Source organism: Sphingobium vermicomposti (genome assembly GCF_011762025.1).
GTDB lineage: Bacteria > Pseudomonadota > Alphaproteobacteria > Sphingomonadales > Sphingomonadaceae > Sphingobium > Sphingobium vermicomposti.
The window spans coordinates 284,776-340,806 of the sequence record NZ_JAASQR010000002.1 but is presented as its reverse complement, the minus strand read 5'-3'; the positions used below and the strand labels follow the sequence as shown (position 1 = coordinate 340,806).

58 protein-coding genes (2 of these 58 cut by a window edge) are annotated in these 56,031 nt (G+C 57.5%); 33 read left to right on the top strand and 25 right to left on the bottom strand.

Translation table 11 applies throughout. The annotated features are described in order from the left end of the window. Positions 1 to 1,059 carry the 3' end of an NACHT domain-containing protein gene (locus tag FHS54_RS06495; RefSeq protein ID WP_167302995.1) on the top strand. 2,739 nt of this gene lie to the left of the window's left edge, so 1,059 of the gene's 3,798 nt are visible here — the last part of the coding sequence; its start codon lies off the left edge, out of view; it ends in the stop codon at positions 1,057 to 1,059. Positions 1,060 to 1,300: 241 nt separating this feature from the next. Here the strand turns inward: FHS54_RS06495 and FHS54_RS16355 are convergent, their stop codons facing one another. After that, on the bottom strand, positions 1,301 to 1,735 hold the full coding sequence (locus tag FHS54_RS16355; protein ID WP_208404810.1) for a hypothetical protein: 435 nt from the start codon (positions 1,733 to 1,735) through the stop codon (positions 1,301 to 1,303). A gap of 225 nt (positions 1,736 to 1,960) precedes the next feature. On the opposite strand from FHS54_RS16355, the gene FHS54_RS16350 reads away from it, so the two are divergent. The 6 genes from FHS54_RS16350 to FHS54_RS06465 all read left to right on the top strand — a co-directional run bounded on the left by FHS54_RS16350 (position 1,961) and on the right by FHS54_RS06465 (position 9,082). Continuing rightward, entirely contained in the window at positions 1,961 to 3,385 is a 1,425-nt protein-coding gene (locus FHS54_RS16350; RefSeq protein WP_208404809.1) for an AAA family ATPase, read from the top strand. Positions 3,386 to 3,388: 3 nt separating this feature from the next. Then, positions 3,389 to 4,339: an HNH endonuclease family protein gene (locus FHS54_RS06485; RefSeq protein ID WP_167302993.1), complete on the top strand. Its 951-nt coding sequence runs from the start codon at positions 3,389 to 3,391 to the stop codon at positions 4,337 to 4,339. Between the two features lie 37 nt (positions 4,340 to 4,376). Next, on the top strand, positions 4,377 to 6,587 hold the full coding sequence (locus tag FHS54_RS16345) for a hypothetical protein (RefSeq protein ID WP_208404808.1): 2,211 nt from the start codon (positions 4,377 to 4,379) through the stop codon (positions 6,585 to 6,587). Positions 6,588 to 7,074: 487 nt separating this feature from the next. Continuing rightward, the gene (locus FHS54_RS06475) at positions 7,075 to 7,773 is read left to right on the top strand and encodes a MerR family transcriptional regulator (RefSeq protein WP_167302992.1); all 699 of its coding nucleotides are present in this window, start codon (positions 7,075 to 7,077) and stop codon (positions 7,771 to 7,773) included. After that, entirely contained in the window at positions 7,763 to 8,023 is a 261-nt protein-coding gene (locus FHS54_RS06470) for a hypothetical protein (RefSeq protein ID WP_167302991.1), read from the top strand. Before FHS54_RS06475 ends, FHS54_RS06470 begins: the two co-directional genes overlap by 11 nt. 123 nt (positions 8,024 to 8,146) lie before the next feature. Then, positions 8,147 to 9,082 carry a hypothetical protein gene (locus FHS54_RS06465; protein ID WP_167302990.1) on the top strand — a complete coding sequence of 312 codons (936 nt, stop codon included), beginning with the start codon at positions 8,147 to 8,149 and terminating at the stop codon, positions 9,080 to 9,082. 575 nt (positions 9,083 to 9,657) lie between these two features. Here FHS54_RS06465 and fixJ read toward each other — a convergent pair. Both fixJ and FHS54_RS06455 read right to left on the bottom strand, forming a co-directional pair. Then, entirely contained in the window at positions 9,658 to 10,272 is a 615-nt protein-coding gene (gene fixJ / locus FHS54_RS06460) for a response regulator FixJ (RefSeq protein WP_167302989.1), read from the bottom strand. Further along, entirely contained in the window at positions 10,259 to 11,767 is a 1,509-nt protein-coding gene (locus FHS54_RS06455; RefSeq protein WP_341785949.1) for a PAS domain S-box protein, read from the bottom strand. The genes fixJ and FHS54_RS06455 overlap by 14 nt, the downstream gene beginning before the upstream one ends. Positions 11,768 to 11,915: 148 nt before the next feature. Between FHS54_RS06455 and FHS54_RS06450 the strand changes: the two genes are divergently transcribed. Genes FHS54_RS06450 through FHS54_RS06435 form a run of 4 tightly spaced genes read left to right on the top strand, consistent with a single transcriptional unit; the run spans position 11,916 to position 13,658 of the window. Continuing rightward, entirely contained in the window at positions 11,916 to 12,605 is a 690-nt protein-coding gene (locus tag FHS54_RS06450) for an alternative oxidase (RefSeq protein WP_167302988.1), read from the top strand. Positions 12,606 to 12,634: 29 nt separating this feature from the next. After that, on the top strand, positions 12,635 to 12,988 hold the full coding sequence (locus tag FHS54_RS06445; protein WP_167302987.1) for a histidine kinase: 354 nt from the start codon (positions 12,635 to 12,637) through the stop codon (positions 12,986 to 12,988). Further along, a complete protein-coding gene (locus FHS54_RS06440) occupies positions 12,985 to 13,365 on the top strand; it encodes a group III truncated hemoglobin (RefSeq protein WP_167302986.1) in 381 nt (126 codons plus the stop codon). The genes FHS54_RS06445 and FHS54_RS06440 overlap by 4 nt, the downstream gene beginning before the upstream one ends. Further along, positions 13,362 to 13,658, top strand: a complete 297-nt coding sequence (locus FHS54_RS06435; protein WP_167302985.1) for a TehB family protein — start codon at positions 13,362 to 13,364, stop codon at positions 13,656 to 13,658. The genes FHS54_RS06440 and FHS54_RS06435 overlap by 4 nt, the downstream gene beginning before the upstream one ends. 63 nt (positions 13,659 to 13,721) lie before the next feature. Here FHS54_RS06435 and FHS54_RS06430 read toward each other — a convergent pair whose 3' ends face one another. The 4 genes from FHS54_RS06430 to rnk form a co-directional block, all read right to left on the bottom strand. Then, the gene (locus FHS54_RS06430) at positions 13,722 to 14,087 is read right to left on the bottom strand and encodes an STAS/SEC14 domain-containing protein (protein ID WP_167302984.1); all 366 of its coding nucleotides are present in this window, start codon (positions 14,085 to 14,087) and stop codon (positions 13,722 to 13,724) included. 247 nt (positions 14,088 to 14,334) lie between these two features. After that, on the bottom strand, positions 14,335 to 14,928 hold the full coding sequence (locus FHS54_RS06425) for a hypothetical protein (RefSeq protein ID WP_167302983.1): 594 nt from the start codon (positions 14,926 to 14,928) through the stop codon (positions 14,335 to 14,337). 1,232 nt (positions 14,929 to 16,160) lie between these two features. Next, positions 16,161 to 16,832: a uroporphyrinogen-III synthase gene (locus FHS54_RS06420; protein ID WP_167302982.1), complete on the bottom strand. Its 672-nt coding sequence runs from the start codon at positions 16,830 to 16,832 to the stop codon at positions 16,161 to 16,163. Positions 16,833 to 17,324: 492 nt separating this feature from the next. Further along, on the bottom strand, positions 17,325 to 17,729 hold the full coding sequence (rnk, locus tag FHS54_RS06415; protein ID WP_167302981.1) for a nucleoside diphosphate kinase regulator: 405 nt from the start codon (positions 17,727 to 17,729) through the stop codon (positions 17,325 to 17,327). A gap of 238 nt (positions 17,730 to 17,967) precedes the next feature. On the opposite strand from rnk, the gene mreB reads away from it, so the two are divergent. The 3 genes from mreB (at position 17,968) to FHS54_RS06400 (ending at position 21,303) form a co-directional block, all read left to right on the top strand. Further along, positions 17,968 to 19,071, top strand: coding sequence for a rod shape-determining protein (gene mreB, locus FHS54_RS06410; RefSeq protein WP_341785948.1), 1,104 nt, complete (start codon positions 17,968 to 17,970; stop codon positions 19,069 to 19,071). 590 nt (positions 19,072 to 19,661) lie between these two features. Continuing rightward, positions 19,662 to 20,528: a CoA transferase subunit A gene (locus FHS54_RS06405; RefSeq protein ID WP_243855679.1), complete on the top strand. Its 867-nt coding sequence runs from the start codon at positions 19,662 to 19,664 to the stop codon at positions 20,526 to 20,528. 13 nt (positions 20,529 to 20,541) lie between these two features. Beyond that, on the top strand, positions 20,542 to 21,303 hold the full coding sequence (locus tag FHS54_RS06400; RefSeq protein WP_167303585.1) for a CoA-transferase subunit beta: 762 nt from the start codon (positions 20,542 to 20,544) through the stop codon (positions 21,301 to 21,303). A gap of 419 nt (positions 21,304 to 21,722) precedes the next feature. Here FHS54_RS06400 and FHS54_RS06395 read toward each other — a convergent pair whose 3' ends face one another. Further along, positions 21,723 to 21,995, bottom strand: coding sequence for a hypothetical protein (locus tag FHS54_RS06395; protein WP_167302979.1), 273 nt, complete (start codon positions 21,993 to 21,995; stop codon positions 21,723 to 21,725). Between the two features lie 123 nt (positions 21,996 to 22,118). Then, entirely contained in the window at positions 22,119 to 22,559 is a 441-nt protein-coding gene (locus tag FHS54_RS06390; RefSeq protein ID WP_167302978.1) for a MarR family transcriptional regulator, read from the bottom strand. A gap of 75 nt (positions 22,560 to 22,634) precedes the next feature. Here FHS54_RS06390 and FHS54_RS06385 point away from each other — a divergent pair, with 75 nt between their 5' ends. Then, positions 22,635 to 24,434, top strand: a complete 1,800-nt coding sequence (locus FHS54_RS06385) for a chloride channel protein (RefSeq protein WP_167302977.1) — start codon at positions 22,635 to 22,637, stop codon at positions 24,432 to 24,434. 387 nt (positions 24,435 to 24,821) lie between these two features. Here the strand turns inward: FHS54_RS06385 and FHS54_RS06380 are convergent, their stop codons facing one another. Beyond that, positions 24,822 to 25,637 carry a universal stress protein gene (locus FHS54_RS06380; RefSeq protein ID WP_243855678.1) on the bottom strand — a complete coding sequence of 272 codons (816 nt, stop codon included), beginning with the start codon at positions 25,635 to 25,637 and terminating at the stop codon, positions 24,822 to 24,824. Between the two features lie 365 nt (positions 25,638 to 26,002). On the opposite strand from FHS54_RS06380, the gene FHS54_RS06375 reads away from it, so the two are divergent. From FHS54_RS06375 to FHS54_RS06345, 7 genes are read left to right on the top strand one after another with little or no spacing between them, the layout of a single operon-like run. Further along, positions 26,003 to 27,799 carry an assimilatory sulfite reductase (NADPH) flavoprotein subunit gene (locus FHS54_RS06375; protein WP_167302976.1) on the top strand — a complete coding sequence of 599 codons (1,797 nt, stop codon included), beginning with the start codon at positions 26,003 to 26,005 and terminating at the stop codon, positions 27,797 to 27,799. An 11-nt stretch (positions 27,800 to 27,810) separates the two neighbouring features. Then, a complete protein-coding gene (locus FHS54_RS06370) occupies positions 27,811 to 29,529 on the top strand; it encodes an NADPH-dependent assimilatory sulfite reductase hemoprotein subunit (protein WP_167302975.1) in 1,719 nt (572 codons plus the stop codon). Next, complete coding sequence (gene metB / locus FHS54_RS06365) at positions 29,522 to 30,694, top strand: cystathionine gamma-synthase (protein WP_167302974.1); 1,173 nt, start codon at positions 29,522 to 29,524, stop codon at positions 30,692 to 30,694. Before FHS54_RS06370 ends, metB begins: the two co-directional genes overlap by 8 nt. Positions 30,695 to 30,730: 36 nt before the next feature. Continuing rightward, complete coding sequence (locus FHS54_RS06360) at positions 30,731 to 30,982, top strand: hypothetical protein (protein ID WP_167302973.1); 252 nt, start codon at positions 30,731 to 30,733, stop codon at positions 30,980 to 30,982. Positions 30,983 to 31,004: 22 nt separating this feature from the next. After that, a complete protein-coding gene (locus FHS54_RS06355) occupies positions 31,005 to 31,499 on the top strand; it encodes a redoxin domain-containing protein (RefSeq protein ID WP_243855707.1) in 495 nt (164 codons plus the stop codon). Continuing rightward, positions 31,489 to 31,806 carry a hypothetical protein gene (locus tag FHS54_RS06350; RefSeq protein WP_167302972.1) on the top strand — a complete coding sequence of 106 codons (318 nt, stop codon included), beginning with the start codon at positions 31,489 to 31,491 and terminating at the stop codon, positions 31,804 to 31,806. Before FHS54_RS06355 ends, FHS54_RS06350 begins: the two co-directional genes overlap by 11 nt. After that, positions 31,803 to 32,177, top strand: coding sequence for a DUF488 domain-containing protein (locus FHS54_RS06345; RefSeq protein ID WP_167302971.1), 375 nt, complete (start codon positions 31,803 to 31,805; stop codon positions 32,175 to 32,177). The genes FHS54_RS06350 and FHS54_RS06345 overlap by 4 nt, the downstream gene beginning before the upstream one ends. 219 nt (positions 32,178 to 32,396) lie before the next feature. Here the strand turns inward: FHS54_RS06345 and FHS54_RS06340 are convergent, their stop codons facing one another. The 3 genes from FHS54_RS06340 to FHS54_RS06330 all read right to left on the bottom strand — a co-directional run bounded on the left by FHS54_RS06340 (position 32,397) and on the right by FHS54_RS06330 (position 34,849). Next, on the bottom strand, positions 32,397 to 33,245 hold the full coding sequence (locus FHS54_RS06340; RefSeq protein ID WP_167302970.1) for a LysR family transcriptional regulator: 849 nt from the start codon (positions 33,243 to 33,245) through the stop codon (positions 32,397 to 32,399). Positions 33,246 to 33,495: 250 nt separating this feature from the next. After that, a complete protein-coding gene (locus FHS54_RS06335) occupies positions 33,496 to 33,930 on the bottom strand; it encodes a DUF6306 domain-containing protein (protein ID WP_243855677.1) in 435 nt (144 codons plus the stop codon). 70 nt (positions 33,931 to 34,000) lie between these two features. Next, a complete protein-coding gene (locus FHS54_RS06330) occupies positions 34,001 to 34,849 on the bottom strand; it encodes a LysR family transcriptional regulator (protein WP_167302968.1) in 849 nt (282 codons plus the stop codon). Positions 34,850 to 35,646: 797 nt separating this feature from the next. Here FHS54_RS06330 and FHS54_RS06325 point away from each other — a divergent pair. The 4 genes from FHS54_RS06325 (at position 35,647) to FHS54_RS06310 (ending at position 39,452) form a co-directional block, all read left to right on the top strand. Then, positions 35,647 to 36,288 (top strand): peroxiredoxin, encoded by a 642-nt coding sequence (locus FHS54_RS06325; protein WP_167302967.1) that lies wholly within the window; start codon positions 35,647 to 35,649, stop codon positions 36,286 to 36,288. After that, entirely contained in the window at positions 36,285 to 36,977 is a 693-nt protein-coding gene (locus FHS54_RS06320; RefSeq protein ID WP_243855676.1) for a carbonic anhydrase, read from the top strand. Before FHS54_RS06325 ends, FHS54_RS06320 begins: the two co-directional genes overlap by 4 nt. A 523-nt stretch (positions 36,978 to 37,500) precedes the next feature. Next, a complete protein-coding gene (locus tag FHS54_RS06315) occupies positions 37,501 to 37,764 on the top strand; it encodes a hypothetical protein (protein WP_243855675.1) in 264 nt (87 codons plus the stop codon). A gap of 626 nt (positions 37,765 to 38,390) precedes the next feature. Next, positions 38,391 to 39,452, top strand: coding sequence for an aspartyl protease family protein (locus tag FHS54_RS06310; protein WP_243855674.1), 1,062 nt, complete (start codon positions 38,391 to 38,393; stop codon positions 39,450 to 39,452). Positions 39,453 to 39,904: 452 nt separating this feature from the next. Here FHS54_RS06310 and FHS54_RS06305 read toward each other — a convergent pair whose 3' ends face one another. Together FHS54_RS06305 and FHS54_RS06300 are read right to left on the bottom strand one after the other, a co-directional pair. Next, the gene (locus FHS54_RS06305; protein ID WP_243855673.1) at positions 39,905 to 40,744 is read right to left on the bottom strand and encodes a two-component system sensor histidine kinase NtrB; all 840 of its coding nucleotides are present in this window, start codon (positions 40,742 to 40,744) and stop codon (positions 39,905 to 39,907) included. Between the two features lie 250 nt (positions 40,745 to 40,994). Then, entirely contained in the window at positions 40,995 to 41,468 is a 474-nt protein-coding gene (locus FHS54_RS06300; RefSeq protein ID WP_167302966.1) for a DUF2231 domain-containing protein, read from the bottom strand. 155 nt (positions 41,469 to 41,623) lie between these two features. Between FHS54_RS06300 and FHS54_RS06295 the strand changes: the two genes are divergently transcribed. The 5 genes from FHS54_RS06295 to FHS54_RS06275 all read left to right on the top strand — a co-directional run bounded on the left by FHS54_RS06295 (position 41,624) and on the right by FHS54_RS06275 (position 44,466). Next, positions 41,624 to 42,244, top strand: a complete 621-nt coding sequence (locus FHS54_RS06295; protein ID WP_341785947.1) for a uracil-DNA glycosylase family protein — start codon at positions 41,624 to 41,626, stop codon at positions 42,242 to 42,244. A 2-nt stretch (positions 42,245 to 42,246) separates the two neighbouring features. After that, positions 42,247 to 42,792, top strand: coding sequence for a DUF488 domain-containing protein (locus FHS54_RS06290; protein ID WP_167302965.1), 546 nt, complete (start codon positions 42,247 to 42,249; stop codon positions 42,790 to 42,792). Between the two features lie 84 nt (positions 42,793 to 42,876). After that, on the top strand, positions 42,877 to 43,401 hold the full coding sequence (locus FHS54_RS06285; protein WP_167302964.1) for a DUF4142 domain-containing protein: 525 nt from the start codon (positions 42,877 to 42,879) through the stop codon (positions 43,399 to 43,401). Positions 43,402 to 43,411: 10 nt separating this feature from the next. Further along, positions 43,412 to 43,738, top strand: a complete 327-nt coding sequence (locus tag FHS54_RS06280) for a cupredoxin domain-containing protein (RefSeq protein WP_167302963.1) — start codon at positions 43,412 to 43,414, stop codon at positions 43,736 to 43,738. 26 nt (positions 43,739 to 43,764) lie between these two features. After that, a complete protein-coding gene (locus FHS54_RS06275; RefSeq protein WP_167302962.1) occupies positions 43,765 to 44,466 on the top strand; it encodes an RNA polymerase sigma factor in 702 nt (233 codons plus the stop codon). Between the two features lie 1,417 nt (positions 44,467 to 45,883). On the opposite strand, the gene FHS54_RS06270 is transcribed toward FHS54_RS06275, so the two are convergent. The 8 genes from FHS54_RS06270 to FHS54_RS16650 all read right to left on the bottom strand — a co-directional run bounded on the left by FHS54_RS06270 (position 45,884) and on the right by FHS54_RS16650 (position 53,352). Then, on the bottom strand, positions 45,884 to 47,305 hold the full coding sequence (locus FHS54_RS06270) for an efflux transporter outer membrane subunit (protein WP_167302961.1): 1,422 nt from the start codon (positions 47,303 to 47,305) through the stop codon (positions 45,884 to 45,886). 8 nt (positions 47,306 to 47,313) lie between these two features. Further along, positions 47,314 to 48,213 (bottom strand): HlyD family secretion protein, encoded by a 900-nt coding sequence (locus tag FHS54_RS06265; RefSeq protein WP_167303579.1) that lies wholly within the window; start codon positions 48,211 to 48,213, stop codon positions 47,314 to 47,316. A gap of 2 nt (positions 48,214 to 48,215) precedes the next feature. Next, positions 48,216 to 48,440 (bottom strand): DUF1656 domain-containing protein, encoded by a 225-nt coding sequence (locus FHS54_RS06260; RefSeq protein WP_167302960.1) that lies wholly within the window; start codon positions 48,438 to 48,440, stop codon positions 48,216 to 48,218. Then, positions 48,437 to 50,527, bottom strand: a complete 2,091-nt coding sequence (locus tag FHS54_RS06255; protein ID WP_167302959.1) for an FUSC family protein — start codon at positions 50,525 to 50,527, stop codon at positions 48,437 to 48,439. The genes FHS54_RS06260 and FHS54_RS06255 overlap by 4 nt, the downstream gene beginning before the upstream one ends. A 149-nt stretch (positions 50,528 to 50,676) precedes the next feature. After that, a complete protein-coding gene (locus tag FHS54_RS06250) occupies positions 50,677 to 50,880 on the bottom strand; it encodes a hypothetical protein (protein ID WP_167302958.1) in 204 nt (67 codons plus the stop codon). Positions 50,881 to 51,114: 234 nt separating this feature from the next. Next, a complete protein-coding gene (locus FHS54_RS06245) occupies positions 51,115 to 51,579 on the bottom strand; it encodes a hypothetical protein (protein WP_167303578.1) in 465 nt (154 codons plus the stop codon). 11 nt (positions 51,580 to 51,590) lie between these two features. Next, complete coding sequence (hmpA, locus tag FHS54_RS06240; RefSeq protein ID WP_167302957.1) at positions 51,591 to 52,802, bottom strand: NO-inducible flavohemoprotein; 1,212 nt, start codon at positions 52,800 to 52,802, stop codon at positions 51,591 to 51,593. Beyond that, the gene (locus FHS54_RS16650) at positions 52,783 to 53,352 is read right to left on the bottom strand and encodes a TehB-like domain-containing protein (protein WP_425057300.1); all 570 of its coding nucleotides are present in this window, start codon (positions 53,350 to 53,352) and stop codon (positions 52,783 to 52,785) included. The genes hmpA and FHS54_RS16650 overlap by 20 nt, the downstream gene beginning before the upstream one ends. Positions 53,353 to 53,433: 81 nt before the next feature. Here FHS54_RS16650 and FHS54_RS06230 point away from each other — a divergent pair, with 81 nt between their 5' ends. Then, positions 53,434 to 53,892, top strand: a complete 459-nt coding sequence (locus FHS54_RS06230) for an Rrf2 family transcriptional regulator (RefSeq protein ID WP_167302956.1) — start codon at positions 53,434 to 53,436, stop codon at positions 53,890 to 53,892. A gap of 66 nt (positions 53,893 to 53,958) precedes the next feature. On the opposite strand, the gene FHS54_RS06225 is transcribed toward FHS54_RS06230, so the two are convergent. Beyond that, the gene (locus FHS54_RS06225) at positions 53,959 to 54,390 is read right to left on the bottom strand and encodes a cupredoxin domain-containing protein (protein WP_167302955.1); all 432 of its coding nucleotides are present in this window, start codon (positions 54,388 to 54,390) and stop codon (positions 53,959 to 53,961) included. A gap of 897 nt (positions 54,391 to 55,287) precedes the next feature. Between FHS54_RS06225 and FHS54_RS06220 the strand changes: the two genes are divergently transcribed. Next, on the top strand, positions 55,288 to 55,611 hold the full coding sequence (locus FHS54_RS06220; RefSeq protein WP_167302954.1) for a helix-turn-helix domain-containing protein: 324 nt from the start codon (positions 55,288 to 55,290) through the stop codon (positions 55,609 to 55,611). Positions 55,612 to 55,766: 155 nt separating this feature from the next. On the opposite strand, the gene FHS54_RS16585 is transcribed toward FHS54_RS06220, so the two are convergent. Beyond that, positions 55,767 to 56,031, bottom strand: the 3' portion of a protein-coding gene (locus tag FHS54_RS16585) for an HP1242/YdcH family protein (protein ID WP_341785946.1). Its footprint extends 92 nt past the window's final position; the window shows 265 of its 357 coding nt (coding positions 93-357); its start codon lies off the right edge, out of view; it ends in the stop codon at positions 55,767 to 55,769.

Here is a 56,031-nt window from a genome sequence, read left to right as displayed (position 1 = left end):
ACCGCCTACAGGGATGCCGCCGTAGCCTTCTGGCGCACCTTCAAGCCGGCTTTGCGATCCGAGGGCGCTGACACAAGCGGTATTCCCTATGCCCTCATCTTCGCCATGGCCGGCCTCGACATCGAATTCGCCGGTGACGGCGCGATCGCGGCTCTCACCAAGGCGCAGGTCCGTCGTGCCCTGCGCTATGTGCCCTGGGAACTGAACGGTTTCCCCCGCTGGTTCGAGGCCTTCTACCGTCAGTGGCCTACCGAGAGCCTTGACTTCCTCTGGTCCGAAATTCTCTGGGAGCTTGCGCACACGCCCGCAGAGGGATCCTTCAGCCACATCCTGAGCGACATCATCTATCATGGGCCCTGGCTGCAGGAGGAGGTCGCGACGAAGCTGTTCGCCTGGCTCTCGGTTCAACATGCACCAAGCGTCGGCGCGCTCAGCTACATGCGTACCATCATCCTGAAGGGACAAGGCGCGACTGCGGCTCAGATCGCCGCTTTGGCGCGTAGCAAAATCAACGATGCCACGACGCCTGCGGATCAACGGCCCATCTGGTATGCGCTCTGGGTTGATAGCGAGCCGGCTCCGGCCATTCGGGCACTCGACGCGCTCTTTGCCTCAGGCACGCTGGACGATCGCCGACGCTTCGCGATGACCTTCGTTGTCGCCCTGCTGGGCGGCCGGAGTGATCATAGCCCCACTCATATGCTGGGGCTATTCAGAAAGCCGTCGCATCTCAAGGATCTCTATCTGATGATGCACCGCGAAATACCGGCCGGGGACGATATCGAGCGAGCTGGCAAGGGGGTCTACTCCCCCACGATGCAGGATGACGCCCAGAATGCGCGGGAACGTCTGTTCGCCCTGCTCGACCGGATTCCGGGCGCGCTATCCTATCATGCGATCCGCGACCTTGCGGCAACCCACCCCGTTCCGCGCTACCGCGAATATATGCATGTGGCAGCGCATCGCCATGCCGTGAATGATGGCGATCTTGCCGCCTGGGAAGCGTCTGCGGCTGCGGCCTTCACGAGAAAGCTTGAAGCGCTTCCCGGCGCGGACTGATCGGACGGAGGCAGGACCGATGCAACATATCGAGCGGCCTAGCAGCGTGCCCTCCGTGCTTGTCAGCCCCAGAGTGCGGCAGGCAAGGCAAATTATGCGGGAGTTCTGGCAGCTGGAGCCGCACAGACGCGCTCAGACAGGCGTCCCTCCGCCGGGGCTGGGACCGGATGACAGTGAGGCCGCAGACGCCCTCGCTGCGATGACGGGCGGTCGCTGCGCCTATTGCGAGGCGGAAGACAGGCTATTTGTTCACCGCTTTCGTCCCAGCGGCAATGCGCTGCCGCTTACCGATGTCGGCAACGGCCATCTCTATTATCTCTGGCTGGCCGACGCGTGGCAGAATCTTTTGCCGGTATGCGAGACATGTATTCCGCAAGAGCCGCAATTTCCCGTTCGGGGCGTGCGCGCTGCCTTGCCGCCGCAGGACCAGGTCGACCTCTATATCCGAAACGGCGACGGGCGCTGGCCAGCCTTCCCGCCACGCGAGTCTCCCATTCTCCTCGACCCCACAACCGAGACAGCTTTCGAGCGGCATCTTCTGCCCAAGCTTGATGGCGAACTCATCGGCGAGTCGCAGGCCGGCGAGACCACGATCATCGTGCATGACCTGAACAGAAGCGATCGGCTCCATCAACGCTACCAGGCGTATCAGGCGCGCACCGGACATCTCGCCCATTTGCTGCAATATTGTTCGGCGCTGCCTCGCGACGATGACTGGACCGCATTGTTCGATTTCGGAGCCATGCCCTTTGGCGGGACATGGTATCTGCTTCTGCGCCGTCTCGCACGGTGGCTTAACGGCGCCACCGGGCGGCGGTGGCGCACGACCCGGCCATATATTCAAGCCTACTTCGCAAGGCTTGCCAATCAGCCGGATGCGAAGGCCGAATTCCAGGATGCAATGTCCGCCCTCGCGATGGAGGACGACGGGCTACGGGGCGGCCGCTGGGGGCTGGGCCGGATTTTCTCCCTGCGGACACCGCTTGCCTCTGTCGAGATCAGCAACTTCAAATCCATCGAGCATCTAAACCTTGCTTTCCAGTCGCCACAGCGTTCGCTGGATGATCCCTCCCTGCCCTCCGCGCCCTCGCTCGTGATCCTGGGCGAGAATGCGACGGGCAAAAGTTCAATCTTGGAGGCGATCGCGCTTGCGCTCGCACCGCCACAGGCTCGAAGTCGGCTTGGCCTGCGCTGGTCGGGGCTGGTTCTCGACCCCACGCAGCTGGGCGTGGAGAGAGCCGGTCCGCTTCGCCGCGCGAGCATCGATATCTCGCTCGCGAATGGCCAGCATGTCAGCCTGACAATCGAGAGGGGATCCCCCCAGGTTCAAGGCGATTTCGGCAATGGCCAAGTTCCCGTTTTTGCCTATGGCGCCTTTCGCCGCTATCTGTCGGGCACGCGGAAATCCGCAGCCCATGAGCATATCCGTAACCTGTTCGATGGCAGCACCCTGCCCAATCCCGAGCCATGGCTGAAGCGTCTTCCCGAGGACGCGTTCAATCTAGTCATCCGAACATTGCGAGACCTGTTGTCCATCGAAGGCGAGTTCGATGTCATCCAGCGTGAGCGGGGACGGCTGCGGATGGTGACCTCGCTCACCGAACCCGGCGGAACCGTACGCTACAGCCGCACGCCTCTGCAGGCTGTCTCATCGGGCTTCCGCTCCATGCTCGCCATGGTGTGCGACATCATGAAAGGGCTGCTTGACCCTTCCGTTTATGAGAGCTTCGACAGCTTCCAGACAGCCCAGGGCGTGGTGCTGATCGACGAGATTGAAGCTCATCTCCATCCGCGCTGGAAGGTGCAGGTCATGACCAGCCTGCGAAGAGCCTTGCCCGGCATGACCTTCATCGTGACCACCCATGATCCGCTCTGTCTGCGCGGCATGAGCGACGGTGAGGTCGCTGTCCTGCAGCGCATCGCGGCAAGCGATACGACACAACCCAGCCAGCTGCCCATCCTGGTCGAGCGCATGAAGGACCTGCCGCCCGTCAGCGCCCTGCGGGTGGAGCAATTGCTGACCTCGGATTTCTTTCAGATGCTGTCGAGCGACGACGCCGCCTCGGACCGCAGGCTGGCTCGGATCGGCGACCTCATCGCCGCACAGGCGCGCGGCACGCTCTTGGCAGAGGATGAGCCCGTGCTGCGGGCATTCGAGGCGGATATTGCTGCGGCACTGCCTGTTGGTTCAAGCGAGGTGCATCGGCTCGTGCAGGAGGCCGTGGCGCAGTATCTGGCAAAGCGGCGAGCCGCAAGCAGTGCGGCCCTTCAGGCCATGCGGCAGGAGGCCAAGGATGAAATCCTGCGGGCTCTGGAGCTTCTCTGAGCCATGCGCCGTGTCGATCGCACCAGCATCGCTGCCCCCCAGTCGCTGGAACCCGGCGGTGCTGGGCCGGATGAGCGCAAGAAGGCCGCAGACCACCGCACAGACCCCGATCCGAAAAAGAAGGCTTTCAAATATAAAGCCTATAAGGGCGCCGACGTGCGGCTGGCGCTCGAGACCCTATTCCATGGGAAATGTGCCTATTGCGAGGCGCCCTACGCCGCGATGATGCCGGTCGATATCGAGCATTATCGGCCCAAGGGTGCGGTCGCCGAAGACGACACCCATGAGGGCTATTGGTGGCTCGCCATGGCGTGGGATAATTTGCTGCCCAGCTGCATCGACTGTAACCGCAAGCGCGAACAACGCCTGTTCAGGGTATCGGCCAATCTTGCCGACCTTGCCGCGGCAACAAAGCCCGTCCGGCTGCAAGCGGGCAAGAAGGACAGCTTCCCCCTGGCTGCTACGGGGACTAGAGCAAGGGACGAAACCGGCGATGTCACGGCCGAGCACGCCCTTCTCCTCGATCCTTGCCGGGACGATCCGGCCCGCTTCCTTTGCTATAGCTTCGACCCGGCGCATCCCGCGGGCCTGATCGTCCCGACCGGAGCTCCTGGCGATGCGGAGCGGGGCGCTGTGTCTATCCAGATATTCGGACTGAACCGTCAGCGGTTGGTCGAGGATCGCACACGGCTCCTGCGCCGTTTGGAGTTTCTGGGTGACATGGCGATTGATCTTGCCGCTTCGATAGCTCGCCTTGAAGAGCCTGCCGCCAAGGACGCTATCGCCGGCACGCCCGCGGAGGGCGTGTCCACGCGTCTGCGTCTTCTGCGGGATCGCACGCTGCAAGAGCTCAAGGCAGCCACCGACGAGAGATCGCCCTATGCGTCAATGGCATCGGCATGGCTCGATGCGTTCAAGGCGCGCCTAGCGCCCCCCCCAACAGCAGCCCCGTGACAGGGCGTTGATGGGATCGAAGGGAAGCATGGAGCCTATGACGGGTCAGCCGGTCTCAGATAGCACAGCGATAGACACCATCGCGGCGGCCCTTCTACATGCCAGAAGCTGGGACAGGATGGCAGCGGTGCTCGGCGGTCTGACACGCCCTGCCCCGTCAAAGGTTCTGAACGAGGCGCTTGAGGCATACATCCCGATCCTGCAGCGGCACCTCGAGCGTGGCAGGCCTCATGAGGCCATGTCTTCAGCACTTGCCATGATGTTTGTCGATTCGGATCAGGCAATCGGGCTACTTCGGCGGCACGGCAGATTGCGGGCATCGAAATATGGCTTCAACGCCACGCTGATCGCGAACATCGCGAGGGCAGCTATCAAGCTGCAACCAATCTTCCGCGCCCGCCCGGACAGGCTGGCCTATCTGAATTCCCTGATCGCGATGAGCAAGCTCGCGCCTAATGTGCGCAGCCTTCATCACGAGATGGTCCAGATTCTGCGGACCAGGAAGGATGTGGTGATCAAGACGATTCTTGTGGTGATTAACAGCCGCTATTACCATCGCTGGCTGAACGATCCGACGAAGGGCTCGCTCGACACCGATCACTACTCCTCAGAGGATTTGTCGGATGCGGTGTCGCTGATCATAGCCACCTATAATGGTCTGTTCACGCTCACCGACAACTGCTGCAACCACGTCGATCAGAAGGCCATCGCAGCAGACATGGCCGTCTATGAGCGATTATTTCTTGCCGCCGTGCGGATCGTGAAATTCAAGGAGGCCGAGACGCTGATCGACGGCCTTCCTTATGAGGCCCGCCTGGACGGCGAGACAGTGCGTATCTTTTCCTCAGATCCCGATATCGAGAAATCGATTCGGCTCGGCTATATTCAGAGCATTAACCAGACGATGATGCGAGCCAGACGGCTCGATGATCAAAAGGCGCCTCCCCGCCTGAGCGAGTTGATCGAGGAAGGATTTGCCCAGGACCTGTTCTCGCCGTTCATCGAGAGCGTCGAGACGCCTGTCAGACGGATAAGGCTGAGATTCCCGGAGATGCCCCAACTCTTCGGTCTTTTCGAGCCGGAGACTGTTTACCGCGAGGAGATGGAGAGCCTTCTCATCCTCGATGTCGACCATTTCGCGGAACCGGCCGAGCTGCTTTTCCCGCTGAGCGACGGCGTGACGTCGGGTGATATTTTCCGGTTACAGCGCTACTTCAATTTCATCAGCTGCCTCTTCCAGAAGGAGATCGAGAAGGTCGAAGACGAGGCTGAACGCATGCGTCTGACCTATACCTCGACGGTCGTCATCGTGTCGCACGACAGTTTGATCCGTCACCTGAACCTCGTTTTTCAGGATGAGGCAAAGGCACGCCAAATCATCGCGATGCTCACGATGGACCTCAGCAAGGACCATCTAGACATCCAATATACGCCGTTCATCGATCTCGGCAGCTATTATGCCATCGCCCCCCATGTGGTTGCAGCCTCTAATCTGGTGCGCAACATGATTGTGGCCAACCGGCTCCGGAAGGGCACGCTCGGACGGATCGACAAGATGCACGCGGCAGTATGCGGAGCCCTGGATGCAGCAGGGTTTAAGGTACGCGGCGACTTCAAGATCAGGGCCGGTGGCAAGGACATGGAGCTCGACATCGTCGCTTGGCGCGACGACACGCTTTTTCTGTTCGAATGCAAGAATGCCTATCACCCCTGCTCGACGCACGAGATGCGCAACAGCTTCGATCATGTGAAGGTCGGCAGAGATCAGCTCAACGTGCGTGCGAGCATCTTCGGGCAACCGGCCCATCAAAAGCAATTGTTTGCCAAGCTGGGCTGGAACGTCAAGCCGACAAGCCACATCCACACCGGGATCATCATCGCAAACCGGGTCTTCCACGGGGCCAACCTTGAGGGCCACCCTGTGCGGCAAGCTCATGAATTCATTAATGTCGTCAGCGCCGGTATCCTTGTTGGTGGCGAAGAACCGCTGTCGCTCTGGGCGGGAGCGGCATTCCAGACCAGCGATCTTTGTACTTATCTTGGACAGAACTCTGTGGTGGCGAAGCAGCTGACAGCGCTCGATCCCCATATCAGCGAAACCCGCCTCGGCTATCGTCGCCTGGAGTATGTTACCTGCATCCTCGACCCACAGAAGCTCGCGGACGTGATGCTGGCCAGCTATGGTCCGGTTCAGAAGGACGTCGCAGACAACAAGGCTGCATCGTCTGCCATAGCAGGCCCGAGTTGAGCTGACCGTCCCGCCTTAGCCCTCAGCCACGCTCCCGCCGCATCAGCGTCGTCAAAGATTTCGGCTCGCCCGAAGGAGGCGCCCGCCGTATCTGAGTCCGCTGCAGACTGGTGGAGAAGATATAGGTCCGCATGTCATCGGTCTTGAACAAAGTGGGATGCGGCGCGCTTAACCGGTCCGCCACCAGCCGCTGCGACCAAGGTCCCATGGCTGGAGCAATTTCCCAAACCGGCAGACCTCGCTTGCGCGCACACGCGCCACCCTCCATCCCGCCACCGCCCCGCGGCAGGGATGCGCGCCCGGCCGGGCCGAGACGCGCAGAGCGCGGCTCGGGGCGCCAGCCCGCGAGCCCCGCGCCCGCGCCCCCGCCTCTCCTTACCATTGTTCCGACGCAGCTCTCACCTGCCACCGCCCCACAACCATCATCGCACAACCACGAATACAAAATAGCATTGATATTTTAAAGTGGCATCGCTACTTTACCGCCATGATCCAGATACTGACCGAGCAGCATTTCACCCAGGGCGATGTCCTGGAGATCACAAGGCTGAAGAAGGAGCTGCTCCAGACCTGGATGAACCGGGGCGTTATCGTGTTGGGCGAGCAGAACCCGGGCAGCGGCCGCCGCCGACTCTACGCTGCCCTCGACATTGTGAAGCTTGGCCTGCTGCGCCGCGTCGCGGACCTTGGGGTGGAACTGGGCCTGGGGCGTGAGTTGGCGGACGAAGCCGAGCAGCTGCTGATCAGCGGCCGCGGCGTGGAATGGGAATATCATCTCTCCATCCGCAAGAAGGAGGCGACGCATGAGGACGTCAAGATCACGGTGATCGGATCGTCCAACATGTCTCCCCTCAACCTCAAATATGGCGGGATCATTGGCGACGCCCGGGAGATGCTCGTCGCGCGTTTCACCGAACCCTTTGAAGGAATGGGCTTCTTCAATCGGCGAACAAGCACATGGGGAAGTGAGGAACGGCCTATCGACCCGGAGCGGCGCACCGCGCTGGCAAGGGCCGGCGTCTACGCCGAGCCGGCGCTCATCTTCCCGTTCGGCGAGGTGGTCAACGGGACGCTCCTTCAGATTGCAGCCAAATGCCAGGACACGCTGCCAGCGCTGGACGCGGCGCTCACGAGAATAGCGGCGGGCAAGGCGCAAAGAACAAGAGTGGCCAAAGATGAAAGCTGAGCGGGCCCGCGAGCAACTCCGGCAGGAGCGTGAGGCGTTCGAGCAGATGCGCCGCGAGGTGGCGCGCTGGTCGGTGCTGCGCCTGTGCATGGTCTATGGTGGCCTCGGGCTCATGACCGGCATTGCGGGTGTCGCCGGCATAGTGGTTCTTCAGCCAGAACCTTATGGAGCGCTGCCGGTGGGCGCGGCTGCCACCGCCCTCCTTGTGGACATGGTGACCTGGCTGCCAGCATCGCCCGCCTCGTTCTAACGAGAAGCAGCATGATGGCACTTGAACCAGTGATCCGCGGCCCGGCTTGGAAGCAAGACGCTTGCGAATTGCACTCAGACAAATGATGGTTCTTAAAAGATACAAAAGCAGAGCAAAAAATCGATGCCCTTTGATGCCATAACATTGACACATCTCGAAGACGCGCTCAGCGATGGCTTCAAATACCACAGCAACTTAGACGATTTCATCGTTCGCTCTGGCATTAGCCAGTCCAGTCTTGCTCTGTTGCGGGCGGCGGCTGAACAAAAATCAGCGCAAAGTGGCCGCTTTAGCAAAGCTCCGAAACGATATGTAGTCCGCGAACTGCTGGCATCGCTGTCGGAGCAAGGACCTGATGGGGATCGTCTGGTCGCAAACCTCATCACCAACCTCGTCGGCCTGCCCCTCAAGGACGCCTCCCCCAAGGCCTTAGCAGCAGTGGAAGCTTTGCGCGCAAAGCTCAACAGTGATCGCAGCAGCAAACAGGCCGAGCGTGCGCACCAGAAGGACCAACGCGAGGAGGCTGAACGCGCTGCGCATCGCGAGAAGGAGCGCGTTCGGGTCGCGAAGCAAACCGCACGAGATAGCCTGCGCGACCGTTTCCAGGGCTTGATGGCGGAGGGCAATGCGCAGACCCGGGGCTACCTTCTCGAAACATTCCTGTCGGACTTGTTCGAACATGAAGGCCTGCAGCCACGGGGATCCTTCAAGCTGAAGGGCGAGCAAATCGACGGCTCGTTCGTCTGGCGTGCCGGGACAAGCTTTCTGGAAGCGAAATGGGTCAAGGACCCTGTGGCCGGGGCAGACTTCGGCGCCTTCAACTACAAGATCGAGGGAAAGTCTGCAGATACGCGTGGCCTTTTCGTCTCTGTGAATGGCTACTCCCCGGAAGCGATCCAGGGAATGAATGGAAAGGGCGCGTTGAAGTTTGTCTGCATCGATGGCGCTCACATCATGCGCGCCCTTCTGACCGATGGCGGTTTACCCGCAATCCTCGAACGGGTTTGGCGACATGCAGATGAAACCGGCGAGGCCTATCTGCCTGTGTCGGCATTCTGACAGGGCTTGGGTGGCGCGCTATTGGAAAGCGGGCGATGAGCAGACAGGTAGCAGACGCGACTCTCATGAGAGCCTCCCTCTGGACGATAGATCACCGTCGGACGTGCATGAGGTGAATCCGATGACGATGGTGCGAGTTTTATCGAGCATGAAGCGGGTCGGGCCGCAGTCAGTGGCTATGAACTTCAGGATGCCCATAGCGCGAGCGGCACAAAATGCGGTCGACGAGGAGATTGAGCGGGTCCTCACCTGTGTCGTCCCTATCGTGGGCGCTGATGCACGCGGAAAGGCATACGTGATGGGGAGCGCTGTCGCGAACGTCTAAGCTGACATCTGTTCCCGAGCTAGGTATGTCCGCTATTCCACAATCCATGCTCCAAAGCGGACTGAGCAAAATGTCCCAGGCCTAGTCAGCACGATAAGGCGCTCGTACTTCGGCTCTTGGAAGAAGCGGAAGACTGCTTGAACGGAAAAGTGTGGGCGCCAGGAGAATGTCTGGACAGGGACAAGTAGGATGATGCCGTTTGGACGCCATCGCCTTTCCGTCTCTATTTCCTTTCGAGCGACTCAACTTTTTAGCCCAATCTTGCCAGCGTCACCATGCGGACGAGTTCCGACAGCGTCTTAACCTGCATTTTCATCATCACGTTCGCTCGATAAACCTCCACGGTCCTCGCGCTGATCTCCAAGTCAAAGGCGATCGCCTTGTTGGCGTGTCCCGCAACCAGTCCTTCCATCACCTCCAGCTCGCGCGGGCTGAGGCTGGCGATCCGGTCAATTATCGACTGCTTCTCCGCCTGCGCCTGAACGTCCCCGGCCTGCCGGATAAGCGCCTTGCGGATCGACGACAGCATCACCTCATCATCGAATGGCTTCTCGATGAAGTCAGCCACCCCTGCATGCATTGCCTGTACGGCGAGCGGCACATCGGCATGGCCGGTGATGACGATGACCGGCACGTTTGCACCACGCCGCCTCAGCTCTTCCACCAGTTCAATGCCGCTGCGGCCGGGCATCCGGACATCCGTGACGATGCAGGCGCCCGACAGCGGCGGGGACGAGGCGAGGAAGGTGTCGGCGGAAGCAAAGGAGCGCACCCGTATCCCCGCGCAGTCGAGCAGGAACTCCAGCGAATGACGCGCCCCGTCATCATCGTCGATGACGTAAACGATCGCTTCACTCACTGTCATACAGATCCTCCTCACTCACGCGTGGCAGGGTGACGCAAAACAACGCGCCGCCGCCCTCCCGCGGTTCCACCCAGATCCGCCCGCCATGCGCCTCGACAATGGTGCGCGAGATGGAAAGGCCGACCCCCATGCCGGTTCGCTTAGTCGTTATGAAAGGCTGAAACAGGCGGTCAGCTACATCGGGATCAATCCCGGGGCCTGTGTCCGCCACTGTAACCCGCGCCATATTATCGCCCGCACGCTCAATTTTAATCAGCAGTTCGCGACGGGGCAGCGCGACATCGGTCATTGCGTCGACCGCGTTGCGGATGAGGTTCAGCACCACCTGCTGGATCTGGACCTTGTCCGCCAGAACCAGATCAACCTCGGGACTGAACTCATACTGCACCCGGATGCCATGTTCCTTGGCGCCCACCAGGGCCAGGGCACTGGCTTCCTCGACCATCTTGGGCAGGCTTTCGACCGACCGCTCCGTCTCCCCGCGCGCGACAAAGTCCCGCAGGCGGCGGATAATGTCGCCCGCCCGCAACGCTTCCGTACCTGCCCGTTCCAGCGCTTCACTCACGCGGTCCAGCGGCACCTCTTCGCGCGTCAGCAGCATGCGGCTGCCTTTAAGATAATTGGCAATCGCTGACAGGGGCTGGTTCAATTCATGCGCCAATGCGGACGCCATTTCGCCGAGCGCCGTTAGCCGCGACACATGAACCAGCTCGTTCTGCAATTCCTGAAGCCGGGCCTCAGCCTGCTGCCGTTCGGTAAGATCGCGGATGAAGCCGGTGAAATGCCGTTGGCCGCCAACGCGCATCTCTCCGACGGCCAGTTCCAGCGGAAAGGTCGATCCGTCCTTGCGCTGACCCACCACAACCCGGCCCTTGCCGATGATCCGCTTCTCGCCCGTTTTGTAATAGCGGGTCAGATAGTCATCATGCGCCGATCGATATGGATCGGGCATCAACATGCTGACATTCCGTCCGCGCACGTCCTCCATGCTCCAACCGAACATCCGCTCCGCTGCCGGGCTGAAGTCCCGTATCAATCCCCCCTCGTCGATCACGATGATGGCGTCAGGCACGGTGTCGAGCAACGAGCGCAGATGCGCCTCCCGCCTCGCCAGCGCCGCAGTGCCGCGTTCCGCCTCTGCCCGCGCTCGCTGGAACCATTCGCCGCCAAGCGCAACCGCAAGGCCGATCACCACGAACGCCGCCGCCGCGATGAGGCTTCCGACTTCCAGAGGACCGATCGCCCTATCGCAAAGTAGCCCTGATGCGGCTCCCGCTATGCAAGCGATGATCCCGCCGCGCAGACCTGACAAGGCGCTTGCCACCACTACCGCCGGAACGAAGAAGATATAGGTGGCGCGCTGGCCAAGCTCTGCGGCGAAGGCGATGCGCACCCCCGCGCCAATCGCCACAGCGATGGCGGCGAGTGCCAGCGTCACCAGAAATGGAGGCGCGGGCAGGCTCATGTGCCGGAAAGGAAATGCCGCTTTGTTCACATCCTCCTCATCGGGTCAGCCCCTTCGCTTCCGCCTCCGGTAAAGCCCTTAGGGGACTTGCGGTAGGTACAACATCCAAATTTCTCCCCGATGCTCCGCAGCATAGATGAGCGTCATAGCAAACAGGCTCGCATCTGGAGATAGTTTCATGACCGCACCGTTCATCGATCTTGGCGTCCATCACAAGCCCAAAGGGCTGTCAGACCGGGTCGCCTTTGGCTTCACGAAGATGTTGCGCTGGTGCGCGGACACCTTCTTCGCTGCGCGCTATGGTCATCGCGCCGTCGTTCTGGAAACGGTGGCGGCTGTGCCCGGCATGGTCGGTGCGACCATCACCCATCTCGCCTGCCTGCGGCGCATCTGCGATGACAGGGGCTGGATCAAGACGCTCATGGACGAGGCGGAAAATGAGCGCATGCACCTCATGACCTTCATCGAAATTTCCAAGCCGACCTGGTTCGAGCGCGCGGTGATCATGGGCGTGCAGTGGGTATTTTACCTGTTCTTCTTCGCCCTCTATCTGGTGAGCGCCAAGACGGCTCACCGCGTAGTCGGCTATTTCGAAGAAGAGGCGGTGATCAGCTACACCCATTATCTTGCCGAGATCGACGAAGGCCGCAGCCCCAATGTGCCCGCGCCGGACATCGCCAAGCACTATTGGAATTTGCCCGACGGCGCGACACTCCGCGACGTGGTGCTGGTTGTCCGGGCGGACGAGGCTCATCACCGCGACGTCAACCATGGCTTTGCCAATGAACTTGGCGGCCTGCCCGTGGGCGCAATCGCCCACTGCCCGCCCCACGTGCCGCTGGAGCCCATCTGGAAGAAGGCGGCCTGATCCAGGCTGAATGAGAGAGGAGAGCGAAGATGACCAGCGACAATCCGGTCCTGCTGTTCATCGATGATGCAGCGCTCCTCTCCTCAATCGAATTTGCCCTATCGGTGGCAGGGATCAAGGCGGCGGCGGGGTCGGACCTATCCGATGCGGCCGCTGCCGTTGCGCTTGTCGTCGATCGGGACTGCGCGCAGGGGCTTGAACGACTTGCCGAGCTTCGGAGGAAATGCGCGACCCCGGCGATTCTGCTAGCGACAAATCCCACCCGCGGGCTTCGCGCTTCAGCCGCGGAGCTGAACGCCATTCTCATTGAAAAGCCGCTGCTGGAAGACGAACTCATGCGAACCCTGAACCTGATCCTGCAGAGCCAGAAGGCAGCGTCATGACGACTGAAATCAAGGAAGAAGATATCGCGCGCCTCGTCCCTGCATTTTACGAGCGGGTCCGGCAGGATCGCGTCCTAGGACCGATCTTCAATGGCGCGATAGACGATTGGCACCACCATCTCGGCAAGCTTCAGGACTTCTGGTCCTCGGTCATGCTGACGACGGGGCGATACAAGGGGCAACCGATGGTCGCGCATGTTCGGCACGCCGAGCACATGACCGCTGACAACTTCGCCAGATGGTTGGCGCTGTGGCATGAGGTCAGCGGCGAGCTGCTCTCACCCGCCGCCGCAACGGCTTTCCAGCGGAAGGCGGATCGGATCGCGGAAAGTCTGCAGCTTGGAGTTCAATTCTATCGCGAAAGGAATGAAGCATGATCGATCAGCTTCCTGACGGGGTCAGGCCCTATAAGCGCACGCCGACCTTTACCGAGGAAACTATACCGGCAGCTTTGCTGAACGACCATCAGACAAAGGAAGGCACCTGGGGTCTGATCCGCGTGGAGGAAGGCGAACTGCGTTATATCGTGACCGATCCACGCAGAACGCCGGCAGAAGTTATATTGTCTGAAGCGACACCCCCTGGGGTCGTGGAGCCGACCATCTTGCACCGGGTCGAGCCGCTAGGTGCGGTACGCTTTCATGTTGAATTTAGTCGTTTGGAGCCATGATGGAGCGCTGATAGGTGCGGATGGCGCAATTTGCCAAATAGATGTTCTCACCTAACAGCGAATTCAGATCGGCTCGGCTAGCCAAGCCCGCGCTTCCGCCTCGTCATTGAAACTCTTGACAAGCGGATTATCGGAAATCCGCTGGGCCTGCAGTTTGGAGAGCATGCCCGAAACCAGGATCGCGACCCGTCCGTCAGCATTCATGTCATCTGCGCTGGTCATCTTGGAAAATGCGTTTACCACCTCGGCCGATTGGGGCGGCATGTCTCGGCTGTCGAATAGCATTTTAATGGGTCGCCCATCTGAGCGGATCCGGCTCAGAAGCGCGGCGAACTCTGCGTGATACCGCCTGAATTCTTCCAGGTTCCAAAATCCGCTAGCCCTCTGGAACAGCACGCGCGTTTGTTCGTCGAATTCCAAATTGTACATAGGAGCCTCGCTGATCGGACTTGCTTACATCAAAATACTTAATTAATTCGCGCTCGACGTCCGAGAGGCTGCTGAAATGTAGCGGAGTTTCGCAGATGTTGATCAGCGCGCGCTCTCCATTCTAGGGCAACGAGGCTCGAAACCGCGGATAATTCGATTGTTCCCTTCTGATCATCAAACGGGCCGCTTTCATTCTAAAAGACTCGTAGCTCGTCATATTGAAATCTCGCTCACACATTATCCTATACTATTCACAAACACTTCTTGTAACAGAAGTTCTCTTCCAGGTTGGCAATCTATCTGCGTGTTCGACATTGACTTGCGCTTTCAATATCTCGGACATCGCTAGCATAACGCGGCGAGTTTTCGGAGCGGCAGGTATCCTCGGATCACACCAAAAATCTGAATAGAAGGCCGCTCGAAGTCTTAGCGCGCGGCTATAGTCGCCCCCGCCCGATCTCAGGTCGATCTTGATCGCGTCAACTGCCTCGGTGGCTGCCTTCAGCGACAGCACACTCTTGCTTGAACGGCTTTCGACAAGCTTGCGCTGAGCTTCCACGGCGATGCTCAAAGGAGGTGACCGAAATTGGTCCGCCAGTGCAGCGAATATGGCCGACTTGCGGTCCCCATCGCCCGAGAGGCGAAGCGCAACGGCGAGATATTGATCTTCCGGCAGTGGCGACAACTCCAGCCGTGCTAATTCTGAAAACCCATCATCTCGAATCGCTCTTAAGCGCACCTCCTGACCTGGCCTTACCAATATCGCCTCTGCCTGCTCTGCAGCGCCTCTGATAAGGGTGACAAAGAACGTCCCGCACTCCGCGGAAACATCGATCGACATATCCTTACCTATTCCTTAGCTGATTTGGTGATCATGCCGCAGCCGGCGGTTCCGGTACGGTGGGAGGGGTCGGCTCGGGCGGCGAATTCCGTTTTGGAAAGGGGATCACCCGTGGTTCAGGCGATCCCGTCTCTGCAGGTTGATGCGGCGCTTCTGGTTCATATGCGGCGGTGCTGATCATTAGCTACTCCCGAGCAGCGTACTCCGCTGCCGTTACAAGGTTCAAAATCCACCCCGGGCTCGCTCCCTCGCAACCCGGGGGCCGCTACTCGTTGAGTAATCGCCCAATTTCATGCACTAGATCTCTCCGATGCGCACATTATTGCGTAGCCTAGTCGATGTACTCTTAATTACCCGCTCATCCTTGCTTGCATAAGCGCGAATTCTTCCACTATAAACAATTCTTCAGTGTAGCCAGTACAGGAAAATTACAAAGCTGATGGCGATAAGGATTAGCAATCCACTATTCAGCCATGGGCGCCTAAGAGCTTCCGACTGCTCTCTGATGAATTTGTCCAGCTTTCTATGTGATTTTTCACTTATCGACATGATGGCGATTTCAGCCGCAGGCAGATGGGGAAATGTCTCGATCATCTCAGCGAGCTCACCGGCTCTGACGTCGGGATATCGATCGAGTAGTTCTACGAAGCGGCAAGACCGGCGCCCAAATGGACGCGGTTTCACAAAAACGGCGCACATTGCGGTCTCCTGATCTATTTGCGTTCAAATGTGCCCGCCTGTCGGCTTACATCAGCCTGATCCGACACGGGCGCAAGAGGATGCGGTCGCTTGTCCCACAACATCCACAGTAGGATCGACATAATGACAACAGCCGCGAAAATCGAACTAGTTTTCGCATTCGGATTCGGCATGAGTGCTCGGTTGTCTCGCAGGAATTTGTCAAGCTTTCTTGAATTAACCGGAGTGGATCTTAGCCGCCTTATCTGATCGTCTCGCGCTGAACGGACAAATCCAATGACCTCTTTCAATTCTTCTCGCGAAAGATTGGGATAATATGAAAGAAGCACAGCAATTCGGCCATCAGGATAGGCTGCAGCACTAACCTCGAACTCGTTGACGCAGCATGCATCTGCATGATTAGCTGAAGACGATGCATATTTTTCAGAACGACGGGGCATGGGATCAGAGCCATTTCCTTAATAGAGCCAAGGGCTCAACAATGAACGGAATATATCGCCTTAGTTGATTGGCTAATGCGAAGTTTAACGAAGTTAAAAACTTGTCTGAGGGCCCCTTCCACCTAGCAAATCAAGCATCGCCCGCTCATTAGGCTTTTCAGAAACATTTACTCTTCCATGTCCAAGATGCCGCAGCGGATCGGCGGCAGCTTCGGAGATGCAATAGGCGGTCCCCTGCCACTGCTCTCCGCAATCGGCTATGAGCTGAGCGACAATCCTACCCGCCTTCGCCGAGTGTATCAGAACTCCGTCCATCCAAGGCATGGCGGCCAATGCGGGAGTAATTGTGTTCGAAGGAGAGCGTAGACTTTCATAAACGGTGATCTGGCGAGCGGCATAACCTCTCTCGTTCAACGATAGCGCGAGTTCCACCGCAGGCTCAGCAGCACTATAGTAAATGATTTCAGAGCCTTTAGGCATGCGCTCCTTGATCAGTATCTCCAGATCAAGCGCATTTCCGTCGGCCGATTGCACCCGACGATAACCAGCATCTCGCGCCAGCTTCGCCGTTCGCTCGCCAACTGTAAAAACAGGCAGATCACGAAAGCGGCGGTCCAAGCGGTGGTGCTCGATAGCGTGAATGCTGGTAAACGCGAGCGCATCAGGTTGGGTAGATAGTGCCTCATGAGGCCTTGGCTTGATCGTGAGAAGAGGAATTGTGAGCGCCTTGTGCCCAATCCCCTTCAGCCGATGCGCGGTAAGCATGTTATACGGTGCTGTTCGAGTAACCCATATGAACTTCGGTCCCATGATGGCCTCTCAGACAAATTTAGCTAGCAAATATCCGCCCATGTGCCGCAGTCGCGAAGACTACTGCTCACGCACGCCTGTGAATCTCATCTTGTACACAGACGTTGGCGCCGATGGCGCCCAGTGGAGGCAGAAAGGAGGGAACGGCCCCGACGCGATCGGCGTCAGGGCTTAGGCGCGCGACAGCGCGCTGCTTCCAGACCGGCGCGCCGGTCTCTCGTGTTTCCTGCTAACGAACATCCGTCTAATGTAGAGTGCAGAGCAGGAAAGGCAAGCATGCATTCCCTCGACATCCGCAGCGGCAAGTTTTCGTGCCCGCTTTTCTTCTAAGTAAGACTATCGCCTGAACAGTGCTACAAAGGTCGGCGCAGTGGCCCTATCCGCTCCCCACTGGTGTTCAAACATCTGGCTGCGCGCAAACAACCCGTAATTTGAATGAACAATAGACTATCTTTCGTGCATCACCCTGACGATTTTAAGCTCTCGCTCGCGTCCATCACGATCCGGGCACAATATTGACTGCCCTTCCCTCAGGCCGATGAGACCAGCACCAACCGGCGTCAGGATAGATATTCGGCCGGATGAAATGTCGGCTTCTCGCGGATAAACGAGCCGGTAGCTGTGCGCCTTTTCTCCAGTCTCGTCGGTGAAATCGACCGTGGCGTTCATCGTCACAACGTCTTGGGGGATGCGCGCTGCCGAATGAATGTGAGCCCGCGCAGTTTCCTCTAGGAGAAGCTTGCTCACCTGCGGAATCCGTCTTTCAGCAGCGATTGCGAGATCAGTGATCGCGTCGGCTTCGGAATCGATCATATGGATAGGCGGGCGGCGACGCCCCTTCTTGCTGGTCATACACTTTGCTTTCCGGATGAGCGCTCACGCCCCTGTTGCGAGGCAAAGCTTGTTTTCGATCCGAGCCCCGAGTTCAGGGCACCAAGCACCGGAACCCGGGGCTACATGCCCGCGAGAAGCTGCCCCCCGTGGTGGCGAAAGCGATGATGAGAGTGACCGGCCTTCATTCTTCCATGATGCCGTTGTAGCCCGCTAATGTCAAACCTGACCGACAACATCCCGTAATGGAACACCGCCAATGACGGACCGCGCTTCAGGTGTGGGGCAGCCAGGCACAAATCCGCGGACGAGGCAAAGGCGAGACAAAGGCGGAAATCATCGCTATGTCGGACGGATGCTTTCTTCCTTATCTCTGAGGCGGCCGGAACTCGCAATCGATTTTGGCACTGCAAATTTGCGGGTAATTCATCGGGATGGCGGCATCCTTTTCGACGAACCCTCGCTTTGTTGCTTTGCCAATTTTCGAACTGATCCCCAACTCTTTGCAGCCGGCAGTGCGGCAGAGGCAATGGTCGATCGCACACCTCCAAGCCTGCAGGTGAGAAGACCCTTACGGCGGGGCGTTTTACAAGATATCGGCACTGCGGCCGAGCTGTTGCGATATGCTATCCGCCGCGCTCTGGGGCGCAGACAGATGGGAGGGCTCCGCGCGCTCATCGGCATTCCCGCGGACGCCACGCAAGCTGAACGACGAGCCCTCCTGACCGCGGCTGATGATGCCGGACTGGCTCCCGTACGTTTAGTTCATGAGCCACTTGTCGCCGCAATTGGCGCCGGGATCCAGATCAACAAGCCAGCGGGCGTGTTGCTGCTGGAATGTGGCGCGGGCACCACCGAGGTGGCGGTTCTTTCATTGGGCGGAATTTGCCTGACGCGCTCCGTTCGAATGGGAGGGGCCTCATTGAACAAGGCGATCGCCGATCATCTTCACCTTCGGCACAAGATTCTTGTTGGTGCGCCAACGGCAGAACGCATCAAAAGGAACTTCTCTTCCTTAAAAGGCGACTACCGCGCGAACGAGCTGATCGAAGTCCGCGGCCGGAGCCTTGTGTCCATGGCTCCGACGTCCTTAAACATTACCGCGTCAGAACTGGATCAGGTGATCGACAAGCACGTTAGGCAAATCATAGAAACCGTGCGGGACGTATTGAACCAAACGCCACCGGAACTCAGTGAGGATCTGCATGAACATGGCGCCTTGCTCACAGGTGGCGGTGCCTTGACGCCCCGTCTTGTTGAGACACTTCAGAAGGAGCTCGGTCTGCCAGTGCTTGTCGCTGAGGATCCGGCTCATTGTGTAGCGCGCGGTTTGCAGTCTGCCCTCCAAACTGCGCAAGGATAATCAAAGGAGAGAGGATTAATTGTGGTAGGTCCCAGCCGACGCCAATGAGGCATCATAACTGCAAAGAAATCCGCACATCAGTGCACTTCCAGACTAATACTGAAGACGCAGGCAACTACCCCGCGCTGCAATCCCCCCGTTCCGTTAAGCGCTTCCCAAAATTTCAGCTTACACTCGCAAATAGACCGATGGCTTCAACGTTATAGGCTTACGAGCATTTTTAGTGCTGCAAGCCACGCTTGACTTTCGAGCGCCGCCAGGGCGATAATGCCTTATGCGCAGTCTCTGCTCTCGTCGTTCTCGCGAACTTAACTCCGGCAGCATCGTCGCAGGCATTTAAGCCCCGGCCGGAGGCGTGCTGCCTTCGGACCGGGGTTTTTGGCTCTATGGATCCACTTTCAGCACATGCTGCTGGCCGGATCTTTCCTCTGCCATGACCGAGCGCAAAAGTTTTGGCCCTCAACAAGAATGGTCATAACTCGACCCTCGACACTTCTGCATCACAAAGCTCGCAACTCTGCCTGCTCCGTTGGGCAGGTGAAGAACGAAGCGCGCATGACCGAGTTGTATAAAAGATGATAAATAAGGTAATGACGGTAGACGAAATCATCGCCGAGCTAAGCGATGGCATGAGCATTGGACTGGGAGGCTGGGCTACGCGACGCAAGCCGATGGCCCTGGTGCGTGCAATAGCGCGGTCATCCCTGAAAGATCTTACGGTTATCGCAGGATATGGAGGCCCAGACGTTGGGCTACTCGCCGCTACCGGCAAGATCAGAAAATTGATCTTCTCGTTTGTAACCCTCGACCATATTCCGCTGGATCCGCATTACCGAGCGGCTAGGGAAAAAGGCGCATTCCAGGTTTGGGAAGTCGACGAGGGCATGTTCCACTGGGGTTTGCGTGCTGCGGCGATGAAACTTCCATTTTTGCCGACGCGCGTCGGGATCGGAACGGATGTGATCAATCAGCCTGGCTTCAAAATGATTACAAGCCCTTACCAGGATGAGGAAGAACTGGTGGCAATGCCGCCTATCACGCCTGACGTGGCACTCATCCACGCCCATCGTTCAGACGATCGTGGAAATATACTCAACCTCAGTGTCGATCCCATTTTTGACGAACTGCTCGTACGCGCTTCCGAGCGCAGCTACGTAACGGTCGAGAAAATAGTGTCAACGGCAGCACTGGATATGAAGACTAACAGTCGCTTCAATCTCGTTGAACGGGCTCTCATAACCGGCGTGGCGGAAGTGCCATTCGGCGCCCACCCAACAAGCGGATCTCCTGATTACGAGATCGACCTCGATCATCTCAGGCTGTACTCAAAAAGTGCCAGCTCTGCCGAACAATGGGACGACTACAAATCTAACTTCATCAATGTAGATGAAGCTTCGTATCTATCCGCCGTGGGCGGGCCGTCTAAAGTGTCCAGCCTACCAAAGCCGATTTACTGAAAGATCGTTGAACATGAGCAACTCAAGTCACCCCCTTTCGGAATTGATGATTACTGCCTGCGCTGAAGCTTGGCGGGATGCAGGTGAAATCATGGTGACCGGAATAGGCCCGATCCCGCGGATCGCGGCAGGTCTGGCAAAGCATACGTTTAGTCCCGCCATTCAGATTACGGATGGCGAGGCATGGTACACCTCCGAACCGCTTCCTCTAGGCCAAAGTCATCAACAACCCGTGTACGAAGGACCGGCAAATTACGACCGCGTGTTTTCAACACTTTGGAGCGGAAAGCGCCATGCGATGGTTACGCCGGTACAGATCGATCGCTACGGCCAGGCAAACATCAGCGTTATCGGGGATCATAAGAAACCTCGGACTGCCATGCTTGGCGTGAGAGGCTTTCCCGGCAATTCCATTTGCCACCCGAATAGCTTCTTTTTCCCGAAGCACAACAAACGTGTCTTTGTTGAAGGGGAGGTCGATTTCGTCTGCATGGCCGGATATAATCCTGATCGATACCCACGCGGACAAATGCCCAAAGGGCTTGATCTCAGATTGATTGTCACAGAGCTATGCGTCCTCGACTTCGGCGGAACTCATCATTCAATCCGTATCAGATCACTGCATCCAGGCGTCACGTTTGACGAGGTTCAGGACAATACGGGATTTCCTGTTACTTGCCCTTCTGCGCCAATCCCCACAACTTGCATGCCTACACCCGAGCAGCTGGCGATTATATCTCAACTGGATCCGGAGGAGAAAAGAAAGAGGTCATGAACGAAGTAGCATCTGGTTGAGGTGAGAATAAGGACGAATGAGTATTCTGCCGTGCCCTAAGAAGCGCGGCAGGTTTTCGTCGTCGATGCTTGTCGACCGATGCGCACCCTGCCGTTCGCGAAAGAGCGGCTTTTCGTCACCAAATGGTACAAGAAATATTCCTCGCGAGCAGGGACCTCAACGTTCCTGCGCGATCCCGAGAGCTGCCAGGGCGCTCAAAACTATTCCACGCCGGTGCCTGGAACTAAGCTTTTTGGCCGCGGGATACGCCTCCCGGCGGATGCGCCTGGCTACACGCAGTACCTCTGCAATAGATGGCTCGCGGTCCTCACTGATGCACCCAATGATAACGGGGTAAGGTGCGGGATGAACCGAAAAATCCTAATCCAATTGATCCATCTACCTCTCCTTTTCTCATTTTAAGAACTTTGGTCTCTATGCCACTTTCGACCAACCGGCCATAAAATCAATGCACCTAGGCCTGTATATACGACGACCATTTGCACAAAGGTACTCGCCGTCAGATGATGGCGCAAGCCGATCCAACCTAGGCAAAGCAGAAACGGGACACCAATTTCCGGGTGGTGTACGAGTTTGAAGGCGTTCCAGCTAAGATAACAAAGCAGGAATGCAGCGAGCAGGCTTCCGACAACGTCAACGAACGCGCCACCGAGGATCTCGAGCAGGGTCATGCGCTCCTCCACCGATCTGCCAAACGCCCGCCATTAAACTATATCGTCTTACGATACAGAATGCAAGGGCGTCACAGGCCTGCCTCTCGTCGTCCGCAAGCAGTTTGTCGCTGCTGATGCGCCTTATTCACCCCCATGGCGGTCATACACAACATCGAATTCGCTAAGGATATCGAGCAACAGAGGCTTCAATCTCCCTATTTCGTCACGATGCACTGCCGAAAGGTCGGCGAGGATCTCATACGCTCTGTCGGTGAGGCGCAGCATCGCACGCCGGCGATCATTGCTCGCTGCTTCGCGTGCAACAAGGCCCAAGGCTACCAAGCGATCCACAAGACCAGTCGCACTATGTGGTTTCAACACCAATCTTTCGGCCACATGCCCTACCGTGGCTTCGTCGGGAGAGGCGGCCCGAATTGCTAAGAGCACTTGGTGCTGCTGTGGCGTAAGCCCGACCTCGGCTGCTTGAACCTCGCTGAACGCCTGAAAATGGCGAATCGCGTGCCGAAACTTCGCCAATGCTGCATAGTCGGAATCTTGAAGTGGATCGGCTTTGGCACGCACATCATTCTCCACGGTTGTATATGATCGCACTACGATATAAATGCCCTCTCTCGCTGAGAAGGGCCAGTTATTTTAATGTCACCTACACCTGCACGCGCCATCGAACACCATAAACTGGGCGATCATAGCGTCGATCGACGCATGCTGCTGCTCGCGGCTATGGCCGTTGTGGTTGGCTCTGGCGGGGCCATGGGTGCCTGGATCCTTGTTAAGCTCATTGCCTTTGCTACCAATCTCTTCTGGTTCAGGCGCTTTTCCATCGACGAGGTACACATCACGGATGCTACCGTTGGTTTGTGGGTGGTCGCCGTACCTATTCTGGGAAGCCTCATCGTCGGGCTGATGGCACGTTTTGGTTCCGAAAAGATAAGGGGACATGGCATTCCCGAAGCGATCGAGACGATCCTCTTCGGCGAAAGCCGCCTTTCGGTCAAAGTCGCTCTGCTCAAGCCATTATCATCGGCCATTTCGATCGGCAGCGGAGGACCATTTGGTGCGGAGGGGCCAATTATCATGACCGGCGGCGCTATCGGATCCCTGTTCGCGCAATGCTTCCATCTGAGCGCTGCCGAACGCAAAACCTTACTTGTAGCTGGCGCAGCGGCGGGAATGACGGCAATATTCGGAACGCCGCTTGCCGCTATTCTGCTCGCCATCGAAGTCTTGCTTTTCGAATGGAAGCCGCGCAGCTTCGTGCCTGTGGTCGTCGCTGTGATGGTAGCCTTCGCTTTGCGCCCTCACCTGCTGGGCTCAGGCCCAATGTTCCCCATGGCAGGCCTTATTCCAAAAACGGACTGGGATTTGTTAGCAGCGGCAGCTGTGGGAATTGGAGTCGGTCTGCAGGCCACACTGCTTTCCAGCTCACTATACTATATCGAGGATCTCTTTCATAAGCTGCCCGTGCACTGGATGTGGTGGCCAGCGATCGGAGCGATTGCCGTAGGTGTGGGAGGTTTGATCGACGCCCACGTTCTGGGAGCTGGTTACGGCAACATCGATGCGTTGCTGAACGGCTCACTTACTCTGAGGGTCGCGATGGCGTTGCTTGTCGTCAAAGCTGTGGCCTGGCTGATCGCGCTGGGGTCTGGAACGTCTGGCGGTGTGCTCGCTCCCCTCCTCATCCTGGGCGGTGCAGCAGGCTTTCTCATGGGCCAATTTCTCCCAGGGGATGCGGGCTTCTGGGCTATGATAGGTATGGCGGGCATCATGAGCGGAGCGATGCGCGCCCCACTAACGGGCGCCATGTTTGCCGCTGAGCTCACTGCTCATTTCAGCGCCCTGCCGTTTACGGTGACGTCTGCGGCAGCAGCTTATGGTGTTAGCGTCCTTTTAATGAAGCGGTCTATCCTGACTGAAAAGATTGCCCGCCGCGGTCGCCACATACTTCAGGAATATACGGTCGATGCTCTCGACCTGCTGCAAGCAGGGCAGCTTATGACGGAGAATCCCGATACCTTGCCGGGATCCATGACCAAGTCGGAGGCGCTAAACTTCTTCTCGGGCGACGCCCGCCATCGCAGCTATCCCGTAGTAGATGAGGAGCAACGTCTCATTGGTCTGGTTTCAAGAACCGACGCTCTGCGCTGGCAGGTTGATCCCCGCGAAGCGGAGACTCCGCTCAGCGAAGCAATTTCAGACGCCGCACAACCGGTCGCCTTCGCCGACACTCCTTCGGGCGTCGTGGCGGACCTGATCATTGACAGCGGGATCGGGCGCATACCCATTGTCGAGAGAGACACACATCGCGTGATCGGCATACTCTCACGCCAGGATCTGCTCAAAGCGCGCGGTGCCCACAGGCAGGCGGAAACTGGCCGATCACGTTTCGTTTTCAAATCAGCACAGCAAAGCTCAACCAACCCAATTTCGAACTAAGGTGAAAAAGCGCCAACATTCCGCGAGTGCAACTCCGAACGCCATGATCATGACGCCGGCAGTTCGAAAGACTATGTCAGACCACCTTGTCATCAGATGCAAGAAGTCGGGATCTTGGCCGTTCTGATCGCCCGGTCCACCGGCGTAAAGCTGCGCAGCGAAATGGCGTGGGAAAATCGGGAAGCACCAGAACAAGGGTGAGAGCATTACCTGCAAAAACACAGCCAGGAATCTCGTCTTCCCTCATCTTAGAATAACAGCACAGTGCGCCACGCCTCCCATGTGGGCAACGCAACTTCTAAACCAGTAAACACATCCTGCTGCGCTTTACCCAGCCGCAGGTTCCGGCAATCTGCGCCTACGTGGCAGTAGCGATGATGGACTCTCTTAGTGGGACAAAAACAGGGCGGGACGGCGCTTGCTTGCGAGAAGATATTGGGTCGTACCCCCGAAAATGAACCGATGAAGCCGCGGGTGACCAAACGCACCTGCCACCAACAAGTTTGCGTCCATCTTCGTGACTGCCCCGATTATTGCCGGACCCGTGTCCTCTTCGGTATGCACCATCTGAGTTTCGACACGTATCCCCTGATCCAGAAGATACCGAACTCCTCGCGCTCCGCCGGACTGCGCCCTGTCATCGAGCACGGTAATGAGAACCACGCGGTCAGCATATCTGAGCAACGGGACGGCGCGACGCAAGGCTCGAGAGGCTTCCCTGCCGCCATCCCATGCGATTGCCATAGTGCCGCCCATCACGGGCGGCCTGTCGGCAAGGAAAGCGGGCCGCCGTTCATCAAGCAAAATCTGCTGGAATGCGCCAGCGAATAGGCCATTACCCTCGGCAGCCGCTCGGTCCCATATCACGACGTCGGCTAAGCGCACAGCGGACCTAAGACCGAGCCAGTCATCGGTGATCACTTCCTCGAACAGCGTTTTAGGATAGTCCAGTTCCGTGAGGAGACGGCGGCAAGTAGCCCTGACCTTGTCCGTCTCCTCTTCGATGGCGGTGACAGCCATCTCGGTCACACTTAGTCCGCCTTCCAGCGGCACCCAGTTAAACAGACTGGTCGGCGATGGCGCGGCGAATACCACTGAGATCGTCGCACCAAATCGGGTGGCAAGGGCTTTAGCGAAGGACAGCGTATCTGCATCACTTCTGGCCCCCAGAACGGGCACCAATATGTTGGTCCAGGCCATCATATCCTCCTTCGAACGCTAACCACTCCGACAATATCTCGAGAGAGGCTGCACGCCTCGCTGCGGAACGAGAGCATGATCATCATGGGCTAGATTTCTCTGCGCACAAGCGAATGCTATTGCCGCTTAACGACAAAGATTTTGCTATGTTGGTTTGCCATCCCTCGAGCGGCGTGTCGGCGAGGTTTGTTGAACGGCCAGCAATTCCCAGAATCATTCAGCAAAATGCTTGCTGTGAAGCATGAATAATATTCGTTTGCCTCATGGCTGGGTGATGCGCACACCTGAAGGAGCCTCAACGGCGTGCTGGGCCATCGTCTTGAAGACCCAGTGCCAGGAGAAGAAGCTGTACCTTAAGGAACGAGCGCTTGTCTGCAAATGAACTTTCTGGGAACATCCTCACCCCGGACCAATGGACTCTGGTCGAGAAAATAACCCACTCACTCGATGGAATGCAGGCGCGTTGGCTCAGCGGCTATTTCGCCGGGCTTGAAGCCGGTCTCCGAACCCCGCAGCCGCATTCGACTGCCTCAGCAGCGGCACGCACGCTTACTATTCTTTACGGCACCGAGACCGGCAATGCCGCTGAGGTTGCCAGGACGCTCTTGGCCTCCGCTATCGACAAGGGACTGAGCTGCACCCTGTGCGATATGGCAAACTATAAAGTTCGTCAGCTTGGTCAGGAGCAGGATCTGCTGATCATCGTCAGCACATATGGTGAAGGCGACCCGCCACAGCCAGCAACGGGCTTCTTTGAGTTTGCCGAAGGGCGCAAAGCGCCCAGTCTCGAAGAGGTTAGGTTCGCCGTGCTCGCACTCGGCGATTCAACCTATGAATATTATTGTCAGGCAGGAAAACGGCTTGATCAGCGCTTCGAGGAACTCGGTGCCAAGCGCCTCACCCCCCGTGTCGACTGCGATGTGGATTTTGAAGAACCTGCGAAAGCCTGGATCGCGTCCATACTCAATGCGCTTGTGGCCGAAGCCACGGGAGACCGCCTACCCACCGCCAATCTGTTCAGTACAGTCGCCTGCGCGCCCACAGCGACTTACGACAAACGCAACCCTTTCCCAGCTACGATCATCGAGAAAATCGCGATCGTTGGCCGCGGCTCATCCAAGGAAACCCGGCACCTTGAATTCTCACTGGCAGGCTCTGGCCTCACCTACGAACCCGGCGATGCTTTGGGCGTCGCGGTCCAGAACGATCCCGCCATCGTTGCCGAGTTGCTAGATGCGGTCGGGCTTTCTGCCGAAGCCGATCTTGAGCTGAAAGGTAGCCACTGCACCCTCGGTGAAGCTTTGACCTCGCGACTCGAAATCACGGCAGCAACACCGCGCTTCATTGATTTTTGGGCCCTCGTCAGCGGTGCGCCGCTGCTCAAGCAGTTGCAGGATGAGGACCGCGCCGGTGATCGTTCGGTGTTTCTGCGCACGCACCATCTGATCGATCTGGTCCGCCGTTTCCCCGTGCAAGGCATCAAAGCGCAGAGTTTTATCTCGGCACTTCGGCCGCTTCAGCCACGTCTCTATTCCCTGGCTTCGAGCCTTAGCGCAGCACCCAACGAAGCTCATCTCACGATCGCGCCGGTTCGATACACCCTACACGGTGTCCGGCGCAGCGGGGTTGCCTCCGGCCTGCTTGCGGATCGGGCGCATATCGACAGCGCTTTGCCTGTGTACATCCAGAGCAATCAGCACTTCCGGCTGCCCGCAGATGATGCGCCGATCTTGATGATCGGAGCTGGAACAGGCGTCGCGCCCTATCGAGCTTTCCTGCAAGATCGTGAGGCGAAGGGTGTCTCCGGCAAAAGCTGGCTGTTCTTTGGCGAGCGAAACTTTCGCACCGACTTTCTATACCAACGCGAGTGGCAGAGTTGGCTGAAGGACGGGACGCTAACGCGCATGGACGTCGCCTTCTCACGTGATAGCGCTGACAAAGTCTATGTTCAGCACCGTTTGAAAGAGCAGAGCCACGAAATCTTCGCTTGGCTTGAGGAAGGAGCGCATGTTTACGTCTGCGGCGACGCCGCCAATCTTGCACCTGACGTCCACAATGCTCTGGTCGATATTGTGGCACGTGAAGCTCATACGGGCCGCGAGGCAGCTGAGGATTATGTCCGCTCCCTCCAGGCCGATCACCGCTACCAGCGCGATGTCTATTGAAGAGGCCGGATATGCCCGATGAAACCGTCATTGACCGTACGCGCGACCTGTCGCAGCCACTTAAAAGGCTCAGTTCGGATGAGCGCATGAAGGACCGCAGTGACTATCTGCGCGGTACGATCGCCGAAGGCCTACTCGACCAGATCACCGGGGCAGTCCCCTCCTCTGACGACGTGAAGCTGATGAAGTTCCACGGAATCTACCAGCAGGATGATCGCGACCTGCGCGATGAACGTCGGCGCCAGAAGCTCGAACCTGCCTACCAATTCATGATCCGCGTTCGGTTGCCCGGCGGCGTGTGCACGCCGGCGCAATGGCTGAAACTTGATGCACTTGCCCGCGCGCACGGCGGCGAAACGCTGCGCATCACGACTCGCCAGACCTTTCAGTTCCATTGGGTCTTGAAAGACCGTCTGCGGCCGATCATCCAAGGTTTGCACGAGACGCTGCTCGACACTGTAGCGGCGTGCGGCGACGACAGCCGCGGCGTGATGTGTACGGCAGATCCCCAGAGCTCACGCTATCATGCTGAGGTCGCAGCCCTGGCAAAGCGCGTCAGTGACCACGTCATTCCCAAAACCCGAGCCTATCACGAGATCTGGTATGGCAGCGAGCGTATCGGCACGTCAAAGGCGGAGGAGCCATTTTACGGCCGCACATATCTACCACGTAAGTTCAAGATCGGTTTCGCGCTGCCACCGTCGAACGATATCGATGTTTATGCACAGGATCTCGGGCTGATTGCGATCGCCGATGAAGAGCAGCTGATCGGGTTCAACGTCGCTATCGGCGGTGGCATGGGCCGCACCGACCAGGCCCCCGAAACCTATCCACGGCTTGCCAGCGTAATTGGATTTGTGCCCGTCGACAGTGTTATCACCTGTGTCGACGCGGTCATGGCAGTCCAGCGCGACTACGGTGATCGGCAAAACCGCCAACGCGCTCGCTTCAAATATACGATTGACGACAAGGGCCTAAACTGGGTCAAGGTCGAAATTGAGCGGCGCATGGGCTTCGTGTTCGAAGACGCGCGTGCATTCCAGTTCACCTCGAACGGCGACAGCTATGGCTGGAATGCTACGCCTGATGGTCGCTACCACCGAACGCTTGTCATCGAAAATGGACGTCTTGACCTCAAATTGCTCGACGCGCTCCGCGACGTCGCTCGGGTGCACCAAGGGACATTCAGGCTAACAGCAAACCAAAATCTAATCGTCGCCGGCGTCGAGGCAGACAAACGAGCCGGGATCGACGCCATATTAGCTGAACATCTGCCGAATATCGGTCAAGTTTCGGCAATACGGCGGAGCGCTATCGCCTGCGTCGCTCTGCCAACCTGCGGACTCGCGATGGCCGAAAGTGAGCGCTATTTGCCTTCTCTGCTGAGCAAGATCGAGGCGATCCTTGCCGAGCATGGTCTTTCAGACGATCCGATTACGATCCGGATGAGCGGCTGCCCGAATGGATGCTCGCGCCCCTATATTGCCGAAATTGGGCTGACTGGGCGTGCGCCCGGGAAGTATAATCTTTATTTTGGCGGCGGCTTTCACGGCGAACGCCTGAACCGCATGGTCCGAGAGAATGTCGGGGAAGCAACGATCCTGAAAGTTCTGGCCGACGCCCTCGCACGCTATGCTCGTGAACGACTACCCGAGGAGCGTTTCGGAGATTTCACCATTCGCGCCGGCATCGTGCGCGAAGTCACAGAAGGGCGTTTTTTCAATGACTGATCGCACAGACGACAATCCGCGCCCCCAGACTGTCACGGCTGCCTACGGCGTGGCAAGTGACTCCACATTCGGTGCTGTCGCACCCCCTCTCTACCTCTCGAGCACCTATGAGTTCGCCGGCTACGATGAGCCCCGCGTCTACGATTATGGTCGAGCAGGAAATCCCAATCGGGAGCTGCTGAGCGACGCTCTTTCCAAACTCGAAAGGGGAGCTGGAGCAGTCATCACTTCGAGCGGAATGGCCGCGCTTGATCTCCTTGTCGGCAGACAACGGCCCGACGATCTGATCCTTGCCCCGCATGACTGCTATGGTGGCACCATGCGGCTTCTTAAGGCGCGTGCAGATCTTGGCCACTGCGGTGTCCGGTTTGTCGACCAGTCCAACATGAGCGCATTTGAAGCGGCATTGGAGGAAGTACCCGCGCTCGTCCTTGTTGAGACCCCAAGCAACCCCTTGATGCGAGTCGTCGATATTGCTGCCCTCTCGCGCAAAGCACGGTCAGCGGGCGCAGCGGTCGCGGTCGACAACACCTTCCTGTCACCCGCGATCCAACGCCCTATCGAACTCGGTGCGGATTATGTGATTCACTCCACGACCAAATATCTGAATGGCCATTCAGACGTGATCGGGGGAGCGATTATCGCAGCCGACCCAGCGCAGGTAGAGCAACTGCGGCATTGGGCGAATGTGGTCGGCAGCGCCGGCGCTCCCTTCGATTCATGGCTGACGTTGCGTGGCCTGCGCACGCTCTTTCCCCGGATGGAGCAGCAGCAAATCAACGCGATGGCGGTTGCCCAATTCCTCGAGAACCATCCTGCTGTGGCGAAGGTTCACTACCCGGGCCTGCCAACACATCCAAGCCATGCGATCGCTTCGCGGCAGCAGCGCGGATTCGGCGCGATGCTAAGTTTCGAACTGCACGGCGGCGCTCTCTCCGTGCGCCGGTTCCTCAGTGCCGTGCGGTTCTTCACACTCGCAGAGTCCCTCGGCGGCGTTGAAAGCCTTGTGGCTCATCCGGCTACGATGACGCACGCTGACATGGGCGAGGATGCGCGTGCCACCGCGGGCATCACCGACAGCCTCTTACGGCTTTCCGTTGGTCTGGAGGCGGAACGGGATCTACTCGCCGGCCTTGATGAGGGCCTTGCAGCCTGCAGCGGCTAATAGACTCAAAAGCACGAGAATGAAGGACCAACAACGATGCCCATATACGTATTCATAGTCGATTTCTTCGCTATAATCCTCGCGATTGTGGGCTTTTCAATGGCTTTTCGCCAGCCATTCGTCAGGCGCCTGATCGGCCGGTCCCCCCCTCCTCCCTCTGCGATCGTGGCCGCGAATAGCGACGAGGAGCCGATAACCTACGTCCTGCGTATTGCGGGGGTGATGGTGATGGTCTTCGGCATCGCGATCGGCATGATGGTGACCTTGTTCAATCTGGCTCAGCTCTAACGAATGGTGATAGAAGGTGATCATGATGGAAAGCGCTGCAGCCCCGCTCGCCCCGGATTGGCATGTGGCACAATGGTTCAATAGCTCAAGCCCACTTGATCTTGAGAGCCTGCGTGGCAAGGTCGTCGCTCTTCATGCCTTTCAGATGCTGTGTCCGGGCTGCGTCATGAATAGCCTTCCGCAAGCGCAGCGCATCGCTGAGAACTTCGATCCGGGGGATCTGGCCGTCATCGGCATCCACACCGTGTTTGAGCATAATGAGGTAATGACGACCCAAGCACTGGCTGTCTTCATTCGCGAATTCCGGCTGACCTTTCCTGTGGGCGTCGATCTTCCTGGTGCGGGTCCAATCCCGAAGACCATGGCCGCCTATGGGATGCAGGGGACGCCGACACTTGTCCTGATCGACCACCGCGGCCGCCTGCACAAGCATACATTCGGAACGGAGGACGACATCCGCGTCGGGGCCGACATCGGCTTGCTCCTAGCAGAACGGGAACGGTCCGATGCCCAGTGAAGGTGACGATACCATCGATCCTCGCCAGCTTGCAGACGCGGTCCGTTACATCGCGCTCCGCCACCGTGTCGATGATGGCCCACTGGAAATTTTAGCAGAAGAGGTCGTGCACGACCGCTTTCGGACTCGCGTCACGCTAAACGAAGAAAAGCGCAGAGACTGCATAATCGAGATCTGCCGCCAGGTCCGGCTCCTGCTTGCAAGCGGATCCGTCATCGACGCTATTGATGAAGCGTCGATCGAGTCCTTTCCTGCTAGTGACCCACCCGCCTGGATCGGACGCAAACCATCGGAAGGCAGGCGATGAGCACGCTTCGCATCAAGCGCATATATGACCCCGCGGTTCCTACTGACGGCTTCCGTGTTTTGGTGGATCGACTTTGGCCACGAGGCGTGTCCAAGACAAGGGCAGCTCTCGATCTATGGCTGAAGGAGATTGCACCGTCAGCGGAGCTGCGTGAGTGGTTCGACCATGAGCCAGCCCGTTTCGATGAATTTGCCGAAAAATATCGCGCCGAACTGATGAACAACGTCGAGCCGGTCAAACAGCTTTGTGGCATCGTCAAATCCCGTAACACCACGCTTCTCTACGGTGCGCACGATCGGCATATCAATCAGGCTGTCGTGCTGGGAAAATTCCTTGCCAAACACGGAGTTCGTTTCAAAACGAACGGCTGAAGGACTTTCAACCAAAATGATCTTTTGGCGAACCTCGCCCTCTAACAGTACACAGGCCCGTTCTGCAAAGTAACGATATCGATAAATGTTGTGAAATCTTCAAGATCTGCAGGCGCAACCGCCGGATCTCCTCACGATACACAACCCAGGATGTCACGCGTCCCTGCCGGTGGCTTGTGCAACGAACGCTTGACCCATATCCAACGATGAAGGCTCGGTTCAGACCGCGATCTTGGCGGCGACATGAAGCCCCTCACGAATACGGTCCATCACCCCGGGATCGGCTTTGGTGGAGTGCACAACATAAGCCGAATAGGAAAATTCAGGACTGTTTTGGACCAGCGCAAGACGGTTGTCCTCGAGGTAGGGCCGCACAAAGCCTTTCCGGAAATATCCGCTGCCACCTGCCGCTAGAATGTATTCCAATGCTAAAGGACCATAGCTGATCGAAACGACAGCATTAGGATGATCAGGGAATGCTGCTTGGAAACTCGCCGCAAACTCGTCGCCCCAATCAATCTGCACATGGTCCTGCGGCGAGAGTGGAGCAGCAGTGGGTGGAGTTCTCACCATCACCAGCTTTTCTTCGAACAGCAGCTCAGCGACCACGCCTGGCCGATGCGGCGCGGCGTAGAGAATCGCGACATCAAGTGATCCATCTTGGACCTGCTCCATTAGGTTCTCAGCTGCGTCGATCTGTGTTCGAACCGCAATCTCAGGACACTCGCGCCGCATCCAAAGCAGCCAGTGGCGAAGAAGCGGGTTCCAGAGGCTAAGCTCCACTCCCGCCGTGACTACGGTCTCCCGACCCGGTGGCAGAGCGACTGCGCGTTGGGCGCGGGCCCAGACTTGGACCAGCGTGGTAGCGAACCTAAGGAACTGCTCGCCAGCAGGGGTCAGTTTGGCTCCAGCCTTGTTGCGGATGAATACCGCACAATCGAGCTGCTCCTCTAAAACCCGGATGCGGGCGCTGACTGCGGTTTGGGTGAGATTGAGATTGGAGGCGGCACCTACAAAGCTGCCGGTCTTCACCACCTCGAGAAAAGTCCGCGCAATGGCGATGTCCATGCAATGATTTCCTTACGCTTAATGCGTATTCATATGTGATCTGGAGGGGCCATAGCGATGGATTTGCGCTCGCTCAAGGCCGCTGCAGCAGCGATCTGAGTGCCTGATAATCTCGGGACCTCGAAAGGAATTTGCCCTACGAACCGCAGGTTTGTGGCGCCCGCGTTAGCCCTGCACCTTCTCAAAAATGGCGGGGCATACCGCCTTGGCAGCTTGGCGTTGACATGGAGGAACAACGCGACCGGTGGTTTCAATGGCCGGGATGTTCAGGATCAAGGAGGCCAGCGGCTTTCCGGACATTGTCTTGATGACTTTCCAGCATCTCTTTCAGGGCGCGGTGCAGATGCTCGTCGCGGACGCGCGGCAGCAACTTTTCAAGCTTGCGGATGACCCATGCCTGGCCACGATTGAGGAGCGCCAGCCGATCATAAGGTTCCGAGACCGCCAGCGCCTTTTCCCGAAATGCACCGGTTCTGCGAGATGGTGTCGCTTCAAGCTTACGGATTTGCTCTGCCAGCATAGCGCACCAACGTGCTTCATCGTCACGGACCACGAGCATGAGCTCGGTGTATGCGGGCGGGGCCGATATAAGGCTGCTGGCAAGCGCAACTTTAGCGCCCGCTCGCTCGGCTTCAAGCAACGCATTAAGCTCGTTCAGAAGTTCATCGCGGCCGATGTAGCCCATATATATGTCGTCACCCTCGGCCATATAGCAGACCGGAGACGACGGCTCGTTTGAGATCATGGATCACCTGTCACACTGAAACCAGAGCAGCCTCCCGGAGGCCTGTTCGGATGCGGTCCATCACCTCTTGATCGGCTTTGGTCGAATGAACCACATAGGCGGAGTAGGAGAACTCAGGGCTATTCGGAACGAGCGCAAGTCGTCCCTCGTCAAGATAAGAACGAATGAAGCCCTCGCGAAAGTAGCCGCTCCCGCCAGTAGCAAGGATATAATCGAGGGCTAACGGACCATAACTGATCGACACCACGGCATTGGGTTCGTCGGGAAAGGCCGCCTGGTGACTCGCGGCAAATTCCTCGCCCCAATCCACCTGCACATGATCCTCTCGCGCGAGAGGCAGATCGGTCGGTGTCGTGCGAACTAAAACCAGCTTCTCTTCAAAGAGGAGTTCCGCAATGATTCCTGGTCGGCTCGGGGCCGCATAAAGCACAGCAACATCCAGCGAGCCTTCTTGAACCTGCTCCATGAGGCGTTCAGACCCATCGATATGCGTACGCACAGCAATTCCTGGGCATTCGCGCCGCATCCAAAGAAGCCAGTGTCGCAAGAGGGGACTCCATAAACTAAGCTCGGCTCCCACAGTCACCACCGTTTCCCGTCCCGGCGGCAAAGCCACTGCTTGTTGAGCCCGGGCCCAAACCTGAACCAAAGTGGTTGCAAATCGCAGGAACTGCTCTCCGGCGGGGGTTAGTCTCGCGCCAGCCTTATTGCGGACAAACAGCGGCCCATCTAGTTGCTCCTCCAACACGCGGATGCGAGCACTAATCGCCGTCTGGGTTAAATGGAGATTGGCCGCCGCACCTACGAAGCTGCCGGTTTTCACCACTTCCAAAAAGGTGCGGGCGACGCTGATATCCATCCAGCAAACTCCTTATTCCTATAGCGCAATAATATTCGTTTGCTTCATATATCCTAACTGACCGATATTGCCCGCGCAAGGGACATGCAGCCTAAGGCTGAAATTTCGTAGTTCGAGCAGGATGCAAGATGAGACATCCAAGATCATTCAGGCCCGAGCACCCGCGTAGAAGCTGCCAGCAGTATGCAGCAATATGGACACTACCTATTCTTCTGATCATCATAGGTATCGGTGTGTTGTGTTTCCGGACTCGAATAGTTTCCAGCACCGAAATCGGCATTGTGGCGATTGTGTTCTTCGCTGGCGTTTGCGTTGGCATCGCCGCCGGACTCTTTAATTGGTCAAGGCTGGACAATGCACGTGAAAGATCAAATGAAATCCCACCTCCGTTCGATATAGCCTCAGTTTGGCCGCCAGACTCCCAACTATCAAACCCTTCGATCCGCAAGGATGGCAATCAGGGGCCCGGTCAGCGATGAAGCAGACTGAGGTGACGCGGAGGGATCATGGAACTCGATCAGAATAAGAGAAGAGCGGGATCTCCCCGCCACAGCCTGTTACTGGAGTCACGGTGACAGAAGCTATACGGTCGATCCTATTATTGATGGGGCTGCTCACAAGTGGTCCGACCAGCAGAGGACCACAGTTTAGGCTTGCCTCGGCGGTAGCAGTATTGCGTCGGGCGTGAGCAGGGCGATAATTTATAACAAGGTTGTTGTGGTAAAGTATGAATATCATTCATTTGCTTGATGCTTTTATTCACTCCACAATGGGCTGGCCATCGTGAAGGAGTGTCCATGACCATCCAGCTTGGGCAGATTGCCCCCGATTTCGAAGAGAACAGCACACATGGCGTCCTACGGTTCCACGACTGGCTTGGGTCAAGCTGGGGCGTATTATTCAGCCATCCCAAAAATTTCACTCCAGTGTGCACCACTGAGCTCGGCGAGGTTGCCAAGCTTCGGCCCGAATGGGACAAGCGCAACGTCAAGCCGATCGGACTTTCCGTCGATCCGGTAGAAGCACATCGCCGATGGGAGAGCGACATAGAGGAAACACAGGGCGCGAAGCTCTATTTTCCAATGATCGCAGATCCCGACGCCCGAGTTTCTACGCTGTACGATATGATCCATCCTGAGAGCGATCCGACTGTCACGGTTCGTTCGGTGTTTGTCATAGACCCATCGCGCAAGGTTCGTCTCATCCTGACCTATCCGCCATCGACCGGGCGTAATTTCGCAGAAATCCTGCGTGCAATTGACAGTCTTCAGCTTACAGACGCGCGCAGCATCGCCACACCTGTCAACTGGAAGCCGGGCGAGCCTGTGGTGATCTCGCCCAAACTATCTAATGAAGAGGCCTCACGCCTGTTCCCACAAGGCTACAAGACTTTGAAACCATATTTGAGAGTCGTCGACCTCGAGGAAGCTGCTCAATGACGGATTTTGGGGAAAAGTCGGCAGACGCAATGCACGCGGCCACTAAGCGCGACAACAGTGATGACCTGACTGCCCTATTCACCCGCAACCGAGCATGGGCTCAATCCAAGACCTTGGCTGATCCTAGCTTCTTCAGCCGGCTTGTTGACCAGCAGAGGCCCAGCTACTTTTGGATAGGCTGTTCAGACAGCCGCGTGCCCGCGACTGAAATTGTAAACCTCGATCCCGGCGAGATGTTCGTACATCGCAACGTTGCCAATCTTGCGATCGAGGATGATCCCAATTTCGCATCGGCGTTACAATTCGCAATCGATGTGCTGCGCGTTCGACACGTCATAGTAGTGGGTCACTACGGCTGTGGCGGCGTTCAGGCTGCCATGGCACCTGACACTCACGATGCAATCGGCGATTGGCTCGCCCCCGTAAGGGCGGTGCATCATCAGCATCCCTGCGAAGCCGCGCCCACGCAAGCGGACGCTGACGCCCTCTGCGAACGCAACGTCGTCGCCCAGGTAAAAGCCCTCACAAGCAACCGTATCGTGCGCGCCGCGTGGGAAGCGCAAGCTGACGTGACACTGCACGGATGGATCTACGCAATCAGCGATGGATTGTTGCGCACTGTGTGCGAGCCCGTCTCTCGACACGCCGAAGGTCTGCCACGACACGACAACGTGAAGCCCGCAAGATGAGCATGCCTCGTTCCTCCTCATATTCGGATACCGACACCCGCACCGTAGCATTGGCTGGCGCCATCGCAGCCTGCAGACGAGCCACGGCGCCGAGCCGTGCGCTGGATGCACAGATCGCCTTGGCTGTGTTTCCATCCCTGATTGAACTGCAGGATGCAGACACCGGGATCTGGATTCAAGCCGACGGCACACGCGTGCGTGCCCTACGCTATTCAGAAGCCCGCTCGGCTGCCGCAACACTCGTCCCTCCAGGCTTTTGGATCGAAGAAACTGGCGCGAGTACGGCCGTACTAGGCCCGGACGGCACGTGGGCGGACGGACATAGAGATCATGTAATTGCGCTCTGCATCGCTGCTTTGAGCGCGCGCCTTGCCGGAGCCGCACGTGATCACTAACCGTCGAGTCGCGCTACAATTTTTCGACTGCTGGCCCGCTACGTCCACTTCTCCTAAGTCTGGAGATTAGCTGTGACGAAAAAATACGCGGCACATTACCTATTTCAATCTGCTGGAGATGAAACGAGATGCTGATCGATGTCTTCAATGGCCGCGACCATAAGAATGCCACACCCGCTGGCCGCTTCCATTTTTTGCGCCCCCCCACACCGGGAGAGCGAGTTGAACTCAACGGCAAGATCCTAGTTGTGACACGTGCGTGGCATCAACCGGGGATCTGCTACGCTGGAGCTAAATTCGCCATTCTGATCAGCGATCAAATTCCGGCAACGGCGACATCAGAGCCCGCGTTCCCCGTCCATGACGAGGTACGTGAGGTTATTCAGCCGTAAAGTAGCTGATGCGGATTCCAAAACACATCCACGGGCAAGCGCTGGTAGTGAAGACCTAGCACGCATTTAAAACCATCGATTCATCGCTGAACCCACCGTTATTTTGCGTTCCCTAGCGGAGTTCACCGCTTTTCCTTTTGGGAAAAAGACTGTTTAAATTTCCTTCGCTGGGTAATAGTCTTCTATCATTATCTGCTCAGAGTTTAAGCATCTTGCTAAACGAGGTTATGCCACCGTCTCAGCATTTCGCTCCTGCATCCCTAAATATGTCGAGGGTACTCCAGCACGCAGTTCAAAGCGGCACGACCCGCTTAAGTTGAGCGTCCACAAAGCGAAATACGCCGTGATGTCGATTACCTCTCTCAAGATTTCAAATGGGATGCTTTGTGAGTGAATCGAGTGCAGGCGGCACGCCCATCAGGAGAAGGGCGACGCCTCAGATATATAAATATAGTCCTCTATATAATATTGTAAAATGTTTAGTTTGAACTTCAAATGATAGTAGATCCTCGATTGATATGGACTAAGCTATATTTCTTTGGTGACTATTATTGGTTTCTTACACTGACTAGATACGATCTCGAAACAAGATCGTTTTCGGTGGTAATAAAGCTTGTGAGGCGCGCTTGTTAAAACGACTGCTCGGCAAACTATCATTACCTTCTAAAACTTGTGCTGAAACTCGAGCGATAGAGGAGATCGGCAACCCTTGGGAGCCGATGGATCTTCGACGTCGACGCATGATTTTCACGTCTGTGAAGCTAAATGATAGGACAGTATCTGCTTTGGTGGATAGTGGCACCTCTAGATCGATCATTAACGCTAGCTTGGCGAGAGAATTAGGACTTGTACCTCTTGGGAAAACTTCAACTACATCCTTTACCCGTAGAGTGTCGGGGCTAAGCTATCGTGCGCAAACTATCGAGGCCGCCGGCACGATCGTCCACGATTTGCCCATCGACAGCTATGGAGCGGCAGACTTAGACGCTCTGTCCGGTCAACGCATTCCCTTGATCGTTGGGCGCGACGTGCTTCGAATAATCGATGTCGAGGTAGATTTCATCGGGGACCGCGTCCGTTGGCTCAAAAAGCAACAAGATACGGATTTTAGAGCCGATTTCACACTGCCCCTGCAGGGTGAGCGCGCTGCCTTTCCGTCGATCGATCTTACACTGGAAGGAAGGCAACGAGTAAGAGCGCTACTTGATTTAGGGAGCGACACGCCGATCACCGTCGCGGCGGATTATGCACGGGAGCATGGGCTGCTTTATGAAAGGATTCAGTCTTCGCCCGTATCTATCGGCCTGGAAGGCGTCCTTACCAATATCGCATTTTCACTTCGCACGGTTCAAATCGGCGAGATCGAACTACATGATGTTCCGGTCCATGCAGTGGAGAATTGGAAGCTAGCAGAGCCCATATCGTTGGGCTGGCCCTTGTTTCACTCGTTTCACATGATTTTGAGTTTAGGTAGAAAGTCACTTCAAGCGGCAGTGGACCGACACATACTGGCTTCCGAGATCCAGAGAGACAGACTCGGGATCTCTGGCCGCCGCGAAGAAAAGAAGCTGGTTTTCTCCCATGTCGCACAAGGAAGTCCAGCATGGCAGGCAGGATTGCGCGTCAATGATGCGGTGGTCAGTGTCGACGGGCGCTCAATCAGTCGTAATTATCCGATACCTGGCTAACGATTAGGTTTTCGCCCTCCGGGTAGCAGCATTGTTCTTGAACTTTCTAGTGGACGGATAATACACTTGACACTGGCAAATTATTTTTGAACTTTTTTAGGCGGGAAGTATAAGACATCATGATCCATCAAATTATGATAGGGTCAGCGATGATTTAGTTGGTACGTTACTACAATAACGCATGGTAAGTAAGCCGATCCAATTCACCAGCTTTTCATTTGGACATTAGTGAATTTACCCTGCTTGGGGCGCAAGTAGGAATGTCGCCTCATTCGCTCACTTCGGGCATACGTCGTCACGGCGGCTATGACACTCACCAGCCGTGGCTGGGGCAGTTTTAGCGCTCCCACGCTGCGATAAGCCAGTCTTTCGAATACCAATCTCCCGTCTCCGGCTGAGACAGCCGATTCTGTTGGCAAACCTTTGCGGGCACCGTCTTCCTTTTTGCCGGTTCATCTAGATGCCAAGATGGAATGGTCGGCATCACGAGCCGCGGCGGGAGCGGGAAAGAAGAGATCAAATGTTGTTCCGACACCCAGTGCGGTGTCGACACTTATTGAGCCGCCGACCTGCTTCATAAAAGCATCAACTTGAGGGACCCCCAACCCGGTACCTGCTCCAGCCTTGGTGGTGAAGAATGGGTCAAAAATTCTGCCACTCACGTCCGTATCCATGCCCGTCCCGTTATCTCTCACTCGCACGCGTATATAGCGCTGAGGCTCGTGATCGAGTGACAAAGATCGAGAGATCAAGGCAGTGCTAATATCGATAATCCCACCATTAGGCATCGCATCTCGAGAGTTGACGACAAGATTCATTATTGCTGCATTGAATTGTGAAAGTTCCAAATCGATATCGGGTACTTCGGAACCTAGCTGCATTAAAATTCGAATGTCGGATCCAGCAGCATATTGCAACAGCGATTGCAATCGCCCCAGAGCATCATTGACATTCTGCGCGCGAACGTCGCAATCATGGCCGCTCGCAAAATCTAGCAGACGTGCTGTCATCCGGAATCCGCGTTCTACCCCCTCCTGAGCTCCCGTTAGAAAGCCGCCAAGCGCTGAAGGGTCAGAAGCGTTTCGTTCAGCCAAACGTACAGCTGCGGAAATCACCCCAAGAACGTTCCTAAAGTCGTGCACGAACCCTCGACTCATTTGGCCAAGAATAAGCATTCGCTGGGTATCATCGGGTTTCTGTATGCGATCGGTACTGCCCGACTGCTCACTGTCGTGCGCGGTGTTTAGAGCCCCGCAATCGGTCGGTAGCCTGTTCGCCTCGTCGACCAGCATATAACAGTCCTTTTGCTGCCGTTTGATGTTAGGGACCGTTCACATTCCCTTTGACTGCGAAGTTGCTCCTCCTATTAGGAAAAGTCTAATTAATATTATTGCGCTTCAATACAATGTTCTTGCTTGGATATGCTTTCGCCGTTCACCTTTAGTTTTGCAGAGCTTTTGCAGTCTAAAAATTTGCAGGAAAAGGGTGACGGCTGGCTGGATCCGATGAACATGTTAGAAGCAACACAGTGCTTCATTCTGTTCAGCTGGATGTGAGGTCTTTCGCTTCCTGTGCAATGCCCACGCGGTGCCGGTAAACCATTTCCCACCCCTTCCAGCCGTTGAACAACAGCATGAGCGTGGCGACTATGGAAAGGCCAAGCCCAGCCGGAAGGACGAAGCTTATCCCGTCTTCTATACGCCCCCATAGATTTATAGCCTCGATCAGCACGACTGTGACGTTTCCAATGAGATGGTACCAAGCAGCTCGCAAGCTGCGAATGCGTCGGTCACCAAGAAAATCGGTCAGACCGGCTAGCGCCGCCAGCGCGGCCATGGCCAAGCCAGCCCCGAGAAGATAGGCCGCCGCCTCAGGCCAAAATGGATCCAAACTCTGACGGTAGACGATGTCCACCACAAGGGCACCAACGAAGAAGGCGATTGGAAAGGGGATCAACATAGGATGAAGCGGGTGACCAGCAACGCTGGCGGTACTGTTCGGGTTTGAGTCGTGCATAGCGATCCCTCCCGCGGTGAGAAGCTGCAGATATCCTGGCGCTTTTCCGCCATGCCATTAGATGTCGAGAGCACGCTTAGGTTCCCGATTCCAACAAACCTCCGCTAAGGAACCTGAACACAGGCCCGTGCCTTTATAATCGAAGTGGCATTTGGATGTTTTTCGTTCGTCTCCGCATGACGACTTGGATTGGGGTTGGTGTGGTTGTTTTTGAGGATCTGGTTGCGTCGATAAGAGGTTGTCGTGCCTGCGCCCACCTGCTTCCCGTCGAGCCACGGCCAGTCATTCAAGTGTCGCCTCAGGCGAGGCTGCTCATCGCGAGCCAAGCGCCCGGCTCCAAAGTCCACGCATCAGGTATCCCCTTTTCAGATCCTTCGGGAGATAGGTTGCGCGACTGGATGGGGGTGACATCCAAGACATTTTATGACGCCAGCAGAGTCGCCATCGTACCGGTCGGCTTCTGCTATCCTGGCAGAGCGAGAAGTGGAGATGCGGCTCCGCGCCCCGAATGCGCCAGACTGTGGCGAAAAGGCCTGCTCACCCAAATGCCGCGCATCAAATTGACACTGCTAGTCGGCACCTATGCACAGGAGAATGCCCTCGGCGCGGGACGGATGACTGAGCGCGTGCGTCGATTTCGCGAGTTCCTGCCGAAGTATTTCCCACTACCCCACCCCTCCTGGCGCTCTCGCATGTGGGCCTCTGCCAACCCCTGGTTTGAACTCGAGGTGCTCCCGGAGCTTCGTAGGCGAGTCCAAGACGTTCTGGAGCAGTAAGGATGAGCGCATCACCCGACGGACACCCGATTTACACGATAGGCCATTCCACCCGCACCATTGAAGAATTCATTGACATCCTGCGCGGTGGCGAAGTCCAGTGCGTCGTTGATGTGCGGGCCATTCCGCGATCACGTAGAAATCCTCAATATAATTTTGACAGTCTACCGGAGACACTCAGCCGCTTTCAAATCCGCTATGAACTGATCGAGACGCTTGGCGGCCGCCGTTCTCGTCAGAAGGACATAGCACCCGAACTGAATGCCTTTTGGGAGAATCAGAGCTTTCACAACTATGCCGATTACGCACTCTCGCCGCAATTTCGCGACGGCATGGACCAACTGAAGCATCTCGCCCGAGAAGTGTCGTGCGCTCTTATGTGTTCGGAAGCCGTGTGGTGGCGCTGCCATCGACGTATAATTTCTGATTATCTGCTCGCAGACGGCTGGAGGGTCCTGCACCTCATGGGACAAGGCCGTATTGAGCCTGCAAAGCTATCCTCTGGAGCCGAGCTAGCCAGCGATCGGGTCATCTATCCTCCGGAATAGAGCTTGTCGACAGACGAAATCAGCGGGAACCGATCGAGAAATCCGGCATCAAAGGCTTACCGACCTACTCATGGGAGAAGAACGATGATCGCCAAAACCTTGCTCGCTTCTGCATCCGCCCTCCTCCTGTCCGTTTCACCCACCACTCTAGCCGCAGAGAGTCCCACCGATCCGCAGATCGCGCACATTGCGTACACGGCGGGTCTGCTCGATGTGCACGCGGGAGAGCAGGCGTTACGCCAGGCGGCCGATCCCGCGGTCCGTCAGTTCGCGCAGACCATGATCCGCGATCACAAAGCAGTTAACCAGCAGGCAATCGCGCTATTGAAAAAGCTGGGCTTGAGGCCCGAACCGAATGCGACAAGCGAAAAGCTAACTTCTCAAGCCCGAGATACAGCCGCGCATTTGGGCAGCCTGACTGGCCGATCCTGCGACAAAGCCTATATTCGCAATGAAGTCGCATTTCACCGTCAGGTCAATGAAGCCCTCAGCAACTCGTTGATCCCCAACGCACGAAATGCCCAACTCAAATCGCTTCTGGAAAACGGATTGGCTCTGTTCCAAGCACACCAATCGCATGCCGAACATCTACTGAGCCAGCTGAAGTGAGGAGCGCGCCATGGGACGGTTCCAGTCTCTTGCGACAGCCATTGCTGGCGCTGCCTTGCTAGCACCACCGCCTGCGGGAGCAACTCCGCGTGGGCATGTTGTTGTGATCGCGAATATGAAGTTCGGGCCGGTGCCCCCGCACCTGAAGGCTGGCGATACGATTATCTGGATCAACAAGGACATCATCCGGCATACTGCGACCGCCAAGGACCAGACTTTCCATGTGGACCTTCCCCCCGGCGGCAGTGGAAAAACCGTTGTGCCCGGGCCTGGACGTCATGCATTCTACTGCGTTTATCACCCCACGATGACAGGTTTACTGTCCGCGTCCAAATGAACGATACCGTGTCAGGAGGCAATCCAATGCAAGCGCACGAAACGTTGGATTACAGCCAATCGGACGATCTCTCCCTTGCGAGAGGCTTCTCCGCCGGAGAACCAGCGGCGGTCCGCGTGATTACGCAGCGCCACAATCAACGTCTCTTCCGCGCCGCATGGTCAATCCTCCGTGACCGTACGGAAGCAGAAGACGTCGTCCAATCGTCCTTCATGAAAGCTTTCTCAGCTGCGGCGGAATTTGAAGGCCGATCCTCGCTTTCGACCTGGCTGACGAAAATAGCGATCAACCAAGCGTTAGCCCGAAAGCGATCGCTTCATCGGCAACGAGCAAGACTGGATGAGAAGTCGGTGGTGATCCTCGAAGAATACCGGGACAAGCTGATGCGTGGATCCACAACGTCACTGCTACCCGACGGGTCGCTTGCACAACAGCAGATCCGCCATGTGCTGGGAAGCGCAGTTGCTTGCCTATCGGACGATTTCCGAACGGTTTTCATCCTCCGACACATAGAGGGCATGAGTGTGGAGGAAGTGGCTAACTCATTAGAAATCCTGCCGGCGACGGCCAAGTCGAGAGACTTCCGAGCTAAGCGAATGCTAAAACGACGACTTGCACCAGAGCTGAAGAGCGCCTTGACTGGCAGTTTTCCATTCGCTGGCGCAGACTGCGCAGCGATGACTAACCGGGTGCTTCAGTCGATCTGCAACGCTCGCGCTGGTGCCTGACTTCATCGAAAGCCAGGGATTTTGTTCTGGTTGCAAGTTGGGTCGGCGGTGTCGCTGGCAACGCCATTCTTTTGGGGTGAAGCGTGGCAATGCGTGGCGTATTGCATATCATAGCTTGGAACCGACCGGCCAGCGACTTTCCGCAGGAGGGGGGGGCATAGAGCGTAGGTCACGGAATCAGCGAAAGCGTGCGTGACCTCAGACGAGCGGCGGCTTATTGTAAGAGTTCACCTGAATCTTCATGGACTCGACCGGCGTTACGAAGCGAAGCTGCCTGCTTGGCGACTAGCGCTTCTTTGCGTGCGATGGAGGCTTGCTGTTCGCAGGCGATCGCCTTAGACGCTTCGGGGTGACATTTGCCCACGACGCGCTTGCGCTGGGCGAGCGGTCGATAGGCGAAGATCGTCTTGCCCGGGACCGAGATTTGCTCGTACGTCTCTGCAGGAGATGCCGCGATCGCCCCGACGGGAACAATTGTCGCAACAAGGGCGCTAGATAGGCGAATAGTTCTCAGGCCGTTGGTTCGACCAACAAGGCTGAGCGACCGCTTGCACTGGTCCCAAGCAGTTGAAAGCGAAGATGCGCACCGATCAAAACAGCCGTAGATCGACCACAAATTACATAGGACGTAATTTTCATAGCAAACTAGTATATCCCGGTTCCCATTAATCTTCGAATTAAAAGCCATTGCGTAGCTCCGATCAATAAGTAAGTATTTTGTAAATCAGTGATCATTGAATGACTGCATGCGCCTCATGCGATCGACTGCAGTATTTGACAAATGAATTATTTTTTCGTGGATCACACAAACTTCTGCGCAAATAACAGAGGTATGCATGCGCGTTATCCCAGGCGATCTCGTGTCGGCGCTCAGCATGAGACCGACGCGATCTTCGCTTCCCATCGACCACCCTGCCACCGCCGGCGCCAATAATCTCGAACAGCGCGCCGTGCCGAACTTTGAGCTGCTTCTCGCATTTGGCGGCAATGTTTCACCGCAGCACCCCAGGCGAGACGACCGGCACGGTCAACAATATGATGAGTCAGCACGGCTAGGCCACCAACCCGCAAACGACTGAGCATTCTCAGAGGAGCGGCGGCTCCCTATAGAAATCCGCCTGCATCTTCATGGACCCGAGCGGCGTCACAAGATGCATGTCGCTCTGCCGGAAGATGCCGCACCGACCGTGTTCGAGGGTACATTTGAATGGGGCTCGATCTCCGTCAGCCGAAGGTGCCTTCTAGAACCTGGATGAGCCCCCAGACCCGTCCCGGTATCATGCCGGTTGCGCAGTGCCGCCGGCAAGGACTGCTCATCGTACGACGGGGTGGAGCGACAGGGTACCTGCGCATCGGCGCGTGCCAGAACATCTTTGTTTGTTCACCTCAATTGACGAAGAGAGAAGTCCATCAAAGTTCAACTTTCGCCCTGCTCCCAGCCGCCGCCCAAGGCGAGAAACAGGGAGACCTGATCGTCGGCGATCCGAGCCTTTGACGCCGCCAGCACGGCTTCGGCTTCGGCAGCTGCTCGCTGGGCATCCAGCAGGTCCAGCAGCGGAGTGCGGCCGGCCCTGTAAAGAATCTGCGCATCGTCACGCGCTTTGACGGCCAGGTTTCGCGCCATCTCCAGGCGGGCGTGGCGGTCAAGGTCGCGCCCATAGCTTGTCAGGCTGGTTTCAACCTCACGAAGCGCGTTGAGCACTATTCCGTCAAAGTGCGCCAAGGACGCATCCGCTTTTGCGTTCGCTTGGTGGATCCGCGATCTGACAGCCGGCGTGGGCAACGACCAGGAAATGAGGGGGCCCAGACTCCAATGATTGGCAGGGCTTGTGCCAAGGTCAGATAGAATACCGGTTGAACCTAGGCCCGCACCCAGGCTGATGCGCGGATAGAGCTCCCCGATCGCTACGCCGATCCGCGCCGTGGCAGCGGCCAGATCTCGCTCCGCTTCGCGCACGTCGGGACGCCGCTTCAACAGGCTGGCCCCGTCACCGACGGGCACAGGGCGCGTCAGGTGAGGAGGTTCGGCGCAAGTGGCGACTTCGATTGGGAACTCCGCCGGTGGGCGGCCGGTAAGCACGGCGAGACGATACAGAGCGGTTTTCCGTCGCGCTTCGAACACCGGCAGGGCGGCGCGCCCCTCTTCGGTGCGGGCATCAGCCCGGAAGGCATCGGTCCGCGCGATCCGCCCCGCACGTCCGAGGCGACGCAGGACACCGGCGGTTTTGTCCTGGATGTTGACGACCGAACGGGTGACGGTCAGTTCCTCTCCGGCGGTGCAGGCTTCCACATAGGCCCGCACAACATTGGCCACAACGGTCACGCGCACAGCATCGCGAACAGCGCGGCTGGCTTCCGCATCGGCCTCAGCAGCCTCGACCAGGCGCTTTAACTGGCCAAACAGGTCAAGCTGATAGGCGACACGCATTCCCACGCTGCCGACCGTCAACGGGGGGATAGGTGTTTCGCGCAGATAGGACTGGGTTGAAAACTGCCTGCGCTCTGAGGCGACTTCAGTCTCCACCTCCGGGCCATATGCGTCCTTGGCTTCGTGTATTGCGACTTCGGTACGCTCGAGGTTGGCAGCGGCGACGCGAAGGTCGGTGTTGGCGCCCAGGGCCTCTCCAACAAGCCGGTCGAGAAGCGGATCGTTATACAGCCTCCACCAATCCTGAGGAGGAGCGTCGAAATCGACGGGAAGGCCAGCAGCGCCGACGAATTTGCCTTGGGCGGCAGGGGATTTGAGCAACGCGCTGTTTGGCCCCTTGTAATCCGGTCCAACCCTGGTGCAGCCCGCCAGCAGCCCCACACCGAGGGCGCAGAGCGTCAGGCGCCTCATCGCTTGCCTTACCATGGCAGACTCCTGTGGATCTTGCTGGCGTCGGCGCGTGGATGGATCACGACCGTCGCCGTTTGTCCGGGTATTAGCCGCACATTCGCCGGCTTGCTTTCAATCTCGATCCGGACCGGAATGCGCTGTGGCAGCCGGACCCAGTCGAAGCTCGGTTTCACATCGGCGTACTGGCCGTCGGTCCCGCCCCGCTCGCGGTCCTCGATGCCACCGGCGATGCTGTGGACGCGACCATGGATTTCGTCTGCGACCCCCATGATGTAGATGCTTGCCTGATCACCGACCTGGATCGCCGGCAGCTTAGTCTCCTCGAAATACCCCTCAACCCGGAGGGTCTTTCCATAGACCAGAGCCAGAGCAGGCTTGCCGACAACGACATAGACGCCGGGCTGCAAGGTCGTATTGGTGACGACCCCGTCAACTGGCGCGCGGACGAGCGTGCGTTCGAGGTTGAAGCGCGCGAGGTTTCGGGCGGCAACCGCCTGCGCTACCTCTGCTCTGAGTTCGTAGGTCCGAGTAAGTCCCTGTTCAACGGTCTCTGCGGCAATCACCTCGCGGACCGCGCTGTTGCGGCGATCCTCGCGAACCGACTGCGAGAGCGAAGCGCGCTTGTTCATCAAGGCTGCTTCGGCTTGCTCGAGGGCGAGTTGGTAACGCGGCCGGTCGACGACGAACAGCACGTCGCCCTTGCGTACCGATTGGTTATCTACGACTCGCACTTCGGTGACGAGCCCCGCGACATCGGCAGACACGGGCACCATGTCGGCACGGACCTTGCCGTCACGCGTCACGGGATCGACCTGATAGCGCTGCCACAGCGCGTAGATTCCGCCAAGAATGGCTAGAATGACGAAAAGCGTCGCGATCGAGCGCGCAAGATGGTGTCGGGAAAGCATGGTCATGACATGAACCAGAAGTGAGAGGTGAGATCTGCTCCCGCACTTAATCCCCACCAAAGGAGGATGAAGACGGCGAGGTCAAACAGGGCGGGCTGCCAAAGGAGCCGATAGAATGTCATACGCTGCATGGGCGCGCGGACGACATATACCAGCACGCCCGACAAGACCGCCGTCGCAAGGGCGGCGGGCACGTAGATACCGCCAAAGTGAATTTCCTCGATCATGCGCGACCTCCTTGCACCACACGCAGGGTGGTCTTGCCGGTGGTCAGGACGGGAGCAGCGGCTTCGGGGAACAGGTTGCAACGCATAGCAACAAGCGCACGCAGCGCCTGCCTGCAGTATTCGTCGAGCAGTCGGGTATGCAGACCGTCGATCGACCGGTCGATCGGCACCAGTAGCGCCGCGTCGGCTGGTACGATCTTGGAAAGCAGCGTGCGGTCGCGATAGTGATCGGCGACGCCCGCTAGCACTAGGCCAAGGTCGTGACGCAGATCGTGTGGGACATGGGACAGGGCCTTACGCACCGGAATGACATTCCGCCCAATCCGCAGATCAGCAAGGCTGTCGGCGGCATGAAGGTCATCGCCCGGAGGAGCCGCGACGATGCGCTGCGCGATCTGGCCGAGCCGGTCCACGGAGCGCGCCGTCCAGTCTCCGGGACGGAACGGCCGCCGGATATCCGCCAGCAGCGCCAGCTCGGTCCAGTTGGCGCGCATCACGCGGCGCAGAGTCCAGCGCGCGCTTGCAGTGCGAAACAGACGCGTCACGGCCAGCGTGGTGACGATGCCGCCCAACTGAGCAATGCCGGTGTTCACGAAGGCGGAAAAATCGGCCTGGAACCGGGCGAGGAAACCCATGGCTACGATGAAGCAGGAGAACATTGGCAACGCTTCGGGCGAACGACGCGGATCGGCCTGGATATAGCCCATCCAAAGGAGCGCCGGGGCCAGCGTGATCATCAGCATTTCGTAGCCGTCGACGCGAGGGAGGACCACGAACAGGTAGAAGGCGGCCAGTGGGAAGGTCTTCAACGTCGCCTTCAGATATCGGCCGATCATCGGCGATGGATCATCATGGGCCGCGAAGGAACAGGTGATGAGCGCCGCAAAGGCGGCAGTGGCGGAGCCGCTCGGCCAGGCCAGCAGGATCCACACCGCACAGTAGAGTATGATCGCCGCCGCCGTAGCCGCTCCCGCCAGCACTGCCACACCGTGATCGCGCGCAAGCCGGAACGACTGCTCATGTCCGTCCCTGATTTTCAGCCGACCCGGCAACCCGATGCGATTGGCAAGCCGCTGCGCGGTAGCGAAGGCATTCAGAAACTGAGCAAGGCGAATTGAGGCGCTGGCGGCTAGCAGCGAAGGCCAGTCGCCGCGATCCTCTGCCTGCCTCGCCAGCCGCTCGCACTCGTCAATCAGCGCCCCAACTTGTGCCGTCCGACTTTCTGCCGATCCCAACCAATCCATCGTGCGGACAAGCAATCCGTTGAGTTCGGGCAGGATACCATGCTTGCGCTCTATCACGTCGAGCCGGTTGGCGGCAGCCGACGCGAGCGGGATGGTATTGGCAAGCTGCTGCTGGAGCGCAAAAACGCGGCGCTGCGTGATGGGCGCGGCGCGCTGATCGAATGGCAGGTGGATTGCGATCATCCCCAACTCGGTGACGTCTGATGCCAGCGCACGCCGATATGCGTTTTCCTGCTCGCCATTGTCGCCGCTCAGCACTTCAACCGACCAACGGCGCGCATGTCGTAAGAAGGACTTAGCCCGATCGCGGATCACGGGCGTTGCGCTCCATGGTTGCAGCACCGCGTGAACCATCGAGACGCTCAGGATCGCGACCGTCATTTCCGCGACGCGCCCTGCAGTGGTGTCGAATATATCGGCGGGATTTTCGATGTAGGGAAAGCTGATTACCGCCGAGCTGAAGGCTGCCATTTGGAACAGGAAAGCGCGCGGCGTCCTGTCGAGCACCGCAAGATAGATGCAAAAGCCCGTCCACGCCGCCATGCACAACACCAGCAGTTCCGGTGCATTCTGGAGGTTGGGAACCACCGCGATCGTCACGATGGCACCGGTCGCGATTCCGGCAAGGCGATACAGCATCTTGGGCCGGAATGCGCCCGCCATGGGCTGTGCCGTCACATAGACCGTCAACAGCGCCCACCAAGGACGTGGGAGGCTGGCCGAGAACACGATCGCCAGCGTGATCGCCGCCGCAAGGAAACTGCTCAGGGAGAACAGCAGCTTGCGCGCGTCAATGGTCAAGCTGACCGAAGGCCAGGAGAGCGACGACTGTGCAGACGACATTTGCGAGGCAACCGTGACTAGACCGAAGCCGCCGGCAGATCACTCCGCCGCGTGCCTCATTTCGGTCCGCCTCATAAGCGCATCTCTGCGCCTCCGCGTAGATCAAATTACTTATAGTTTAGCGCAAAAGTTTTGATTCTAAGTTGATATCACTCTTTCGTGTCGCGTCGGACAAGTATCGTCATGACCGTCGGCAGCGCCGTGAAGAGCGCGATGGATGCCTGCGCTTCCGTGAGCGCATGCACCTTGAACAGGGTGCAGATCGCAGCGGCAACCGCAGACAGGATGATTGTTTGAGCAATGCCACCGAAGCGCAATGCCGAGCTCTCGATCTCCGGCCCGGTTTTGCGCATTGTCGCATCCTCTCGCAAGCTTCGAACAAGGGTTTTCTTTCTTGCTCGCTATAGCTGGACTAGGCGCGCGGCGTGGTCAAACGAATGATTTTGGAGGATATGGCAACAATTTCGATGCGTTTAACGCCGTGGTCATAAGCAGCCTTCACCGTGCCGCCCTTTACATAAGGCAGCGCATTCTAAGTGACCCGAAACCCGACGGGGAACCTGTAATGAGCAGCACGTGATGCTGCTTCAGATTAAACCGTGGCTCCCACCAACCGCGCCCAGTAATGTTACAAGGGAGAGCGCGAGAAGCGCGCGATGCATCCGCCCCATGACGCGAAAGTGCGCTTCCGAATGAACGGACCTATCCGTATGGCGATGAACGAACATCGGCTCGATCACGAAAAGCATGGCTGCAAAAATGAGCCAGGTGAGCAACATCGCATGCATCCACCAGAAGCGAGGATCAGCGAAACGAACCCACATATGGCCACGATGAACCATCCAGAGGCCGCTCATGCCTGCAAGCAGGACCCACAACCTCGCCTGAAAGGCAAAACGCCCCTCAAGCTGGCGAAAGAAGCTCATCCGACTGTCGCCAGGAGCGGCACGGCCGATGGATGGCATCACCACCAGGGTGACAAACGCCACTCCTCCAATCCACAACAAGATTGCCAGGACATGGATCACCCGCGCTATGCTGATGTCATCCACCACCGAATGACTCACGCCGCCAGCAGTTCGTCAGCCGGGCCGAAAAATTCATAATGGATGCGGTCCGACGGGACACCCGCTAGCGACAGCGTGGAAACAGCGTGACGCAGGAAGGGGCGAGGACCACAGATATAATAGTCCGCATCGCCGACCGGAGTATTCGCGACCAGCCACTCGTCAGTGATGATGCCGGCAGCATCATAATCGCGACCTAGAACCTCGTCGGCAAGAGGGGTCTGATGAAAGTCGATGATTTTGACGAAGTTCCCCAGCGCGGCGACGCTGCGAACATGATCCCGCATGGCATGCGTTTCGCGGTCGTGGGTGCCGTGAATATACTGCACGGGAACAGAGGCACCGTTACCGACCAGTGCCTCAAGCATCGCTACCATCGGGGTTAAGCCTACACCTCCTGAAAGTAGAACGATCGGTCGTTCGATATGCTCAGCGAGGAAGAACTCGCCGGCCGGTGCGGCAACCTTCAGGATCGTACCAGGTTTGGCTTCGTCGTGGAGCCAGCCCGAGGCGAGCCCCTGCGGCTCACGCTTGACGGAGATGCGATAAGTTTCGCCGTTGGGAGCAGCCGAAATCGAGTAATTGCGCTTGACGGGAGGATGGCCGGGAATTTCCAGCCAGAAAGTTAAATATTGGCCGGCCTTATATGTCATGACCGGCTCGCCATCCACGGGACGCAGGAGGAAAGACTTGATGACGCTGCTCTCGCGTACCACATCATCGATTCGAAATTCCCGCCAGCCATTCCAGCCCCCACTCATATCCTTCTGTTCGGTGTAAATGCGTCGTTCGCGAGCGATCAGTATGTTAGCGAGAAACCAATAAGCTTCGCCCCAGGCTGCTAGGATGTCTTCCGTCGCGGCGTCGCCCAGTACAGCTTTGATAGCGCCGAGAAGTGCCTCACCCACGTGCGGATAATGCTCGGGCAGAATTTGCAGCCCGACATGCTTTTGTGCGATCCGTTCTACGGCTGGAGCCAGGGCACCAAGATTTTCTATGTTGCTCGCATATGCGAGGATCGCCCCGGTTAGTGCCTTGGGCTGGGATCCGGTGTCGCCGTGATGCGACTGATTAAACAAGTCCCGTATTTCGAGATTTTGAAACATGCGCGAGTACATTTCCCGCACAATGTCGAGCCCGTGGGCCTCCAGCGCGGGAACAGTAGCTTTAACGAGCGCGATGGTTTGTTCACTCAGAGGTTGCGACATGACAGCTCCTTCGTTGATTGATTGGCCAAGACTTCGTTGGAAACGGTTTCTGATCGTAGGAATCGAGTTGCATCTTCATGTCGCCCAAAGGCGTCAAAATTGCGATTGTTGCGGAATGACGAGCCCGTGGGTAGGCGTGAGAACTGTTTCGGACGGCGGATGCAGATATATGACTCTTCAGGTGTCCTTCGAGCACTCGAGTGAGACCCAAAACGCCAAACTTTGTATCATGCCGGACGTGCAATGCGTTTGCCAACGTGCCCTGAACGAATACTGGCGTAGACCTGTAGGGGAGCGGTTCAGCCACGGCGCCTTCCCGGCGCTTTGCTTCCCCGACCGCCAGTTTGAGAGAGATCGGCCGCTCTGAAGAAGAGAGCAAGTTGCAGATTATCGGCCATTTGCGCAGCCTTGAACTAACGGACTGTCGTTGAATACGGGGCCGAGTAGCTGGTCCGCCCGCGCACGCGCGTAAAAAGCGTGAACAAGGCTTGCAAGCCGCGCTTCGTATATCGCCGGGCCATCTTCCACGACACCCACTCCAATCATGCATTCACGATACATCTATACGATTCGTTTGAAAGATACAAACAAGATACATATATTCGTTTCGTCTTATGCCGTCTGGAATGTCATGAAGCTCACGCTGTTCACTGACTATTCGATGCGAGTGCTGCTTTTCCTTGGCGCGCACCCGGAGCGGCTGTGCTCGATTGCCGAAGTCGCGCGCGCCTATAACATTTCGCAGAACCACCTCATGAAGGTCGTCAATGACTTAGCGAAGGCGGGCTATATCGAGAGCGTGCGGGGCCGAGGTGGCGGCATTCGCCTCGGTAAGTCGGCAGACGCGATAAATGTCGGCGCTCTAATTCGGCACACTGAAGAAGGCTTCGACCTTGTAGACTGCGGGACCTGCGTCATCGCGCCAGCGTGCGGCATGACCGGCGTTCTTAAAGAGGCTGTGAGGGCCTTTTTAGCGGTGCTTGACCAGTATACGATCGCGGATCTTATGGCGAAGCGAGAGGACTTTGCTGCCTGGTTTCCAGAGACGATGCTCCCCGACCGGGCAGACGCTCCGTCGCGAACTAAATAACCTTCTTGTAAAAAACAAAACAATGTTGTGACAAAGGTCATTGCGCAATGTACCTTGCGAGTATCATCAGCGGACGACGATCGTTCCTGTCATTCCCATATTCTCGTGGTAGCGGCAGGTGTAATGATAAATGCCGCGCACTGTGAATAAGTGGGAAAAGGTATCGCCTTTCTCCATCTCTTCTGAATTGAACGGCCCGACTCCCGCGGGCAAGCTCACAGAGCCCGCCTGCTTTGCGCGAGCAGGATCGAAATTCACGATATGGCTAACGATTCCGGGATTGGTCCACCGCACCGTATCTCCGACTTTGATGGTCACCGTGGCCGGCAGGAATGTCATACGGGCGGTGCCCATCGACACCTCTACGATGCGTGGCTTTGCATACACAGGCTGTCGAAAAAACGCGAGCGCAGCGGCCCCAATCGCAACGCTCGCCATAAAGTCGCGTCGATGCAGCTTTGCGATGTCAAACCCTGATCGACGTTTTTGTAATGGCATCTCACTCCACCTTCCAGCCGCCTTCGAGCGCTCATATGGTCAAGTCTGTCGAGGAGCACAGATGATTATTGAATGCCTATCCGGGCCGCAAGATGAATTATGTGCCACGAGAAGCCGCTCCCTCTTCGCCGTTCGTCAAGGTTTGTCAGCTGCCGGATCAGGCGTAAGCGTTCAGCTTCTCAATCTGCTTTTGGCACCTGCCGGGATGTTCATATAGCTCGACAGCCACCGCTATGGTTCGATGTTCGCCCCCAAGACCACGTTAACAAGTACATCGCGCTGAAGAACGCTGCCAGGGTATGGCATGCCATCCTTTATCGGCATCGTTCGCATCTTTGCGGCAAATGTATGCGCCCAAACGTGGGGGCGAGCTGGGTTTAACTCGGCATGGCGTGCCGATGCCCACTGCTCAATCCACGTCAACTCACTTATATAGTATGTGGTATTGACCGCGCAGGATGCACAACTTTGGCAGAAAGCACCACGAAGCTGCCCGCGGTCAGCGCCTCGATAGGAGCGCACTTCAAGTCGTGGATCGGGCGCTCTCGGTGATCCGGCTCGAACATTCCTCCTCTTATCCGCTGATGCTCGCGGTAAGGGTACCGATCGTCGCCTCGCACTGGCGGCTCGCGTTTCTCTCGAATATGGTTTGATTGGCAGGCCGCTGTTCGAAGGTGGCCGGCGACAGAAAATTATCGCGCAAAGGCCTAGACCAGCCACGTCGAAGTGAAGGGCAGCCAGCCGATCTTTCAAGGTTGCGCGCGCCTATCTCCAAGAAGATGGAGGCATTAGCCTGTCGCCAAAGGTCTCCTAGCTCCGCATCCTCAAGCGCAAGGTGGACTGCACAAGCCAAACGATCCAAATAGAGCTGGACCCTTAAGCGAGAAGGAAGCATTCATGTCAGATCACGTTCGCATAACAGGTCGCCTGATCGCAGCCGCGCGGGCCTTGGTCGGCGTGAGCGCGGCAGACTTTGCAAGCGCCGCTGGTATTTCCACCAATACGCTGGGCCGCATCGAATGCGCTGGCAGTGCATGGATCACGGAGAACGCGGATCTATGTGCCGCGCAGCGCGCACTCGATCATTACGGGGTGATCCTCGTCGAAGAAGAAGGAGGAATGGGAGCGGGTGTACGGCTAAAATTCACGCGTTCCGACACCCGTCAGATAGCCAGGCTTGAAGGCGAAGGTGGCGTTGCCGGCTCTGACGACGCACCCTGAGGCAACTCCCGGAGCCGCAAACTACTCAGTCCCAACGCGTTGGGACTGAGTAGCTCCTAGATTTCTCGACACCTTCGATCTTATTTTTTGGATAGGAGGCGGCGAGGGGAAGCCCAATTTCAGCTACGAGTTCAAGCGCAACGTGGTGGTCCAGATCACCGAGCGAGTTCACTCTCTGCGCGTCGAAGCCCCTGGCCGTGCAGGCGATCTTTTACCTGAAGTCGCACTTTCTTGAGCCGCGACAACCGCAGGTTGTCGGGGAAACGTCGCTTAAGTTCGCTGCGGATTTCCTCGTCGAGCTTCGCGTGCAACCGGGTCAATTTGTATAGCAATCTATTCAAAGCCTCTCTCCAATAGATATGGATTAACCGGATCAGCTGGGAGGAAATAAGAAAATTACTGACCTGCACCGAGCCAACC

Excerpts from the sequence above, each read along its gene's own strand:
- FHS54_RS06335 (WP_243855677.1), bottom strand. The coding sequence starts at position 33,930 with ATGGGCTACATCGGCCGCGATGAACTTCTGAACGAGCTTAATGCGTTG.
- FHS54_RS06345 (WP_167302971.1), top strand. The coding sequence starts at position 31,803 with ATGAGCACGCTTCGCATCAAGCGCATATATGACCCCGCGGTTCCTACT.
- rnk (WP_167302981.1), bottom strand. The coding sequence starts at position 17,729 with ATGACCAGCAAGAAGGGGCGTCGCCGCCCGCCTATCCATATGATCGAT.
- FHS54_RS16350 (WP_208404809.1), top strand. The coding sequence starts at position 1,961 with ATGTCCGCCCTCGCGATGGAGGACGACGGGCTACGGGGCGGCCGCTGG.
- FHS54_RS06340 (WP_167302970.1), bottom strand. The coding sequence starts at position 33,245 with ATGGACATCGCCATTGCGCGGACTTTTCTCGAGGTGGTGAAGACCGGC.
- FHS54_RS06475 (WP_167302992.1), top strand. The coding sequence starts at position 7,075 with ATGATCCAGATACTGACCGAGCAGCATTTCACCCAGGGCGATGTCCTG.
- FHS54_RS06385 (WP_167302977.1), top strand. The coding sequence starts at position 22,635 with ATGTCACCTACACCTGCACGCGCCATCGAACACCATAAACTGGGCGAT.
- FHS54_RS06465 (WP_167302990.1), top strand. The coding sequence starts at position 8,147 with ATGCCCTTTGATGCCATAACATTGACACATCTCGAAGACGCGCTCAGC.
- FHS54_RS06485 (WP_167302993.1), top strand. The coding sequence starts at position 3,389 with ATGCGCCGTGTCGATCGCACCAGCATCGCTGCCCCCCAGTCGCTGGAA.
- FHS54_RS06440 (WP_167302986.1), top strand. The coding sequence starts at position 12,985 with ATGACGACTGAAATCAAGGAAGAAGATATCGCGCGCCTCGTCCCTGCA.
- FHS54_RS06445 (WP_167302987.1), top strand. The coding sequence starts at position 12,635 with ATGACCAGCGACAATCCGGTCCTGCTGTTCATCGATGATGCAGCGCTC.
- FHS54_RS06450 (WP_167302988.1), top strand. The coding sequence starts at position 11,916 with ATGACCGCACCGTTCATCGATCTTGGCGTCCATCACAAGCCCAAAGGG.
- FHS54_RS06285 (WP_167302964.1), top strand. The coding sequence starts at position 42,877 with ATGATCGCCAAAACCTTGCTCGCTTCTGCATCCGCCCTCCTCCTGTCC.
- FHS54_RS06350 (WP_167302972.1), top strand. The coding sequence starts at position 31,489 with ATGCCCAGTGAAGGTGACGATACCATCGATCCTCGCCAGCTTGCAGAC.
- FHS54_RS06295 (WP_341785947.1), top strand. The coding sequence starts at position 41,624 with ATGTTTTTCGTTCGTCTCCGCATGACGACTTGGATTGGGGTTGGTGTG.
- FHS54_RS16345 (WP_208404808.1), top strand. The coding sequence starts at position 4,377 with ATGACGGGTCAGCCGGTCTCAGATAGCACAGCGATAGACACCATCGCG.
- fixJ (WP_167302989.1), bottom strand. The coding sequence starts at position 10,272 with ATGACAGTGAGTGAAGCGATCGTTTACGTCATCGACGATGATGACGGG.
- FHS54_RS06280 (WP_167302963.1), top strand. The coding sequence starts at position 43,412 with ATGGGACGGTTCCAGTCTCTTGCGACAGCCATTGCTGGCGCTGCCTTG.
- FHS54_RS06470 (WP_167302991.1), top strand. The coding sequence starts at position 7,763 with ATGAAAGCTGAGCGGGCCCGCGAGCAACTCCGGCAGGAGCGTGAGGCG.
- FHS54_RS06250 (WP_167302958.1), bottom strand. The coding sequence starts at position 50,880 with ATGCGCAAAACCGGGCCGGAGATCGAGAGCTCGGCATTGCGCTTCGGT.
- FHS54_RS06360 (WP_167302973.1), top strand. The coding sequence starts at position 30,731 with ATGCCCATATACGTATTCATAGTCGATTTCTTCGCTATAATCCTCGCG.
- FHS54_RS06320 (WP_243855676.1), top strand. The coding sequence starts at position 36,285 with ATGACGGATTTTGGGGAAAAGTCGGCAGACGCAATGCACGCGGCCACT.
- FHS54_RS06260 (WP_167302960.1), bottom strand. The coding sequence starts at position 48,440 with ATGATCGAGGAAATTCACTTTGGCGGTATCTACGTGCCCGCCGCCCTT.
- FHS54_RS06330 (WP_167302968.1), bottom strand. The coding sequence starts at position 34,849 with ATGGATATCAGCGTCGCCCGCACCTTTTTGGAAGTGGTGAAAACCGGC.
- FHS54_RS06265 (WP_167303579.1), bottom strand. The coding sequence starts at position 48,213 with ATGCTTTCCCGACACCATCTTGCGCGCTCGATCGCGACGCTTTTCGTC.
- FHS54_RS06220 (WP_167302954.1), top strand. The coding sequence starts at position 55,288 with ATGTCAGATCACGTTCGCATAACAGGTCGCCTGATCGCAGCCGCGCGG.
- FHS54_RS06425 (WP_167302983.1), bottom strand. The coding sequence starts at position 14,928 with ATGTCGATCGATGTTTCCGCGGAGTGCGGGACGTTCTTTGTCACCCTT.
- FHS54_RS06420 (WP_167302982.1), bottom strand. The coding sequence starts at position 16,832 with ATGCTTACCGCGCATCGGCTGAAGGGGATTGGGCACAAGGCGCTCACA.
- hmpA (WP_167302957.1), bottom strand. The coding sequence starts at position 52,802 with ATGTCGCAACCTCTGAGTGAACAAACCATCGCGCTCGTTAAAGCTACT.
- mreB (WP_341785948.1), top strand. The coding sequence starts at position 17,968 with ATGACGGACCGCGCTTCAGGTGTGGGGCAGCCAGGCACAAATCCGCGG.
- FHS54_RS06300 (WP_167302966.1), bottom strand. The coding sequence starts at position 41,468 with ATGCACGACTCAAACCCGAACAGTACCGCCAGCGTTGCTGGTCACCCG.
- FHS54_RS06290 (WP_167302965.1), top strand. The coding sequence starts at position 42,247 with ATGAGCGCATCACCCGACGGACACCCGATTTACACGATAGGCCATTCC.
- FHS54_RS06435 (WP_167302985.1), top strand. The coding sequence starts at position 13,362 with ATGATCGATCAGCTTCCTGACGGGGTCAGGCCCTATAAGCGCACGCCG.
- FHS54_RS06230 (WP_167302956.1), top strand. The coding sequence starts at position 53,434 with ATGAAGCTCACGCTGTTCACTGACTATTCGATGCGAGTGCTGCTTTTC.
- FHS54_RS06430 (WP_167302984.1), bottom strand. The coding sequence starts at position 14,087 with ATGTACAATTTGGAATTCGACGAACAAACGCGCGTGCTGTTCCAGAGG.
- FHS54_RS06225 (WP_167302955.1), bottom strand. The coding sequence starts at position 54,390 with ATGCCATTACAAAAACGTCGATCAGGGTTTGACATCGCAAAGCTGCAT.
- FHS54_RS06325 (WP_167302967.1), top strand. The coding sequence starts at position 35,647 with ATGACCATCCAGCTTGGGCAGATTGCCCCCGATTTCGAAGAGAACAGC.
- FHS54_RS16355 (WP_208404810.1), bottom strand. The coding sequence starts at position 1,735 with ATGGGCGAGATGTCCGGTGCGCGCCTGATACGCCTGGTAGCGTTGATG.
- FHS54_RS06405 (WP_243855679.1), top strand. The coding sequence starts at position 19,662 with ATGACGGTAGACGAAATCATCGCCGAGCTAAGCGATGGCATGAGCATT.
- FHS54_RS06355 (WP_243855707.1), top strand. The coding sequence starts at position 31,005 with ATGATGGAAAGCGCTGCAGCCCCGCTCGCCCCGGATTGGCATGTGGCA.
- FHS54_RS06395 (WP_167302979.1), bottom strand. The coding sequence starts at position 21,995 with ATGACCCTGCTCGAGATCCTCGGTGGCGCGTTCGTTGACGTTGTCGGA.
- FHS54_RS06255 (WP_167302959.1), bottom strand. The coding sequence starts at position 50,527 with ATGTCGTCTGCACAGTCGTCGCTCTCCTGGCCTTCGGTCAGCTTGACC.
- FHS54_RS06315 (WP_243855675.1), top strand. The coding sequence starts at position 37,501 with ATGCTGATCGATGTCTTCAATGGCCGCGACCATAAGAATGCCACACCC.
- FHS54_RS16650 (WP_425057300.1), bottom strand. The coding sequence starts at position 53,352 with ATGCATGATTGGAGTGGGTGTCGTGGAAGATGGCCCGGCGATATACGA.
- FHS54_RS06305 (WP_243855673.1), bottom strand. The coding sequence starts at position 40,744 with ATGCTGGTCGACGAGGCGAACAGGCTACCGACCGATTGCGGGGCTCTA.
- FHS54_RS06400 (WP_167303585.1), top strand. The coding sequence starts at position 20,542 with ATGAGCAACTCAAGTCACCCCCTTTCGGAATTGATGATTACTGCCTGC.
- FHS54_RS06275 (WP_167302962.1), top strand. The coding sequence starts at position 43,765 with ATGCAAGCGCACGAAACGTTGGATTACAGCCAATCGGACGATCTCTCC.
- metB (WP_167302974.1), top strand. The coding sequence starts at position 29,522 with ATGACTGATCGCACAGACGACAATCCGCGCCCCCAGACTGTCACGGCT.
- FHS54_RS06270 (WP_167302961.1), bottom strand. The coding sequence starts at position 47,305 with ATGAGGCGCCTGACGCTCTGCGCCCTCGGTGTGGGGCTGCTGGCGGGC.
- FHS54_RS06370 (WP_167302975.1), top strand. The coding sequence starts at position 27,811 with ATGCCCGATGAAACCGTCATTGACCGTACGCGCGACCTGTCGCAGCCA.
- FHS54_RS06380 (WP_243855678.1), bottom strand. The coding sequence starts at position 25,637 with ATGATGGCCTGGACCAACATATTGGTGCCCGTTCTGGGGGCCAGAAGT.